Source organism: Desulfovectis peckii (assembly GCF_055391705.1).
On sequence record NZ_AP042409.1, the window covers coordinates 2,303,621 to 2,361,291 of the forward strand.

General features: G+C 43.9%; 56 protein-coding genes and 1 tRNA gene (1 of these 57 cut by a window edge). 52 read left to right on the top strand and 5 right to left on the bottom strand.

Going from position 1 to position 57,671, the window contains the following annotated elements; translation table 11 throughout:
• The first annotated feature begins 98 nt into the window (after nucleotides 1–98).
• The 19 genes from dsrA (at nucleotide 99) to prmC (ending at nucleotide 18,130) form a co-directional block, all read left to right on the top strand.
• The gene (gene dsrA, locus ACZ5NG_RS11530) at nucleotides 99–1,277 is read left to right on the top strand and encodes a dissimilatory-type sulfite reductase subunit alpha (protein WP_464251923.1); all 1,179 of its coding nucleotides are present in this window, start codon (nucleotides 99–101) and stop codon (nucleotides 1,275–1,277) included.
• A gap of 67 nt (nucleotides 1,278–1,344) precedes the next feature.
• Nucleotides 1,345–2,421 (top strand): dissimilatory-type sulfite reductase subunit beta, encoded by a 1,077-nt coding sequence (gene dsrB, locus ACZ5NG_RS11535; RefSeq protein WP_464251924.1) that lies wholly within the window; start codon nucleotides 1,345–1,347, stop codon nucleotides 2,419–2,421.
• Nucleotides 2,422–2,504: 83 nt separating this feature from the next.
• On the top strand, nucleotides 2,505–2,711 hold the full coding sequence (locus tag ACZ5NG_RS11540) for a hypothetical protein (protein WP_464251925.1): 207 nt from the start codon (nucleotides 2,505–2,507) through the stop codon (nucleotides 2,709–2,711).
• 404 nt (nucleotides 2,712–3,115) lie between these two features.
• Nucleotides 3,116–3,538, top strand: coding sequence for a YwiB family protein (locus ACZ5NG_RS11545; protein ID WP_464251926.1), 423 nt, complete (start codon nucleotides 3,116–3,118; stop codon nucleotides 3,536–3,538).
• Between the two features lie 9 nt (nucleotides 3,539–3,547).
• Nucleotides 3,548–5,233, top strand: coding sequence for an arginine--tRNA ligase (gene argS, locus ACZ5NG_RS11550; RefSeq protein WP_464251927.1), 1,686 nt, complete (start codon nucleotides 3,548–3,550; stop codon nucleotides 5,231–5,233).
• A 23-nt stretch (nucleotides 5,234–5,256) separates the two neighbouring features.
• Complete coding sequence (locus ACZ5NG_RS11555) at nucleotides 5,257–5,433, top strand: XapX domain-containing protein (RefSeq protein WP_464251928.1); 177 nt, start codon at nucleotides 5,257–5,259, stop codon at nucleotides 5,431–5,433.
• A gap of 94 nt (nucleotides 5,434–5,527) precedes the next feature.
• Entirely contained in the window at nucleotides 5,528–7,135 is a 1,608-nt protein-coding gene (locus tag ACZ5NG_RS11560) for a CTP synthase (RefSeq protein WP_464251929.1), read from the top strand.
• A 146-nt stretch (nucleotides 7,136–7,281) separates the two neighbouring features.
• Nucleotides 7,282–8,232, top strand: coding sequence for a signal peptide peptidase SppA (sppA, locus tag ACZ5NG_RS11565; RefSeq protein ID WP_464251930.1), 951 nt, complete (start codon nucleotides 7,282–7,284; stop codon nucleotides 8,230–8,232).
• The gene (locus ACZ5NG_RS11570; protein WP_464251931.1) at nucleotides 8,213–8,947 is read left to right on the top strand and encodes a Yip1 family protein; all 735 of its coding nucleotides are present in this window, start codon (nucleotides 8,213–8,215) and stop codon (nucleotides 8,945–8,947) included. The genes sppA and ACZ5NG_RS11570 overlap by 20 nt, the downstream gene beginning before the upstream one ends.
• A gap of 82 nt (nucleotides 8,948–9,029) precedes the next feature.
• Nucleotides 9,030–9,416, top strand: a complete 387-nt coding sequence (locus tag ACZ5NG_RS11575) for a response regulator (protein ID WP_464251932.1) — start codon at nucleotides 9,030–9,032, stop codon at nucleotides 9,414–9,416.
• A gap of 71 nt (nucleotides 9,417–9,487) precedes the next feature.
• Nucleotides 9,488–10,189 carry a hypothetical protein gene (locus ACZ5NG_RS11580; protein ID WP_464251933.1) on the top strand — a complete coding sequence of 234 codons (702 nt, stop codon included), beginning with the start codon at nucleotides 9,488–9,490 and terminating at the stop codon, nucleotides 10,187–10,189.
• Between the two features lie 150 nt (nucleotides 10,190–10,339).
• The gene (locus tag ACZ5NG_RS11585) at nucleotides 10,340–11,194 is read left to right on the top strand and encodes a class II fructose-1,6-bisphosphate aldolase (RefSeq protein WP_464251934.1); all 855 of its coding nucleotides are present in this window, start codon (nucleotides 10,340–10,342) and stop codon (nucleotides 11,192–11,194) included.
• 74 nt (nucleotides 11,195–11,268) lie between these two features.
• Complete coding sequence (gene fsa / locus ACZ5NG_RS11590; RefSeq protein ID WP_464251935.1) at nucleotides 11,269–11,919, top strand: fructose-6-phosphate aldolase; 651 nt, start codon at nucleotides 11,269–11,271, stop codon at nucleotides 11,917–11,919.
• Nucleotides 11,920–12,043: 124 nt separating this feature from the next.
• A complete protein-coding gene (rho, locus tag ACZ5NG_RS11595) occupies nucleotides 12,044–13,363 on the top strand; it encodes a transcription termination factor Rho (RefSeq protein WP_464251936.1) in 1,320 nt (439 codons plus the stop codon).
• 63 nt (nucleotides 13,364–13,426) lie between these two features.
• Entirely contained in the window at nucleotides 13,427–14,341 is a 915-nt protein-coding gene (locus tag ACZ5NG_RS11600) for a peptidoglycan DD-metalloendopeptidase family protein (RefSeq protein ID WP_464251937.1), read from the top strand.
• Between the two features lie 184 nt (nucleotides 14,342–14,525).
• Nucleotides 14,526–15,788, top strand: a complete 1,263-nt coding sequence (locus ACZ5NG_RS11605; RefSeq protein WP_464251938.1) for a radical SAM family protein — start codon at nucleotides 14,526–14,528, stop codon at nucleotides 15,786–15,788.
• 97 nt (nucleotides 15,789–15,885) lie between these two features.
• Nucleotides 15,886–16,086, top strand: coding sequence for a 50S ribosomal protein L31 (rpmE, locus tag ACZ5NG_RS11610; protein ID WP_464251939.1), 201 nt, complete (start codon nucleotides 15,886–15,888; stop codon nucleotides 16,084–16,086).
• A gap of 113 nt (nucleotides 16,087–16,199) precedes the next feature.
• Nucleotides 16,200–17,267 (top strand): peptide chain release factor 1, encoded by a 1,068-nt coding sequence (prfA, locus tag ACZ5NG_RS11615; RefSeq protein WP_464251940.1) that lies wholly within the window; start codon nucleotides 16,200–16,202, stop codon nucleotides 17,265–17,267.
• Nucleotides 17,268–17,272: 5 nt separating this feature from the next.
• Nucleotides 17,273–18,130, top strand: coding sequence for a peptide chain release factor N(5)-glutamine methyltransferase (gene prmC, locus ACZ5NG_RS11620; RefSeq protein WP_464251941.1), 858 nt, complete (start codon nucleotides 17,273–17,275; stop codon nucleotides 18,128–18,130).
• On the opposite strand, the gene ACZ5NG_RS11625 is transcribed toward prmC, so the two are convergent.
• The gene (locus ACZ5NG_RS11625; RefSeq protein WP_464251942.1) at nucleotides 18,127–18,804 is read right to left on the bottom strand and encodes a nickel/cobalt transporter; all 678 of its coding nucleotides are present in this window, start codon (nucleotides 18,802–18,804) and stop codon (nucleotides 18,127–18,129) included. The two genes, prmC and ACZ5NG_RS11625, sit on opposite strands and share 4 nt — an antisense overlap.
• A 105-nt stretch (nucleotides 18,805–18,909) precedes the next feature.
• Between ACZ5NG_RS11625 and ACZ5NG_RS11630 the strand changes: the two genes are divergently transcribed.
• The 18 genes from ACZ5NG_RS11630 (at nucleotide 18,910) to ACZ5NG_RS11715 (ending at nucleotide 33,246) form a co-directional block, all read left to right on the top strand.
• The gene (locus ACZ5NG_RS11630; RefSeq protein WP_464251943.1) at nucleotides 18,910–19,974 is read left to right on the top strand and encodes an L-threonylcarbamoyladenylate synthase; all 1,065 of its coding nucleotides are present in this window, start codon (nucleotides 18,910–18,912) and stop codon (nucleotides 19,972–19,974) included.
• A 31-nt stretch (nucleotides 19,975–20,005) separates the two neighbouring features.
• Nucleotides 20,006–20,545 carry a manganese efflux pump MntP gene (locus tag ACZ5NG_RS11635; RefSeq protein WP_464251944.1) on the top strand — a complete coding sequence of 180 codons (540 nt, stop codon included), beginning with the start codon at nucleotides 20,006–20,008 and terminating at the stop codon, nucleotides 20,543–20,545.
• Nucleotides 20,546–20,932: 387 nt separating this feature from the next.
• On the top strand, nucleotides 20,933–21,418 hold the full coding sequence (locus tag ACZ5NG_RS11640; RefSeq protein WP_464251945.1) for a low molecular weight protein arginine phosphatase: 486 nt from the start codon (nucleotides 20,933–20,935) through the stop codon (nucleotides 21,416–21,418).
• Between the two features lie 37 nt (nucleotides 21,419–21,455).
• Nucleotides 21,456–21,911 (top strand): ribose 5-phosphate isomerase B, encoded by a 456-nt coding sequence (rpiB, locus tag ACZ5NG_RS11645; RefSeq protein WP_464251946.1) that lies wholly within the window; start codon nucleotides 21,456–21,458, stop codon nucleotides 21,909–21,911.
• A gap of 32 nt (nucleotides 21,912–21,943) precedes the next feature.
• On the top strand, nucleotides 21,944–23,191 hold the full coding sequence (locus ACZ5NG_RS11650; protein ID WP_464251947.1) for a serine hydroxymethyltransferase: 1,248 nt from the start codon (nucleotides 21,944–21,946) through the stop codon (nucleotides 23,189–23,191).
• Nucleotides 23,192–23,339: 148 nt separating this feature from the next.
• Complete coding sequence (locus ACZ5NG_RS11655) at nucleotides 23,340–23,795, top strand: deoxycytidylate deaminase (RefSeq protein WP_464253168.1); 456 nt, start codon at nucleotides 23,340–23,342, stop codon at nucleotides 23,793–23,795.
• Between the two features lie 454 nt (nucleotides 23,796–24,249).
• Nucleotides 24,250–24,561 (top strand): MazG-like family protein, encoded by a 312-nt coding sequence (locus ACZ5NG_RS11660; protein ID WP_464251948.1) that lies wholly within the window; start codon nucleotides 24,250–24,252, stop codon nucleotides 24,559–24,561.
• A 19-nt stretch (nucleotides 24,562–24,580) separates the two neighbouring features.
• Nucleotides 24,581–25,729, top strand: coding sequence for a non-hydrolyzing UDP-N-acetylglucosamine 2-epimerase (gene wecB / locus ACZ5NG_RS11665; protein ID WP_464251949.1), 1,149 nt, complete (start codon nucleotides 24,581–24,583; stop codon nucleotides 25,727–25,729).
• 239 nt (nucleotides 25,730–25,968) lie between these two features.
• Nucleotides 25,969–26,262, top strand: coding sequence for an AtpZ/AtpI family protein (locus ACZ5NG_RS11670; protein ID WP_464251950.1), 294 nt, complete (start codon nucleotides 25,969–25,971; stop codon nucleotides 26,260–26,262).
• 3 nt (nucleotides 26,263–26,265) lie between these two features.
• A complete protein-coding gene (locus ACZ5NG_RS11675) occupies nucleotides 26,266–26,715 on the top strand; it encodes an ATP synthase subunit I (RefSeq protein WP_464251951.1) in 450 nt (149 codons plus the stop codon).
• Entirely contained in the window at nucleotides 26,702–27,457 is a 756-nt protein-coding gene (gene atpB, locus ACZ5NG_RS11680) for a F0F1 ATP synthase subunit A (protein ID WP_464251952.1), read from the top strand. The genes ACZ5NG_RS11675 and atpB overlap by 14 nt, the downstream gene beginning before the upstream one ends.
• 34 nt (nucleotides 27,458–27,491) lie before the next feature.
• Nucleotides 27,492–27,725, top strand: coding sequence for a F0F1 ATP synthase subunit C (atpE, locus tag ACZ5NG_RS11685; protein ID WP_464251953.1), 234 nt, complete (start codon nucleotides 27,492–27,494; stop codon nucleotides 27,723–27,725).
• A 124-nt stretch (nucleotides 27,726–27,849) separates the two neighbouring features.
• A complete protein-coding gene (atpF, locus tag ACZ5NG_RS11690; protein ID WP_464251954.1) occupies nucleotides 27,850–28,386 on the top strand; it encodes a F0F1 ATP synthase subunit B in 537 nt (178 codons plus the stop codon).
• The gene (locus ACZ5NG_RS11695; RefSeq protein ID WP_464251955.1) at nucleotides 28,380–28,925 is read left to right on the top strand and encodes a F0F1 ATP synthase subunit delta; all 546 of its coding nucleotides are present in this window, start codon (nucleotides 28,380–28,382) and stop codon (nucleotides 28,923–28,925) included. Before atpF ends, ACZ5NG_RS11695 begins: the two co-directional genes overlap by 7 nt.
• Nucleotides 28,926–28,949: 24 nt before the next feature.
• A complete protein-coding gene (gene atpA / locus ACZ5NG_RS11700) occupies nucleotides 28,950–30,455 on the top strand; it encodes a F0F1 ATP synthase subunit alpha (RefSeq protein ID WP_464251956.1) in 1,506 nt (501 codons plus the stop codon).
• A 35-nt stretch (nucleotides 30,456–30,490) separates the two neighbouring features.
• A complete protein-coding gene (gene atpG / locus ACZ5NG_RS11705) occupies nucleotides 30,491–31,366 on the top strand; it encodes an ATP synthase F1 subunit gamma (protein WP_464251957.1) in 876 nt (291 codons plus the stop codon).
• A gap of 46 nt (nucleotides 31,367–31,412) precedes the next feature.
• Entirely contained in the window at nucleotides 31,413–32,831 is a 1,419-nt protein-coding gene (atpD, locus tag ACZ5NG_RS11710) for a F0F1 ATP synthase subunit beta (RefSeq protein ID WP_464251958.1), read from the top strand.
• A gap of 1 nt (nucleotide 32,832) precedes the next feature.
• Nucleotides 32,833–33,246, top strand: coding sequence for a F0F1 ATP synthase subunit epsilon (locus ACZ5NG_RS11715; protein ID WP_464251959.1), 414 nt, complete (start codon nucleotides 32,833–32,835; stop codon nucleotides 33,244–33,246).
• Nucleotides 33,247–34,329: 1,083 nt separating this feature from the next.
• Here the strand turns inward: ACZ5NG_RS11715 and ACZ5NG_RS11720 are convergent.
• The 4 genes from ACZ5NG_RS11720 to ACZ5NG_RS11735 all read right to left on the bottom strand — a co-directional run bounded on the left by ACZ5NG_RS11720 (nucleotide 34,330) and on the right by ACZ5NG_RS11735 (nucleotide 38,067).
• A complete protein-coding gene (locus tag ACZ5NG_RS11720; protein WP_464251960.1) occupies nucleotides 34,330–34,833 on the bottom strand; it encodes a transposase in 504 nt (167 codons plus the stop codon).
• A gap of 353 nt (nucleotides 34,834–35,186) precedes the next feature.
• Nucleotides 35,187–35,262 (bottom strand) — tRNA-Thr (locus tag ACZ5NG_RS11725).
• Nucleotides 35,263–35,347: 85 nt separating this feature from the next.
• Entirely contained in the window at nucleotides 35,348–36,232 is an 885-nt protein-coding gene (locus ACZ5NG_RS11730) for a diacylglycerol/lipid kinase family protein (RefSeq protein ID WP_464251961.1), read from the bottom strand.
• On the bottom strand, nucleotides 36,229–38,067 hold the full coding sequence (locus ACZ5NG_RS11735; RefSeq protein WP_464251962.1) for an LTA synthase family protein: 1,839 nt from the start codon (nucleotides 38,065–38,067) through the stop codon (nucleotides 36,229–36,231). The genes ACZ5NG_RS11730 and ACZ5NG_RS11735 overlap by 4 nt, the downstream gene beginning before the upstream one ends.
• Before the next feature lie 305 nt (nucleotides 38,068–38,372).
• Between ACZ5NG_RS11735 and murA the strand changes: the two genes are divergently transcribed.
• The 15 genes from murA to ACZ5NG_RS11810 all read left to right on the top strand — a co-directional run.
• Nucleotides 38,373–39,626 (top strand): UDP-N-acetylglucosamine 1-carboxyvinyltransferase, encoded by a 1,254-nt coding sequence (murA, locus tag ACZ5NG_RS11740; protein WP_464251963.1) that lies wholly within the window; start codon nucleotides 38,373–38,375, stop codon nucleotides 39,624–39,626.
• Nucleotides 39,627–39,694: 68 nt separating this feature from the next.
• The gene (gene spoIID / locus ACZ5NG_RS11745) at nucleotides 39,695–40,675 is read left to right on the top strand and encodes a stage II sporulation protein D (RefSeq protein WP_464251964.1); all 981 of its coding nucleotides are present in this window, start codon (nucleotides 39,695–39,697) and stop codon (nucleotides 40,673–40,675) included.
• A 291-nt stretch (nucleotides 40,676–40,966) separates the two neighbouring features.
• Nucleotides 40,967–41,611 carry a peptidoglycan DD-metalloendopeptidase family protein gene (locus ACZ5NG_RS11750; protein WP_464251965.1) on the top strand — a complete coding sequence of 215 codons (645 nt, stop codon included), beginning with the start codon at nucleotides 40,967–40,969 and terminating at the stop codon, nucleotides 41,609–41,611.
• 91 nt (nucleotides 41,612–41,702) lie between these two features.
• Nucleotides 41,703–41,954 carry a sporulation transcriptional regulator SpoIIID gene (spoIIID, locus tag ACZ5NG_RS11755; RefSeq protein ID WP_464251966.1) on the top strand — a complete coding sequence of 84 codons (252 nt, stop codon included), beginning with the start codon at nucleotides 41,703–41,705 and terminating at the stop codon, nucleotides 41,952–41,954.
• A gap of 534 nt (nucleotides 41,955–42,488) precedes the next feature.
• A complete protein-coding gene (gene mreB, locus ACZ5NG_RS11760; RefSeq protein ID WP_464251967.1) occupies nucleotides 42,489–43,517 on the top strand; it encodes a rod shape-determining protein MreB in 1,029 nt (342 codons plus the stop codon).
• Nucleotides 43,518–44,070: 553 nt separating this feature from the next.
• Nucleotides 44,071–46,287, top strand: coding sequence for a copper amine oxidase N-terminal domain-containing protein (locus ACZ5NG_RS11765; RefSeq protein WP_464251968.1), 2,217 nt, complete (start codon nucleotides 44,071–44,073; stop codon nucleotides 46,285–46,287).
• A gap of 82 nt (nucleotides 46,288–46,369) precedes the next feature.
• Nucleotides 46,370–47,464, top strand: coding sequence for a TolC family protein (locus tag ACZ5NG_RS11770; RefSeq protein ID WP_464251969.1), 1,095 nt, complete (start codon nucleotides 46,370–46,372; stop codon nucleotides 47,462–47,464).
• Nucleotides 47,465–47,606: 142 nt separating this feature from the next.
• Nucleotides 47,607–49,013, top strand: a complete 1,407-nt coding sequence (locus ACZ5NG_RS11775; protein ID WP_464251970.1) for a stalk domain-containing protein — start codon at nucleotides 47,607–47,609, stop codon at nucleotides 49,011–49,013.
• A gap of 222 nt (nucleotides 49,014–49,235) precedes the next feature.
• On the top strand, nucleotides 49,236–50,447 hold the full coding sequence (gene istA, locus ACZ5NG_RS11780) for an IS21 family transposase (RefSeq protein ID WP_464251620.1): 1,212 nt from the start codon (nucleotides 49,236–49,238) through the stop codon (nucleotides 50,445–50,447).
• Between the two features lie 2 nt (nucleotides 50,448–50,449).
• Complete coding sequence (gene istB / locus ACZ5NG_RS11785) at nucleotides 50,450–51,223, top strand: IS21-like element helper ATPase IstB (protein WP_464250998.1); 774 nt, start codon at nucleotides 50,450–50,452, stop codon at nucleotides 51,221–51,223.
• 170 nt (nucleotides 51,224–51,393) lie between these two features.
• A complete protein-coding gene (locus ACZ5NG_RS11790) occupies nucleotides 51,394–53,919 on the top strand; it encodes an O-antigen ligase family protein (RefSeq protein WP_464251971.1) in 2,526 nt (841 codons plus the stop codon).
• A 51-nt stretch (nucleotides 53,920–53,970) separates the two neighbouring features.
• Nucleotides 53,971–55,815 (top strand): polysaccharide biosynthesis protein, encoded by a 1,845-nt coding sequence (locus tag ACZ5NG_RS11795; protein WP_464253169.1) that lies wholly within the window; start codon nucleotides 53,971–53,973, stop codon nucleotides 55,813–55,815.
• A 42-nt stretch (nucleotides 55,816–55,857) separates the two neighbouring features.
• Nucleotides 55,858–56,661, top strand: a complete 804-nt coding sequence (locus tag ACZ5NG_RS11800) for a YveK family protein (RefSeq protein WP_464251972.1) — start codon at nucleotides 55,858–55,860, stop codon at nucleotides 56,659–56,661.
• Between the two features lie 106 nt (nucleotides 56,662–56,767).
• Nucleotides 56,768–57,118 (top strand): four helix bundle protein, encoded by a 351-nt coding sequence (locus tag ACZ5NG_RS11805; RefSeq protein ID WP_464251973.1) that lies wholly within the window; start codon nucleotides 56,768–56,770, stop codon nucleotides 57,116–57,118.
• Nucleotides 57,119–57,211: 93 nt separating this feature from the next.
• Nucleotides 57,212–57,671 carry the beginning of a DegT/DnrJ/EryC1/StrS family aminotransferase gene (locus ACZ5NG_RS11810; RefSeq protein WP_464251974.1) on the top strand. Its footprint extends 656 nt past the window's final position, so the window shows 460 of its 1,116 coding nt (coding positions 1–460); its start codon is at nucleotides 57,212–57,214; its stop codon lies off the right edge, out of view.

A 57,671-nucleotide genomic window follows, 5' to 3' on the forward strand; every position in this document is an offset into this window, starting at 1 on the left:
GCCTATGTTTTTAAAGGGTTGTGGACTTTAGCAATATATATCAATAATGGTGGATGGCTCAAAGCTATCCCCGTCGAAAAAAATTGGAGGTGAGCTTAATGGCAGAATCCAAGACTCCTCTCTTGGATCAACTGGAAAGTGGACCATGGCCAAGCTTCGTAGCAGAAATCAAAAGGATGGCTCCTGAAAAGCCCGCCGCCAAAGACCTTCTCGGACAACTAGAAGTATCTTATGAAGAAAAGAGGGGGCACTGGAAACACGGCGGTATCGTCGGTGTTATGGGTTACGGTGGTGGTGTAATCGGCCGTTACAGTGACATGCCGGAAAGATTCCCCAACGTAGCTGAGTTCCACACCGTACGTTTGAATCAGCCCAGCGGTTGGTTCTACAACACTGAAACACTGCGCAAGATTTGTGACATTTGGGATAAGTATGGCAGTGGTCTGACAAACATGCACGGTTCTACCGGTGACATCGTACTGTTAGGAACCGTAACAGAAAATCTGCAGCCTGCATTTAATGAGTTCAGTTCAAACGGTTTCGACCTTGGTGGTTCAGGTTCTGACTTGCGTACTCCTAGCTGCTGCTGCGGTCAAGCTCGTTGTGAGTTTGCTTGCTTCGATACCATGGCTCTGTGCCATGATTTAACCATGACATACCAAGATGAATTACACCGTCCGATGTGGCCGTACAAGTTTAAAATTAAGATTTCCGGCTGCCCGAACGACTGTGTAGCAGCAATTGCACGTTCTGACTTCGCTATAATCGGTACCTGGAGAGACGACATCCGCATCGACCAGGAAGCAGTACGCGAATACGTTAAGAACGGTTTGGATATTCAAGATCTGGTTATCGACCGTTGCCCAACCGGCTGCATTAGCTGGGATGGTAACGAGCTGACCATTGACAACAAAGAATGCACTCGCTGCATGCACTGCATCAACAAGATGCCTAAAGCTCTGCGCCCCGGTGAGGACAAAGGCGCCAGCATCTTGATTGGTGGTAAAGCTACCATTCTGCAGTCTGCATTCTTAGGTTGGGTAATTGTACCGTTCGTTAAGGTTGAAGAGCCATACGAAGAAATTAAAGACCTACTGGAAAAGATTTGGGAATGGTGGGACGAGCACGGTAAGGTTCGTGAGCGTATAGGTGAAACCATCTGCCGTTTAGGTATGCGTAACTTCTTACGCGCAGTTGAACTGGAACCCATTCCGCAAATGGTATTCCGTCCACGTGCAAACCCATACTTCTTCTGGTGGCCTGAAGAGGTTAAATAACCGCCTATTAATTCGGTTGGTTAAGTAAAAAATATTTAAATTTTACCGTATGGGAGAGGTGAAGAAGATGGCAGAAACCAAGTTTGAACCACAAACTGATATTGGACCACCGCATTATGGGGAAATGCTTCCGCCAATTATTAAGGAAAACTATGGTAAGTGGAAGTATCACGAAATCCTGAAGCCCGGCGTGCTGGTTCACGTATCTGAGAGCGGAGCAGAATTATACACTGTGCGGGCTGGCTCACCAAGATTGATCAGCATTTACTTTATTCGTGATATTTGTGACCTGGCTGATAAGTATTGCGATGGCTACTTGAGATTTACCAGCCGTCACAATATCGAGTTCTTGCTTACCAATAAAGACAATATCGATCCTCTGATTGCCGAACTGAAAGAAAAAGGCATACCTGTTGGTGGTACCGGTAACTCTATCTCCAACATGGTACACACCCAAGGTTGGGTACACTGCCATACACCGGCAACCGATGCCTCCGGTATTGTTAAGTCAGTAATGGATGAGCTGTTTGAATACTTTACCACTATGAAGCTGCCTGCTAAGCTGAGAATCTCCTTAGCTTGCTGCTTGAACATGTGTGGTGCAGTTCACTGTTCGGACATCGCTATTCTCGGTATTCACAGAAAAGTTCCTACCGTTAACCACGACACCATTAAGAGCTCCTGTGAAATTCCGACTGTAATTGCCAGCTGCCCGACTGCAGCTATTCGTCCGAACCCGAAACTGAAGTCAGTTACCATCGTAGAAGAACGCTGCATGTACTGTGGTAACTGCTACACCATGTGTCCGTCAATTCAAATCATTAACCCTGACAACGACGCTGTTTCCATCTGGGTTGGCGGTAAAGTATCAAACGCTCGTTCGGCGCCGATGTTCTCACGTCTGGCTATTCCGTATCTGCCCAACAATCCTCCGCGTTGGCCGGAAGTTGTTGAAGCAGTTAAGCATCTGGTTGAAGTTTATGCAGCCAATGCTAAGCAAGGCGAAAGAATGGGCGAGTGGATTGAACGTATCGGCTGGGAGAAATTCTTTGAAATTTCTGGCCTCAAGTTCACTGACAAGCATATTGACGACTTCAACCTGGCAGTAACCACCTTCCGTTCCACCACCCAATTCAAGTGGTAGAATAGAAAGGTTGTATGGTAGGGCAAACTACCAAATAAAAATAACCACATAATTGTGGTAGATAAACAGGTGGTGAATGTTCCGTGGAAGACTTGAAAGCCAAAATCTTAGAATACCTTGGTACTGTAAGCAAGGCTAAAACCAAGGAAATAGCCGAAAAGATTGGCGCTAAAAAGCGCGAGGTAGACAAAGCCTGCGGTGAGCTGGCTAAAGAAGGCAAAGTAGAGTATCTCTACATCGGAACTTCTTTTGTTACCCTCGCCGGTAAAGACCATACACCAAAAGGCTAAAAAAGGATATGAAAAGAGCAGGTTTTATACCTGCTCTTTTTTCTTGCCTTTTTAAAACAAAGGCTCCCCGGCTGACCCGCCAAGAAACTTTGCGTCGGTGCCCGATGGGTAAACACACTTTCCTTAAAAGCGCCAAGGCCATTTGACCTTTGCAAACGATTAGCCGGCAAATTCAAAGAGCGACGCCGCCGGCAGTAAACAACATGCGTTTGCAGGTACCGGCAATAATTACCTCCCCGCCTTCTCATAAAAATTTAAATTTATCCCCTTAATTAAAAAGGTAAAGTAATTATAATGTCGAATGTTAGCATTATTAAGTTTTGATTAAAAAACCTTAACATACAAGTGAAAAAAATAATAATCATTTGCTTATTACTTGGGAAAAAAGAAAGGGGCGGGTTGTCATGGGCAAAGAAGTTTTAGTAACCGTTAAAAGCACCTTGAATCATGAGTGGGGCGATACCGATAACATGGAATTTATTACCCTCGGCAGCATGTTTTTCAAAAACAATTCTATTTACTTAATGTACAATGAGTCAGAAATATCAGGAATGGAAGGAACAACCACTACCCTGAAAGCGGAACCCAAAAGAGTGACCTTAAACCGCATGGGTATGGCCGAGTTAAAACATGTTTTTGAAGAAGGCATCCATAATGAAGCCAATTACATTACTCCTTACGGAACAATGATTTCTAAAGTATTACCCTCCAAGGTTGAGGTAGACTTGACAGAGATTGGCGGAAGTATTAATCTAGAGTATGAGTTACTATTAGGCGAAAAGAAAGTTAGCTTTAACGAGCTATCTATTACCGTTGAGGAGGTCTAACACTTTCTAATGAGCGGTATTGTGGAACAAATACGGCATAAGCTGGCGGAAGCCTTAGACCGGGCCGTAAAGAAAGCAATTAATAACGGAGAACTCCCGTCTTTAACCACTCCTGAATTCGTAGTTGAAGTGCCAAAAGAAAAAGGACATGGAGACTTTGCTACTAATTTAGCTATGATGCTGGCTAAACCGGCAAGAAATGCTCCGCGTAAACTAGCTGAAATCATCGTCAATAATCTCGATCTGGCTGGGGTGTCGGTAGAAAGAGTAGAAATAGCCGGTCCCGGCTTTATTAATTTTTACCTTGATCCAAATTGGATATATCAAGCTTTGCCGCAAATTGTTGAACAGGCAGAGCATTACGGCCGCTTAGATCTGGGTGAAGGCAAAAAAGTGCAGGTAGAGTTTGTCAGTGCCAATCCTACCGGATTGCTGCACATGGGCAACGCCCGAGGGGCGGCATTGGGTGATAGCATTGCTTCCATTCTTGAATTTGCCGGTTATGATGTCCAGCGCGAATACTACATTAATGATGCCGGCAATCAAATAGATAATTTTGGCAAATCACTGGAAGCCCGCTATTTGCAGCAGCTCGGCCAAGATGTACCACTGCCTGAAGAAGGTTATCACGGTGAAGATTTAATTGACACCGTTAAAAACTTTATTGCTCAGCACCAAGATACCTATCTGACAGCTGATCCCGCCCTTCGTCGGGAAAAACTGGTGGAATTTGCCTTAAACGAAAAATTAACCAATATTAAAAACAGCCTATTGGATTTTGGCGTAGTTTATGATGTTTGGTTTTCTGAAAAGTCACTGCATGATTCCGGTGCAGTGGAAGAAACTATAAATGAACTGCGCGAAAAAGGCTACATATATGAAAAAGAAAATGCACTCTGGTTTAAAGCCAGCGAGTTTGGCGACGAAAAAGATGAAGTAGTAGTGCGCTCCAACGGTGTTCCAACCTACTTTGCTGCAGATATTGCTTACCATAAAAATAAATTTGAACGTGGTTTTGACAAAGTGATTAATATTTGGGGCGCCGATCATCATGGCCACGTTAACCGCATGAAAGGGGCAGTGGAAGCATTAGGCTATTCCCGAGATGCCTTGGAAGTTGTGTTAATGCAGCTGGTGCGTCTCTTGCGTGGCGGAGAAATTGTGCGCATGTCTAAGCGTACCGGTCAGTTTGTAACGCTGTCCGAGTTAATCGATGAAGTAGGCAAAGATGCTGCGCGCTACTTTTTTGTTATGCGCAGTCCGGACAGTCACTTAGAATTTGATCTTGATCTGGCTAAATCTCAAACTAACGATAACCCGGTATTTTATATTCAATATGCCCATGCGAGAATATGCAGCATTTTCCGCCAGCTGGCAGAGCGCGGCGGACAACTGCCTTCCATATCCGATGTGGACTTAACATTACTTAAAGAAGAAGAAGAAAAAGAATTAGTGCGCAAATTGGCCGATTTTCCGGTTGAAGTATCTATGGCTGCCCAAATGTTGGCGCCTCATCGCATTGCCCGCTATCTGCACGAGTTGGCCGGCTTATTTCACAGTTTCTACAACAGCAACCGGGTAATTGTTGAAGACAAAAAACTTTCCGATGCCCGCTTGATACTGGTAGACTGTACCAGAACAGTGCTGCGCAACGGTTTAAGATTAATCGGTGTATCTGCACCGGAACGGATGTAAAAATAACGGAGATGTAGATAGATATGTTTGAAGAGTTTAAACAAATTATAATAGCTTTGCTGACCGGAATGGCGGTAGGTGTGATATTTGCCAAGCTTAAATTGCCGACGCCGGCTCCGGCTAACTTGGCAGGGGTAATGGGCATTGTTGGTATATTCCTCGGATACCTGTTGGCGTCAAAAATTGGATGGGGCCGCTGATCTCTAATTTTTCTTGACACCCTTTAAGGCAACCATATAAAATGTAACAGGTAGTTTTAAAATAAGATAAATTATACAGTAACAGGAGGAAATCATGGCCAAGTTTATCTTTGTTACCGGGGGTGTTGTTTCTTCCCTTGGTAAAGGTATAACCGCCGCCTCTTTGGGGCGGTTATTAAAAAGCCGAGGACTAAAAGTAGCAGTACAAAAACTGGACCCCTACATAAATATAGACCCGGGCACAATGAGTCCCTACCAGCATGGTGAAGTTTTTGTAACGGAAGACGGTGCAGAAACCGATCTGGATTTAGGCCACTATGAGCGTTTTATTGATATTAATCTCAGCCGTAGGAGCAACGTTACAACCGGTAAAATATACTGGTCAGTGCTCAATAAAGAACGCCGCGGAGATTACTTGGGCGCCACTGTGCAGGTTATCCCTCATATTATCAATGAAATTAAAGAACGCCTGCTGGAACTGGCCGAGGAGGGCAATCCGGATGTAGTTATTGCCGAAATCGGCGGTACTGTAGGCGATATTGAATCCCAGCCCTTTTTGGAAGCTATCAGGCAGATGAAAAGCGACCTTGGCCGGGATGAAGTAATGTATATTCACGTCACATTGGTTCCTTATTTACCGGCAGCTAATGAATTAAAAACGAAACCTACCCAGCACAGCGTTAAAGAACTGCGCGGTATCGGCATACAGCCCGATGTAATTGTCTGCCGTACAGAAAAACCGCTGTCTAAAGAAATGGAAAATAAACTGGCGCTCTTCTGCGATATTGAAAAAGATGCCGTAATACAGGCTCTTGATGCCCCTTCCATTTATGAAGTGCCGTTACACCTAGAAAATGAAGGACTTGCCGATATTGTCGTAAAGCGCCTTAAATTAAAATGCGGCAAACCGGATCTTACCGAGTGGCGGGATATGGTTGCCCGCATGAAAAACCTGCATTTAGGTACCACCATTGCATTGGTGGGTAAATACGTTTCCCTAAAAGATGCTTACATCAGTGTTGCCGAAGCACTGCGCCATGCCGGTTTGCATCATGGTGCCGCAGTAAATATTCGCTGGATTAGCAGTGAAGATTTAGAAAAAGTACCTGCTGAAGAATATCTGCATGATGTTGACGGCATTTTAATTCCCGGCGGCTTTGGCGATCGGGGAATTGAAGGAAAGATTAATGCCATTCGGTATGCGCGCGAAAACCGTATACCGCTTTTAGGCATTTGCCTAGGATTGCAGCTGGCAGTAGTTGAATATGCCCGCAATGTATTGGGCTGGACGGATGCCAACAGCACGGAGTTTGATCCCGATACAACCCACCCGGTAATTGATCTGCTTCCGGAACAAAAGGATATTTTTAATAAGGGCGGTACTATGCGTCTGGGAAGATATGAATGTGTTCTTAAACCGGGCACATTGGCATATCAGGCTTACGGACAGGATGTTATTTACGAAAGACATCGCCACCGCTACGAATTTAACAATGAATTTCGTGACGAGTTATCCGCCCACGGTATGATTTTCTCAGGCGTATTGCCGGAACGAGATTTAGTAGAAATTATTGAAGTACCGGAGCATCCATGGTTTTTAGCCACTCAATTTCATCCCGAGTTTAAATCCCGGCCCAATCGCCCGCACCCGTTATTCCGCGATTTTATCGGAGCAGCATTAAGATATAAAGACAGCAAGTAATTTACAACAGCTTTGGTATAAAAAACCAAAGCTGTTTTTGAATTTGAACAATGTTACAAATAATTCCCCCAATAAAAATAACCGCACTGAAACATTCTAAAAACAACTCAGGCAATTATATAAAATAATTACTGGTGGTGTTTTAATTGAAAAGAAAAGTAATTACCGGAATTATTTTCGGCATTGTAGCGCTGTCATTAATAGCAGCCGCCGCATTAAACGAGCAGCGCAACTTTCGCGCCCAAAGCGCTACATCCGGAAATGATGCCATCGGCATCATTAACGTTACCGGGGCAATTATGAGCGGCGGTGGCGGCGGAGGCTTTAGCAGTATTCAGTCCGGCTCAATGGACATTATCAATCAACTGCGTAAGGCCGGAGAGGATCCAAACATTAAAGCCGTTGTTCTGTATATTAACAGTCCGGGTGGCAGTGCGGCCGCTTCACTGGAAATTGGCAATGAAATCAAACGCTTAAGAAAATCCGGAAAAAAAGTAGTAGCTTACATGTCTGATTCGGCAGCGTCAGGTGCTTACTGGATATCCTGCGCAACCGACCGGATTGTAGCTAACCCAACCACCCTTACCGGCAGCATCGGAGTAATTATGCAAACTGTAGATTTACAAGGCTTATACGATAAAATAGGTATTAACTACCGTACCTTTAAGAGCGGCCCGTATAAAGATATGGGTTCAAGCAGCCGCGATATGACCGAAGAAGAGCGTAAAATTTTTCAAAGCATGCTGGACGACACCTACCAGCAGTTTATTGACGTAGTTGTAGAGGGCAGAAATATGAGCCGGGATGAAGTGCTGAAGTTGGCCGACGGACGGATTTACAGCGGCCGTCAGGCATATGAGTTGGGCTTGGTAGATCAACTGGGCGACATGCATGATGCCGTGCAGACGGCAGCAAAGATGGCCGGCATCAAAGGCGAACCGGAAGTTATCAACTTGTCGCCAACCGGATTTTGGGAACAGTTTTTAGGAGTCATCGCTGCCCGGAAAACTTTTACCATTAATGACTTAAATGTTATCCCTTACGGTCCAATGCTGCTGCCGGGAGGTGGAACGGAATATGAATACAGACAAAGATAACCGGTCACCGGAAGAATTACAGCCCCAGCCGGAAAATACAGACCGGCCTGAACAACCGCCGGAGCAGCCGCCTGTAAAACTAACGGTATACGATTTGTTATACGGGGTACTGTTCGAGCCGGTAAAAACATTTCGCATTGTGGCCCAAAAAACACCGCTAAAATTGACTCTGCTGCTGGTTTTAACCCTAAACCTACTGCTGGCAATAATGGATATGTATGCCCTTGATTACACACTGTTTGCTCCGATGTTTAACCATCCCCATATGGCAGGAGAGATGCTCCGGGTATTAGAAGCTGTCGGCCCTATGGCGGCCGTAGGAGGATTTATCACCGGTGTGCTTTGGTGGTTTTTCTATGCCGGGTTTCTGCACCTGTTAGCTGAATTTTACGGCGGACGCGGCAGCGCTGTGTCTACCTTTACGGTATATGGTTTAGCCGGTTTGCCGGCAGTAATATTGATACCGATGCAGTTGCTGGAAATTATTTTTTCCCGGTCAGCAACAGTCGGTGGCATTGTCTTGATTACTACCATAGCCGTAAAAATTTGGGGAATAGTGCTGCTTGCCATCGGCTTGCGGGAAGTTCATCGCTTTTCCACCGGCAAGGCTGTGGCAGTAATCGTTACACCTTGGGGCGTGGCCCTACTGCTTGGTATTATAGCCACAATCATCATTACCGGCGTGATTGCTTCAATCCTACCGCAATTATATTAGTTTGTATTTTATAAATTCACAAAAAAGGATTTGTTTCCCCCAGAGCGAATGCTTTAATATTCAGACAAAGGGGGGGTACAAGTTGAAGCAATGCCGGATATTAATTGTAGACGATCAACCGGGCATTCGCAAACTGCTTTGCGAATTATTCCAGGAATATATAGTAGAGGAAGCTCAAAACGGTATCGAAGCTCTTGTCAAAGTTGAAAAGCAGCAGCCTGACCTAATATTATTGGACATGAAAATGCCCGGAATTAACGGGCTGGAAACTTTAAGACTACTTAGAGAAATTAATCCGGAAATACCGGTAATCATGATGACCGCATTTGAAAGTGAAGTTGTTTTGCCGGCAAATTGCAATCTAGGTCCTACCTACAGCATTCAAAAACCCTTCGATCTTATCGAAATTAAGACATTAGTAGAAAAAACAATTAAAAACCGAAATAATATGTATATTTGTCCTAAATAATGAAAGGAATTTTAATAACGGCGGCGAAATACTCACTTATAAACTAGTGAAAAGGTTGGAGGGTATCTACGATGATAATACCCACCAGTACGGTGTTGGCAATACGCTGCCCAAGGTGCGGCAAGCTGGAATTTCATACTATTTCCCTTTTTTCCTTTTCCGGTAGCCGCACACTGGAAGTAAAGTGCTTTTGCGGTGCCACACTGCTAACGGCTCAAAAAAGAAATAACGGTTTTTATCGGCTGCTGTTGCCTTGTGCAATATGCGATTATAAACACATGCGCCAAATTTCCGGAACGCAATTATGGTCCGGGCAGTTAATTACCCTCTACTGTCAAGAAAGCGGAATGGAACTGGCTCATATTGGTTCTGCAGAAAGGGTTCACAAGGCTGTGCAAAGTTATGATGATGAGTTAGATTTGTTAATTCGGCAATTTGAAGATGATGACTATTTTAACAATTCGGCAATTATGTATGAAGTAATAAATCGGCTGCATGACATAGCAGAAAAAAATGGCCTGTATTGCCAATGCGGAAATGATGAAATTGAAGTGGAAATATTTCCCGATCGCCTTGAATTATACTGTAAAGACTGCAACAGCGTAAGTATTGTTTATGCCGAAACGGAAGAAGACTTGGAAGTTATTATAAACACCGATTACATCGAGTTAACTCAGCACGGCTTTAGTTTTCTGGACTGTTGGGGTAACGGTGACAGCAAAAACAACCCCAAACTTAAAAAACCTCGCAGAAAACACAATAAACACCGGTAGACGCGCTTTACAAAATCACATAAACTGCCCTGGCTTTGGTCATAATGAAATTGACTGTGGGGAAAGCATCAAAAAGCTCGGACGCGGTCCGAGTTTTATGATTGATATAGCATGGATATATTTTAAATCTAACCGAGGAGGTTTTACATTATGTCATTGGTCACGGTATCCGAACTGTTGCAAAGGGCTGAAGCCGGAGGTTATGCGGTTGGCGCTTTTAACTGCAACAACATGGAGATTGTACAGGCTATTATCGCTGCTGCAGAGGCAGAAAGGGCACCGGTAATTATTCAAGCCAGCCAAGGGGCGATAAAATATGCCGGCTTGAACTGGATTGTCGGCATGGCCAAAATAGCGGCCGAGCAAAGTAAAGTTCCGGTAGCACTGCATTTAGATCACGGAACAAGCTTTGAACAATGCGTTAAATGTATTCAGGCCGGTTTTAGTTCAGTAATGATAGACGGTTCAAAATATCCTTTGGAAGAAAATATTGCCTTAACCAACAAAGTTGTCGAAGTAGCCCGGGCGGTAGGGGTATCAGTTGAAGCGGAATTGGGTAGAATTGGTGGTACAGAGGATGACATCAGTGTTGACGAACGAGAAGCGATGCTTACCGATCCCCAAGAGGCCAAAAAGTTTGTTGACAGCACCGGTGTGGACTCTTTAGCGGTAGCTATCGGTACTGCCCACGGTCAATATAAAGGTGAGCCCAAGCTTGACTTTGACCGTTTAGTAAAAATCAAAGAATTGGTTAAAATACCTATAGTACTGCACGGTTCATCCGGTGTGCCTGATGAGGCCATTAAAAAGGCCATCTCACTTGGTGTAAGAAAAGTTAATATTGACACCAACATCAGAGAGGCAATTACCTACACCATGCGTCAAGTACTCAATGATAACCCCAAAGAAATTGACCCCAGGAAAATAATTGGCCCCGCTCGTGATAAAGCAATTGAAGTAATCAGAGAAAAAATAAGAGTATTTGGAACAAGCAATAAAGCATAATTATTAAATAACGCAGGGCGTGCGAAGTAATTGCCGCCCTGCTGTTTGCCAAATGACGAAGGGGGGAAAAGAAAGTGCAGCTCTTTCTTGATACAGCTAATATTGATGATATTCGTGAAGCATACCGGTTAGGTGTAATTTCCGGCGTTACTACTAACCCTTCGCTGATTGCCAAAGAAGGCAGAGATTTCATCCAAGTGGTTAAAGAAATTGCCGCTATAGTTGATGGCCCAATCAGCGCAGAGGCTGTATCCCTTGATGCGGATCAAATGTTGGCCGAAGCGCAGCAGCTGGCAAAAATTCACCCCAACATTGTAGTTAAACTGCCGATGACGGCCAACGGATTAAAAGTTGTGAAAGCATGTAGCCGACAGGGGATAAAAACCAATGTTACCCTGGTGTTTTCTGCAAATCAAGCGCTGCTGGCCGCACTTGCCGGAGCGACATATGTCAGTCCTTTTGTTGGCCGCATTGATGATACCGGTCACGACGGAATGAAAGTTATTTACGACACGGTAGAGATATTTAACCGCTATGGCTTCAAAACTAAAATAATTGCCGCCAGTATTCGCCACCCAATGCATGTGCTGCAATCGGCTAAAGCAGGTGCCCATATAGCCACCGTTCCGCCCAAGGTATTAAAACAAATGATCAAACACCCCCTAACCGACATTGGCATAGAAAAATTTTTAGCAGATTGGGCAGCGGTTCCCGGTCAAAAATAACCTCATTTATTGCATACACTGAAAGTTTTTCCGATAAAAACCTCAAAAATTTCTGTCCTTAAAGCTTAACGATCCAAAGTAGTCAAAACAATAAAATTTAAATTTAATAAAGATGGGAGAATAAATGTTGGATGTAAACATTAACAATCTGGAAGAAAAAACCATGGTCGAGCTTTATAAAATAGCGCGGGCCATGGAAATACCCGGTTACTATAAACTGCGCAAAAAAGAACTGATATTTGAAATAATCAAAGAAAAAACTGAAAAAGAAGGTATCATTCAAGCCCAAGGCGTGCTGGAAAGAATGCCTGATGGCTACGGCTTTTTGCGGCCCTTTAAATATCACCCCAGCAATGATGATATATATGTGTCTGCATCACAGATCAGAAAATTTGATCTGCGCACCGGCGATCGCGTTTCCGGTCAGGTACGCAGACCTAAAGAAGGTGAGCGCTACTTCGCGCTGCTGCGGGTAGAAGAAGTTAACGGTGACCCTCCGGAATTATCTCCTGAAAGGCTGCACTTTGATGGCTTAACTCCTCTTTATCCTGATAAAAGAATTAACCTGGAAACCACCCCTGATAAAATAAGCACCCGCATTATTGACTTAGTAGCACCGATCGGTCGGGGGCAACGGGGATTAATTGTTGCACCGCCTAAAGCAGGCAAAACCATTTTATTAAAAGAAATTGCCAACAGCATTACCCAAAATCATCCGGAAATTGAACTAATAGTGCTGCTTATTGATGAACGTCCTGAAGAGGTTACCGATATTGAACGTTCAGTAAAGGGCGAAGTGGTAAGCTCAACTTTTGACGAACCACCGGAAAACCACGTCAAAGTTGCCGACATGGTACTGGAAAGGGCTAAGCGATTAGTTGAACACAAGCGCGATGTGGTAATTTTGTTAGACAGCATCACCCGTTTGGCCCGTGCCCATAACCTGGTTGTACCGCCCAGCGGCAGAACCCTTTCCGGCGGTGTTGATCCCGCCTCACTATACAAACCTAAGCGCTTTTTCGGAGCCGCTCGCAACTTGGAAGAAGGCGGCAGTTTAACAATTTTGGCTACCGCCTTAATTGAAACCGGCAGTCGGATGGATGAAGTGATCTTTGAGGAATTCAAAGGTACCGGCAACATGGAGCTGATACTGGACCGCCGCCTAGCCGAACGCAGGCTGTTTCCGGCAATAGATGTAACCCGTTCCGGCACCCGCCGTGAAGAGGCCTTGCTCACTAAAGATGAATTAGAATGGATTTGGGGCTTCCGCCGCGCATTCAGCAATGCCACACCGGTAGAAGCAATGGAAACCATGATTGAACGTATGAAAAACTACAAAACCAATGCTGAGATGATTAGCAGCATGCAGGAAATCCGCCGCCGCGCCAGAGCATTAGTGCCCAAACACCCTCCCACCAAAGTAGACAATAATCCAAACAGTTAGTATATTATTTACCTCTAATGGCAATAATTTTAATAACTATTGCCATTAAGAGGTGCATTCAAAATGAGAAACAGCTTATACAAAAAAATAATACTTGCAATAGCCGGTTTACTTGTTATAAGCGGAACGTTAAATACTCCTGCCCAGGCCGGGCTGGATGAAATTATTAATAAAGACAAGCCCTATCGTGCTAATTTAGTTGACTATCAAACTGAAGAAGCGGTGCCCGTTACAAAGAGTAGCAGCCAAGTTTATATGGTACAACCGGGAGATACTCTTTGGGGCTTAGCCGACAGATTTGGCATAACACCGGATATGCTGGCGGCAGCTAACGGCCTGTCCGCTGAAAGCCAATTATACATCGGACAAGTGCTGGATCTGCCGCTGACTGCCGTGAAACACGTTGTCCGGGCGGGAGAAACGCTGAGCGAAATCTGCCGCCGCTATCAGGTGACGCAGGCTGAGGTGCTCAATGCAAATAACTTGCAAGACCCAAACCTGGTGTGCATCGGCGAAACTTTGCTCATTCCGCTGAAATATGCTGCGGCAAATGAACGGGCAGTAGTAGCTGCCACAGCCAAGCTGCCGGCAGTAGCCATGGACTGGCCGGCAGAGGGGAGCATTTCGTCACCCTTTGGTATTCGCGGGCCCCAGCCCCACCACGGGATAGATATTGCCGCCCCCCATGGAGCGCTGATTAAGTCTCCGTGTGCCGGAACAGTTATCCACGCCGGTCCGTATGGCACTTACGGCAATGCCGTAATTATCGATCACGGTGACGGTTTACAGACCCTTTATGCCCACTGCTCAACCTTGCTGGTTAAAAACGGAGAGTATGTGCAAAAGGGAGAAAACATTGCCCGCGTTGGCAGTACAGGCCGTTCCTCCGGCCCACACCTGCATTGGGAAGTGCGCTACCGAGGCGTGCCCTTTGACCCTCAGCTTTGTATTGATATGAACTACCTGGCAAAACGGTAAAGGGGTGGGCATGTAACCCTGCCCTGCGAAGGTAAATCCTTGGCGGCCCACAAGAAACGTAACATTTACGAGAACTCGCAACAAAACGGCACCCCGCCGTTTTGTTTTTGTTAACGAAGCGCTATATTCATTGCTACCGGATATGTTATAATGCGCTATATACCAAAATTAAAAGGAGCACCCCATGTACAAACTGCTTTTTGCTAATGAAAAGGGCGAATTTTTCGATTACCCCCTAAACGCGGTGGGACGGGCCTGGGATCGCTACGTAGAAATTATCGATGAAGACCTAATACCGCTGCCTGAGGGCGCAGGCTTGGTAATGATACCCGGCGGCATGCCTATCGGAATCAACCGGCAGGGCGGCTTTACACTGATGAAGCAAAACCCGTACGGCGAAGGAGCTGCTTATGCCGTAGCAGCCACACTGCCTCAAGGTTATACCCGCACACTGCTGCCGGCATACCGGCGGGAAGATGATAAGCCCTTGCCGCTTTTAGGTTACGCTGCCGTAGTTTGTAAAGGAGAACAGCTTTATGTGGCAGCCCTTCAGACTGATGAGCTTGATAAATGGGCTCCCGAACACTATAGCGGCCCGGAGCTTCCGGCTTTAATTGAAAAGCGAATAAATATCCACCCGGAAAACCGACTGCTCAAACATTTGGCCAAATGCTCAACCGACTACTGCTGCTATACCGCGCAAAACATATTTTACACCCGTTGGGAGGGCGGCCTGCCCGTTTCACCTACTTGTAACGCTGCCTGCTTAGGCTGTATATCCCTGCAGCCTGCAGAGTGCTGTCCTTCTCCCCAGTCTCGGCTTACCTTTCGGCCAAGCCTGCAGGAGATCGTAGAAGTAGGTGCATATCACTTAGAAAATGCTCCCGAGGCCATTATCAGCTTTGGCCAGGGCTGCGAAGGAGAACCGTCAATTGCAGCCGACATCATTGCAGCGGCCATAAAAGAGATGCGGAATAAAACAAACCAAGGCACGGTTAACATGAATTCCAATGCCGGGTACACCGCCGGGGTTAGTAAAATTATCGATGCCGGTTTAGATTCCGTCAGAGTGAGCATCATCAGTGCTAATCCCGACATATACAACGCTTACTATCGCCCCAAAGGGTATACTTTGGCCAACGTAAAGGCAAGCATTAAATACGCCAAACAAAAAGGCGTATATGTCTCGCTGAATTTGCTCACCTTACCGGGCTTAACTGATCGGGAAAGGGAAACCGAAAGCTTGATTGAGCTGATAAAAGAAACCGGAGTTGACATGGTGCAGATCCGAAATTTAAATATCGATCCCGATTATTTAATTGAAAAAATTCCTCCTGTCAGCGGTGAACCTTTGGGCATAACTGCTTTTTTAAAAATAATGAGCGAAGAGTTACCCCATGTTGTTATCGCTAATTACTCCAAGCCGGTACGTAAAAATAATACCTAACAAATTAAGTTGCAGATAGAAAAAAACTATGTTAAAATACTCTAGTGTGTATAATGTGTATAGTTTTCAACAAGTATTTTAAGAGGTGAAATTCAAAATGAAAGAAAAAATCCACCCTCAATATTACGAGGCTACGGTTACTTGCGTTTGCGGCAATAGTTTTACCACCGGTTCCACCAAGAAAGAACTGAAAGTGGATATTTGTTCCAAATGCCATCCCTTTTTCACCGGTGCGCAGCGCAATGTTGAAACCGGCGGACGTGCTGACAAGTTCCGTAAAAAATACGGCCTGAAGTAAGGGCAGTTAGCAGAGCGATATGCTCTGCTATTTTCTTAGTAAATTAAACGGTTTTTCGCAGATTTAGCCATAACTGCACTAAAGCGGTTTAGAAGAAGGTGATGAAGAGTTTCATGTTAGATAAACTTGAACATATTGAAAAAAAATACGAAGAGTTAAGCAAATTAATTGCCGATCCCGAAGTAATGGCCGATCGGAAACGGTGGCAGCAGTATGTTAAAAACCATGCAGAACTGGAAGAAATAGTAACGGTATATCGTGAATACAAAAAAACAATGCAAGAAATTGATGATACCAAGCAGTTGCTTAAAGAAGAGCAGGATGCAGAGCTAAAAGAAATGGCCGAAATGGAATTGGCAGAGCTTGGCGAAAAAAAAGAAGAACTAGAGCAAAAATTAAAGATTTTGCTGCTGCCTAAAGATCCTAATGATGAGAAAAACGTAATTGTAGAAATTCGTGCCGGTACCGGCGGTGAAGAAGCAGCCCTTTTTGCGGCCGACCTGTTTAGAATGTACAGCCGCTATGCTGAGGAGCGAGGCTGGAAGATAGATATTATGAGCACCCACTATACCGATATGGACGGTATCAAAGAGATTATCTTTATGGTTGAAGGTAAAGGTGCCTACAGTGCATTAAAATTTGAAAGCGGTGTGCACCGGGTACAGCGGGTGCCCGTTACCGAAAGCGGCGGGCGGATCCACACCTCGGCGGCTACAGTGGCTGTAATGCCGGAAGCAGAAGAAGTAGATGTAGAGATTAACCCCAACGATATCCGTATTGACCTGTTTTGCTCCAGCGGCCCCGGGGGGCAATCTGTAAACACTACCCAGTCGGCAGTACGCATCACTCACCTGCCTACCGGTATTGTGGTGTCTATGCAAGATGAAAAATCACAGCACAAAAACAGAGAAAAAGCAATGAAAGTGCTGCGGGCCAGACTGCTGGAAAAAGCACAGCAAGAACAACAGGAAGAAATTGCCGGTGCCCGCCGGTCGATGGTCGGCAGCGGCGACCGCAGCGAACGAATCCGTACTTATAACTTTCCGCAAAACCGGGTAACCGACCACCGCATCGGTTTAACGCTGCATAAGCTGGATGTCGTACTGCAGGGCCAACTACAGGAAATTATTGACGCGCTGATAACCGCTGATCAAGCACAAAAACTACAAGAACTGGAGTAATAGATATGGATATTGAAACAGCCCTGGCTAATGCCAGGGTTTTATTGCAGCAAAATAACATAGGCGCACCGCGCTTAGAAGCAGAACTGCTGTTGGCCCACGTCTTAAAGTGCAGCCGGGCGGCACTTTATGCCAAAGCCCAACGGGAACTGCCGCCGGAACTGCTAAACCGTTACATGCAGCTAGTAAAAAAACGGATAGCCGGGCAGCCAACAGCCTACCTTATCGGCAAAAAGGAGTTTATGGGGCTAAGCTTTAATGTCACACCGGCAGTGCTTATTCCCCGTCCGGATACCGAACTGCTGGTAGAAACGGCAATTCACCTGCTGCAGCAAAAAAACAACACCAAGCCGATGATGGTAGATGTGGGTACAGGCAGTGGGGCAATTGCCGTGAGTGTTGCCCATTATGTTCCCCGGGTGCAGGTGCTGGCGGTGGATATTTCACCGGCAGCGTTGGCAGTGGCCAAAACCAATGCCGCCGCCCATGGGGTGGAAGACCGCGTTTGTTTTTTAGAAGGAAGCTTGCTGCAGCCGGTACAGGCATATTTAAAAGATAATGGGGTAGATTTAATTGCCGCTAATTTACCCTACGTGCCCAGCGGAGATCTCCCCGGTCTTTCTAAAGAAGTACATAATGAGCCGCAGCTGGCCCTTGACGGCGGCCCCGATGGCTTAGACTTATATCGATTGTTGGTGCCGCAGGCAGAAAAACTGCTTAAACCGGGCGGACATTTGCTGATGGAAATCGGTCCCGGGCAAGGACAAAAAACACTTGACTTAGTTGCTGCCCCTAAGTGGCAGGCCAAACTTTACCACGACCTGGCCAACCGTGAGCGGCTGGTAGTAGCGATGAAATGCTAAAGAATGGCTTGAATGCCGCCATAACAAGTAAAAAAACCAATGCCGGCAATCAGCAGCCCGCTGACGTTAGCCAGGCGGCTCCAGGCAGAATTGCTGAACATGTGCCCTGCCCGGTGGGATATTTTTAAGAATACTAACCCAATGGCAATTAACGAAACCGCCCCTCCTATGCCAAAAGCTACTACCAACACCAAACCGCTGAACAAGGCCCCGGCACTGATGCTCATTAACAGCACCGCCAGCGCGCTGGGGCAGGGAATTAAACCATTGGTAAAACCCAACAGAATTAAAGTGGGCCATTCCACCGTTCCGCTGACGGGAGCACTGTTGTGCCCGTGATGGCAGCTGCAGCCTACCCTTCGGCGGAAAGCCATTTTTAACCCAATAAAAGTAATGATTACCCCGGAAATGATTTTTAACCAGGTTTCCATCGTCTGTTCCGGCAGTCCCCCCTGTCCGACAGCCGCATTTAGTGCACCGTGGCTAATAAGCGACATAGTTACAATTACCAAAGTATGTGTTATGGCCGAGGTTAACCCCAAGGCGACGGCATGAATAGGTCTACCCCGTGAAAGCACCAAATAGGCCCCCATAATGCTCTTGCCGTGACCGGGCTCCAGCGCATGCAGTGCTCCGATGCCAAAAGCGGAAACAAGCATAACAATAAAACTCATATTAAACCTCCGGACAAACTAATATGCTTATCAATATTTAACTTGATTCAGTTTTATGCCCATATATTTTGTGATATACTACTGCAGTAGAAGAGGTGGCAGATAATGTCAGATATACGCACCAAATACTGGAAGATAAACAATGTCAGCAGTGATAAGGCAGCAATTAAAGAAGCGGGAAAAATTTTGCGCCAGGGAGGGCTGGTGGCTTTCCCGACAGAAACGGTATACGGTTTGGGCGCCAATGCGCTTGATGCGGAAGCAGTCGGCGCTATTTTTAAGGCTAAAGGCCGCCCCCAAGACAACCCCTTAATCGTGCATATTGCTGACTTTGCAGAAATACATAATGTTGCCCGTCTTTCTTCACCGCTGGCAGAGCGGTTAATTAACATCTTTTGGCCCGGCCCGCTTACATTGGTTCTGCCTAAAACCAATGCCGTGCCTAAAGAAGTTACCGCCGGGTTAGATACCGTAGCGGTACGCATGCCGGATCATCCCGTTGCCCAGGCGGTAATTACCGCTGCCGGCGTGCCGATAGTGGCCCCCAGTGCCAACCTTTCCGGCAGCCCCAGTCCGACCACTGCCCAACATGTACTGGAGGATTTAGACGGCCGCATTCACGGGGTGCTGGACGGCGGCCCCACCAACGTGGGAATAGAATCCACCGTGCTGGATATTACCGGCCCGACACCCACAATACTGCGCCCGGGCGGCGTTACTGCCGAGCAGCTGTCAGAAGTGCTCAAAGAAGTGCAGTATGACCCGGCCATAGAAAGTGATAAAAAAAATATTACCCCCCGTTCACCGGGGGTTAAATATAAGCACTATTCGCCGAAAGCCCCCGTAATACTATTGGAAGGTACTGCAGAACATATAGCCAACCATACAAAAAAGCTGATTGATGAGTACCGACAAAAAAATTTAAATGTCGGCGTGTTAACCAGCGCGGAAAATGCAGATCAGTACTGCGACAGCGGAGCATACGTTGCCAATTACGGAAGCCGAAATCAGCCTGCGACAGCTGCAGCCGTTCTATATGATTTATTGCGCCGTTTTGACCACTACGGTGTAGATGTAATTATTGCCGAAAGCCTGCCGACTTACGGTATCGGCCGGGCAGTAATGGATCGCTTGCGTCGGGCGGCAGGCGGCAATGTACTTAAAGTGTAAACGCTAAATTTAAAGCAAATGAGGTAGAAGAATGACGATAACGACACTGCTACTGTTGGCAGCGGCACTGGGTACCGATGCCATGTCTTTGTGTGTGGGTATTGGTATGTCTGGGGTAACCAGGCAACAAGTTTTTTTATTAACCTTTACTATTTTATTTTTTCATATCGTCATGCCGGTAATTGGTTATTTTGTCGGTGAATTTGTCGGCAGCTTCGTCGATCGGGCGGCAACCATTGTCGGTGCTTTGCTGTTGATATATTTAGGGTTGCGCATGATTAAAGAAGCCCTTCAAGGTGAGGCCGGCGAACAAAAAATCCTGTTGGCCAATACCGGAGGCCTATTAGTATTGTCGGCCAGCGTCAGCATGGATGCCTTAAGTGTTGGCTTTACCCTCGGCACTTTAGATGTTAACTTGGTGCAGGCCGCTTTAATTATGGGTGCTGTAGCCGGTTTAATGACATATTTAGGTTTAAGCTTTGGCCGTTTTGTCGGTGAAAAAATCGGCAGCCGGGCACAAATAGTGGGAGGTATAATCCTAATTGCCATCGGCATTAAATTGTTTTTCTAACGGTAAACATACCTAAATTGTCTGGGTGGCAAGAAAGGAAATACTTACATAAATCGCAAAAAGGAACAGTCAAGACTGTTCACTAAACCTGGGTTCTGTATAAGTTACATTAATGGTTAAATGTAAAAAATCAATGGTGCAATTGGCAAAAGGTAAGATTATCGGTTGAAATGTAGGGCCGGCAAGCAGGCCGGCCCGCCAAGGAACCCTTGAGCGAAATGGGCAAAGTTGGGAGTTTTGCCTTTACAGGATCAGGCAAAAAAATTGTAGCCCACGCACTTGCCTCTTCCGCCTTATTATCGTAAACTGGCAGTCAAGATCCTTCCCTGCACTTGAATTCTGTAAAAATTACATAAATGGCTAAATAGGGGGTGACACCGCAGTCATATGCGAATAATGTTTGTGTGTACCGGCAATACCTGCCGCAGCAGCATGGCCGAAGGCCTTGCCAAAGCCATACTGGCCAAAAAAAACCCGCAAATTGATATAGAAATACAATCCGCCGGAACTTTTGCCTGTCCGAATGCTCCGGCTGCTTGGCAGGCCATTGAAACCTTAAAACAAAAAGGCATAAACATTGAAAACCACAGTGCCACCCTACTTACCAAAGAACTGGTCGATAAAGCCGATATCGTTCTCACCATGACAAACGCTCACCGGCAGCAGGTGCTGCAATTAACACCCGATGCCGAGCATAAGGTATTTACTTTAGGGGATTATGTCGGTGTCGCCGGGGATATTCCCGATCCCGTTGGACAGCCTTTAGAGGTTTACCAGGAATGTGCGGCACACCTAGAAACATTAATCAATAAAGCGTTGACAAAAATATTAGAAGAACATGAAGGAAAGACTCAAGAAATGGAGAACCACTAATTCGTTATAATCATATACCGCGAAAGGGGAATTAAACTTGAAACTGGCTATTGGCTCAGATCACGCAGGATTTGACCTAAAAAAAGAAATAATTGCCTACCTTAAAGAATACGGAAATATAGAAATTACCGACCATGGCACCTACTCTGAAGACTCGGTGGATTACCCCGATCTGGCCCTTAAGGTGGCTGAAGCGGTTGCTTCCGGTCAAGCAGAGCGGGGCATTATTATTTGCGGTACCGGTATTGGGATCAGCATTGCTGCCAACAAAGTGCCGGGTATTAGGGCGGCAAATTGCCATGATGTATATACTGCTCAAATGTGCCGCGAGCATAACAATGCCAATGTTTTAGCCTTTGGTTCGCGGGTGATAGACAGTGATACCGCTAAAGCAATAGTAAAAACCTTTTTGGAAACAGAATTTGCCGGCGGCCGGCATGCCCGTCGCGTAGAAAAGATAACTGAAATTGAGAAAAAATACAGTATAAAATAAATCTACAATTTTTATGAAGGGAGATAATCACATTGGCGGATACAAGACATTTAGCGGAAGTAGATCCTGAACTTTACGCAGCAATATCAAATGAACTCGATCGCCAGCGCCATACTATTGAACTGATTGCTTCTGAGAACTTTGTCAGCCGGGCAGTGCTGGAAGCAATGGGTTCGGTGCTTACCAATAAGTATGCCGAGGGTTACCCCGGCAAACGCTACTATGGCGGTTGTGAATTTGTTGATGTTGCTGAGGAACTGGCACGTGAGCGCCTGAAAAAGCTCTTTGGGGCAGAGCACGTTAACGTGCAGCCACATTCCGGAGCCAATGCCAACCTTGCGGTGTACTTTGCCCTGCTCAAACCGGGTGACACTATACTGGGCATGAACTTATCTCACGGCGGACACCTTACCCATGGCAGCCCGGTAAATATATCCGGCAAGTACTTCAATATTGTAGCTTACGGCGTGGATGAAGAAACTGAGCGCATTGATTACGATAACTTGCGTTCCCTGGCGCTTAAACACCGGCCGAAAATGATTGTAGCCGGTGCCAGTGCCTATCCGCGTGAAATTGATTTTAAAACTATCTCCGAAATAGCGCAAGAAGTTGATGCTTACCTGATGGTAGACATGGCCCACATTGCCGGCTTATGTGCGGCAGGGTTGCATATGAATCCGGTGCCTTATGCTGATGTGGTAACCACCACTACCCATAAAACACTGCGCGGCCCTCGGGGCGGGGCAATTTTATGCAAAGAAAAATACGCTAAAGATATTGATAAGGCAATTTTCCCCGGCATCCAAGGGGGCCCGCTGATGCACGTAATTGCCGGCAAAGCGGTAGCCTTTGGTGAAGCCTTGAAACCGGAATTTAAAGCTTACCAGCAGCAAATAGTCAATAATGCTCAGGCTTTGGCAGCCGCTTTAGTGGAAAGAGGCTTTAAATTGGTTTCCGGTGGTACAGATAACCACCTGATGCTGCTCGATCTGCGTCCCAACAACGTTACCGGTAAAGAAGCAGAAGGTTTACTGGAAAAAGTTAACATTACAGTAAACAAAAACACCATACCCTTCGATCCGCAAAAACCCTTTGTTACCAGCGGTATTAGAATCGGTACCCCGGCAGTAACCACCCGGGGCATGGTTGAAGAAGATATGGCGGTAATTGCCGAAATAATAGATTTGGCCATTAACCAAAAAGACAACCCTGAAGCGGTACAAACAGCCAAAAACAAAGCCAACGCCCTATGCGAAAAATATCCGCTGTATCAGTGGTAACAATTTTTGCCGTTGAACGCTAGTTTACCAATAAACGATAAAATCATCATATAGGAAATGGCCGAAAATATCATTGTAAAACGTTACATTGGGTAAACGGGCAGGAGGTAGAATCCTGCCCTTGTTTCTAGAAAGGTTGCTGAAGAATATGCGCCCTACCTGGGATCAGTACTTTATGAACATTGCTCACGTCATCGCCTCCCGGGCTACCTGCCTGCGCCGTCAGGTGGGAGCCGTATTGGTAAAAGACAACCACATTCTGGCCAGCGGTTACAACGGCGCTCCTGCCGGGCTTAAACACTGCTTAGAAATCGGCTGCCTGCGGGATGAACAAAACATTCCTTCCGGCCAACGGCACGAGCTATGCCGCGGGTTGCACGCCGAACAAAATGCCTTAATTCAAGCAGCGGTGCATGGTGTGGCCATAGAAGGCTCAACCATTTATACCACTCACCAACCATGTGTGCTTTGCGCCAAAATGATCATTAATGCCGGTATTAAGCGCGTAGTTTTTGCCGGCAGTTATCCCGATGAAATGGCGAGGCAAATGTTTGCAGAGGCCGGTGTTGAACTGGTGCATTTTACAGGTGATGCAAACAAATAAGGCAGATTGTAACACTTTCTTAACAATTTGTAAACACAATGTAATAAGTGTTTAAATATGTGTAAAAACAACGTATTATAATATAACCAACGTCAAATCCGCAAAAAATAATCCTATTGCTTGGGCGCCTTATAGGCGTCTTTTTTTTATCTGTTTTATTTATAAAAAAGGCGGGGTTGCTTCCCCGCCCCTACGTTTTATTTAGTAAGTTTTTCTATTTAATGTGGGGCCGATTCATGCCGTTAAGTTTAACAAACCCTGTAGCTGTAAGAAGGGGCGGCCTTGTTTTCTGTCCTTGTGAAACAGAGAACCGTCCCCTAAATAGATGAGGGCAAAACCAAAAAGCAGGAGTTTTGCTAATAAGGTAGAAGTGTTATGAAGTTAGTCTGAAATTTAAAGTTAATTTGCCGAATAATGGCAAAAGCTTATTGGTATAATATGGACGGTGCTTAATTTGCAAACTAAAAATATATCTTTGCCAAAACTGAACAACCTTTCGCCAACGCTGGAATCCACTGCATTAAAGCTAATGGAAGAAGCCGGTGAGTTGGCACAGGCTATTGGCAAATTAAGAGGGCTGAGCGGCGAAGCTTCTCGCCTTGACGAACAGCAAGCCATGCAGCTAATTGCTAAAGAACTTTTAGACGTTGCCCAAACAGCGGTTTCGATGATGTTTGTTTTAGAAGAGCAGCACAACGTCAACATTGAGCAAGCTTATGCACAACACATCGAGAAACTAAAAAGAAAGCGTTATATCAAAGAATAAGGAAGGATTACATATATCAATGTTAAAAGTACTTACAGTGTTCGGAACCAGACCGGAGGCCATTAAAATGGCCCCTTTAGTATTGGCGCTGCAACAAACGGAAGGTATAAATACCCAAGTAGCAGTAACGGCTCAGCACCGGGAAATGTTAGATCAGGTGCTGAAACTTTTTCAAATTAAGCCCGACTACGACTTAAACATAATGAAAACCGGTCAAACATTATTTGACATCACTACCCGGGCCCTTACCGGCTTAAAAGATGTTTTAGATCAGGCCAAACCCGACTTAGTGCTGGTGCACGGCGATACTTCCACCACCTTTGTGGCCTCACTGGCCGCATTTTACAAACAAATTCCCGTCGGTCATGTGGAAGCGGGATTGCGTACAAACAACAAATATTCGCCCTATCCTGAAGAAATGAACCGCCGCCTTACCGGGGTGCTGGCTGATTTACACTTTGCCCCTACGGCTAAGGCCAAAGAAAACTTGCTGCGTGAAGGTATAGACGCCAAAAGTATTTTTGTTACCGGCAATACGGTGATTGATGCCTTAAAGGCCACCGTGCGGGAAGATTACACCTTTAACCACCGTGAGCTGGACAGCATTGATTTTCGCCAAAAAAGGGTGCTGCTGGTAACCACACACCGCCGTGAAAATTTAGGGGAACCCATGCGGGAAATTTATTTAGCTTTGCGGGATATTGTCGACAACTATCCCGATGTAGAAATAGTTTTCCCCGTGCACAAAAATCCGGCTGTGCGCGGCATGGCCCAGCAAGTGCTGGGGGCAACACCGCGGGTGCATTTAATTGAGCCTTTAGATTACCAGCCCTTTATTAACCTAATGCAGCGCTGTTATCTGGTGCTGACGGATTCCGGCGGAATGCAGGAAGAAGCCCCGGCATTGGGTAAGCCGGTATTAGTGCTGCGGGATACTACCGAGCGTCCTGAAGCGGTGCAGGCCGGTACAGTGCGCTTAATCGGCACCCAAAAGGATGCGGTTCTCCGCCACACGCGGGAATTGTTAGAAGACCCTGCGGCTTACAATAAAATGGCGGAAGCGGTTAATCCTTACGGAGACGGTTTAGCTTCTTTAAGGATTACTCAAGCAATTTGTTACAAATTTAACTTGCGAGAAAAGCCGCCAGAGGAGTTTGTCTATAAATAAAAGCAATTTTTTTGAAAAATTTCCATTTTTGTATAAATCCCTCGAAATCTCGGTATAGTAAGAAAAAAAATTAAAATTCTAACAACGATTAAGAAGGAATAAATTTTTTTATGTAGAACAAGTATTTAGAATATTTTCTAAAGCGGAACCAATTTATATAAAAAAATGCAATTAGTTTTTTCCAACGCGTTCCTCAAGAACCTTTTTTTGCCTATCCATTAGTGAAAAAAGGAGTTAATGTGGTCATAAATAACCAAAGCAAGCGTACAAATAAAAATGGGTCAAGCAGACACCCTGTAGTCCAGGCCATTGCCGTAACTACTACCATTGGCACTGAGCTGGCCATTGCAACGGTTTTGGGTTTTTATATCGGTCGTTTTATCGATAATAAACTTGATACAGAACCCATATTTTTGGTAATCTTTATTTTGCTGGGCCTGGGTGTGGGTATTTTTGGCATAGTAAACACACTAAACGCATTCTTTAAGAATGATAATGGCAGCAAAGGTCGCAGAAAAAAGGATGTGAAATAACCAATGCTTGACTTCTTATATAACGTTAGAACTGTAGACGTTCAACTCAAACGTACCGTCAAAATCACCGCTGCAATTGGCTTTTTTATTGCTATCGGCGTACTCATAAATCCTTCCCCTTTTAGCTGGGGGCTGCTTATTGGTACAGTCGTCAGTATTATTAATAGTTATCTTATCTATAATCGGATGAAGCACATAGCAGACATGCCTACAAATAAGGCAATTGCTTTTATGCGCCAGGGCTTTATTATGCGTTTATTGCTGATTATGGCAGTCCTGTCTTTTTCTATAATAACTGACGTATTAGATATATACGGGGTGGCATTTGGTATATTTATTGCTCCTATAGTCACGGTATTTGACTTTAACATCAGCGTAATTAAAGATTACAGGACTTATTCAGCTATGAAAAATAAATATGTGAAGGGGGGGAAACTTGATGAAGAGTCTTGATGAAGTCCATGCGGAGATAGGCGTAATATGGGAAAGAATTCTTGGTGAAGCCGCTCACGGGCCTACTAACTTAGGCTATATCGGAAACTTTGCCGTAGATGTCAATGTAAAAACCCTTGTCATGACTTGGATTATCATGGCTATTATATTGATAGTCGGTTATGTGGCCACTAGGAATTTAAGCCTGGAAAAGCCCGGCCGATGGCAGGTAGTCTTTGAAAGCGTCTACGACTTTCTAAAAGGGCTCATTTTTGACACCGTTACTGATGAAAAACGTGCCGCCTCGATTGTAACTTTCATTGCCACTTTGTTTACATTCATATTATTTTCCAACATGTTGGGCTTGTGCCCGACAATGATGTCACCCACAGCAGATGTTAACACTACTGCGGGTCTGGCAATAATGGTATTTATACTGGTACAAATTTTAGGCATAAAAGACAAAGGGGCTGGATACTTCAAGCATTATCTTGAGCCCTTCCCGTTCTTCCTGCCGTTAACCATTATTGAAGAACTGGCTAAGCCGGTTACTCTCGCTTTCCGTCTATTTGGTAACATCTACGCCGGTGAAGTAATGATTGCCGTATTATTAGGCTTAATTCCGCTAGGCGCAACACTTTTAGGCGGATTTACTGCATCATTGGCTTGGCTGCTCTTCAGTATCTTTGTTGGTACAATCCAAGCATTTGTATTCAGTATGCTAACCATTGTTTACACATCACAAGCGTGTAATAAACATTAACATTTGGAAAATTATTTGAAAGGAGGGGAACTGAATGGAATTAAACGCTGCTGCTGCTTTGGGCGCTGCTATTGCTGCTGGCCTGGCATCACTCGGCGCCGGTATCGGTGACGGTTTGGTTACCGGTAGAACAGTAGAAGGTATTGCCCGTCAACCGGAGGCAAGAGGTCCGCTACAAGTTACAATGTTTATTTCCGTTGGTTTGATCGAGGCTCTTCCCATTATCACAATCGTTATTGCGTTTATGCTTATCGGTAAAGCTGTGTAATACTGCTCTCGTACTTATCTAGTATTTGTGAGCAAAGGGGCGTAGCAGGTTAAGTTTAGTTATTAAACCTCTGACCTGCTATACCCTTAATTTTGTTCCGCTGATGATGGAAGGAGGGGAACACGTGGAACTGCAGGCCATTGAAGTTGCCCGCGCAGCTAGCGAAAGCGGTCCGCTGCTGTTTAACGCTACTTTGCTTGCGCAGATATTTAACTTTGTAGTACTTTTAATTTTCCTGCGCTTGGTAGTTTGGAAGCCGTTAGTAAGAGTAATCGATCAGCGCCGGCAGAAAATTGGCGACGACATTGCCGCGGCTGAACAAAGCCGTGCTGAGGCTGAAAAACTGCAAGCACAATTACAGGCTGATTTGGCTAATGCGAGAGAAGAAGCTCAGTTAATTATTCAAAGGGCGACCAAAACAGCTGAGCAAGAGGCTGCTAAAATTATAGAAGCGGCTAAGTCCGAAGCTACTCGTATTAAAGAAAGTTCTCTCCAAGAAATTCAAATGGAACGCGAAAAAGCCATTGCCGAACTGAAAAACGAAGTTGCCAGCTTATCTATTTTGGTAGCTTCGAAAATTGTTTCTGAAAAAATTACCGATGACGTTCAAGATGACTTGGTTAAAAAGTTCGTAGATGAGGCAGGTAAATTGCCATGTTAGTAAGAGCTGTGGCAAAAAGATATGCCCAGGCGCTTTTTGAGCTTGCTCAAGAAAAAAACGCCCTGGACAAAATGGAGGAAGAACTTAAAGCCGTATCTGAGATTGTTAAAAACGAACGCGGCTTGCAACGGGTTCTTTACCATCCGCAAATTACCGTTGCAGAAAAGCACCAAATTTTTAAAGAACTTTTTGAAAACCGCGTTTCGGAAACAACATTGAACTTTTTGTACTTAATAGTTGATCGTCATCGTGAAATTTATTTAAGCGCAATTGTAGATGAATTTATAAACTTGGCCAACGCAGCGCGCAATATAGTGGAAGCTGAAGTAATTTCGGCTAAAGAACTTAGTGCTGACCAAAAGAAAGAATTGGCCAAAGTTTTAAACCGCCTGGCCGGCAAAGAGGTCAGCCCCGAATACAAGGTGGATGCCTCATTGATCGGCGGCCTGGTGGTTCGTATTGGGGATAAAGTCATAGACGGCAGTGTTAAATATAGACTTGAATCCCTCAAAGCACGCCTCATGTCCAAAACAAGTTAAATATAGATAGGGGTGAACCAGTAAATGAGTTTGCGACCTGAAGAGATCAGCTCTATTATCAGGCAGCAGATCGAAAAATATCAGGCTCAAGTTGAAGTAACCGATGTGGGTACCGTTATTACTGTTGGTGACGGTATTGCACGTGTACATGGCCTGGAAGACTGTATGGCCAGTGAATTGCTGGAATTCCCCGGTGGTACCTTGGGTATGGCCCTCAACCTGGAAGAAGATAACATTGGTTGCGTTATCATGGGCCCCTATACTCACATTAAAGAAGGTGACACCGTTAAGCGTACCGGTCGTATTATCTCCGTTCCCGTCGGAGATGCACTGATCGGCCGTGTAGTAAACCCGCTGGGTCAGCCTGTTGACGGCAAAGGTCCTATTAAGTCTGATAAATATCGCCCGATTGAAAGAATTGCTCCCGGTATTATTACCCGTAGATCGGTACACCAGCCGATGCAGACCGGTTTAAAAGCTATTGACTCCATGATTCCTATTGGCCGGGGTCAGCGTGAGTTAATTATCGGTGACCGTCAAACCGGTAAAACGGCCATTGCTATTGACACCATTATCAACCAAAAAGACCAAGAAATGATTTGTATCTACGTAGCTGTAGGTCAAAAGGCTTCTACAGTTGCTAACGTAGTTAATATCCTGGAACAACACGGTGCTATGGATTACACTATCGTAGTAACCGCTACTGCGAGTGAGCCTGCACCGCTATTGTACATTGCACCATATGCCGGATGCGCTATGGGCGAAGAATTTATGGAACAAGGTAAAGACGTGCTGATTATTTACGACGACTTGTCTAAACAAGCTGCTGCTTATCGTGAATTATCACTGCTGTTACGCCGTCCGCCCGGCCGTGAAGCATATCCCGGTGACGTATTCTATCTGCACTCTCGTCTGTTAGAGCGTGCCGCTAAAATGAATGAAAATTATGGCGGTGGTTCATTAACCGCTCTGCCGATTATTGAAACCCAAGCCGGTGACGTGTCGGCCTACATTCCTACCAACGTTATTTCGATTACCGACGGCCAAATCTTCTTAGATACCGACCTGTTTAACGCCGGTATGCGTCCGGCGATTGACGTAGGTTTGTCAGTATCCCGGGTTGGTGGTGCGGCACAAATTAAAGCGATGAAACAGGTAGCGGGTACACTGCGTTTGGACTTAGCTCAGTACCGTGAGCTGGCTGCCTTCGCTCAGTTTGGTTCAGACTTGGACAAAGCTACCCAGGCAAGACTTATTCGTGGTGCCCGTTCAATGGAAATTTTAAAACAAAAACAGTATCAGCCGATGCCCGTTGAAGAGCAAGTTATCTCAATCTTTACTGCTGTTCGCGGCTATCTGGATGATCTGCCGGTAGAAAAAGTAGGCTCTTTTGAAGAGGGCTTGCTGCAGTACATCCGCAGTAACAAGCCGGAAATTCCTCAATCAATAAAAACCAATAAAGAAATTAAACCGGAAGTTGAGGAACAACTGAAAGCTGCCATTGAAGAATTTAAGAAGACCTTTGTATAAAGTTGGCGGTATGAAGAATAAGGTGGTGAGATTTTATGCAGAGTGCACGTGATATTCGACGCCGGATTAAGAGTATTAAGAGTACCCAGCAAATTACCAAGGCCATGAAAGTTGTGGCTGCGGCGAAACTGCGCCGCGCCCAAGAGGCAGCCACCGCTGCCCGGCCTTATGCCGTAAAGTTTAGCGCTGTGCTGGGGCGGGTAAGCTCTGCAGCCGGCGGTGGCGTCAAACACCCATTATTAGAAGTACGTGAACCTAAAAAGACTGCCTATATCATCATTACAGCCGACAAAGGTCTGTGTGGTGGCTTCAATGCCAACGTAATCCGTTTGGCTACAAAAGAGCTTAGCAAACACGATCAACCGGCATTGATAGCAGTTGGGCGCAAAGGTCGTGACCACTTTAGACGGCGCAATGCCAATATAGTTGCACAGCATGTTGGACTCGGCACAAGTGTCAGCTTTAGCAAAGCAAAAGAAATTGCTCAGTATGTCATTAAAAAATATACTGAAGGCGAGTTCGACCAAGTATTCCTCATTTTCAATGAGTTTGTCAATGTTTTGACTCAACGTCCGAAAGTAATTAAGCTGTTACCCATTGAAAACATGGAAGAACAAACAGCTGAGGGCGAAGATAAAGAGAAAAAAGAAATGGTATCCTACATTTTCGAGCCGGATGCAGAATCCGTTCTTGGCGAACTTCTGCCGAAATATGTTGAGATAAACGTTTTTCGGGCGATGTTAGAGTCCAAAGCAGGCGAATTTGCTGCCACCATGACCGCTATGGACTCTGCTACCAAGAACGCCAGCGATATGATCGACAGACTAACCCTGTCATTGAACCGTGCCCGTCAAGCTGCTATTACCACAGAGATCGCCGAAATTGTCGGTGGTGCAGCGGCACTAGAATAATATATTTGCGCTATAAATCTGACACGCAAGGAGGTCGGAGAAGTTAATGAACGTTGGCAAGGTTGTTCAGGTAATGGGCGTGGTTGTTGACGTAGAGTTTGAGCCCGGCCAAGTACCTGATATATACAACGCGCTAAAAATACGTTCCGAGGACCAGGATGGCGACTACGGTGAGTGGAACCTCACCTTAGAAACCGCTATGCACCTCGGTAACAACCGGGTACGTGCAGTTGCTATGTCTTCTACTGACGGCCTCGTAAGAGGTATGAAAGTAGTAGATACCGGTAAACCAATTACCGTTCCGGTAGGAAATAACGCTTTAGGTCGTATGATGGACGTACTCGGTCAACCTATTGACGGTTTACCGGAAATTCAAACAGATACCTATTATCCCATTCACCGTCCGGCACCGTCATTTGTAGACCAATCTACCAAAGCAGAAGTTTTTGAGACCGGAATTAAAGTTATCGACCTGCTCATCCCCTTCCTTAAGGGTGGTAAAATCGGTTTGTTCGGCGGTGCAGGTGTAGGTAAAACAGTTTTGATTATGGAATTAATCAACAACGTTGCTACCAAGCACGGTGGTGTTTCCTGCTTCGCCGGCGTTGGTGAGCGGACCCGTGAAGGTAACGACCTGTACTACGAAATGAAAGAGTCAGGCGTTCTTGGGAAATGCACACTGGTGTACGGCCAGATGAACGAGCCGCCGGGCGCACGTTTGCGTGTAGGTCTTACCGGTCTTACCATGACCGAATACTTCCGTGATCAAGGGCAAGACGTTTTGCTCTTTATTGATAACATTTTCCGTTTCACTCAGGCCGGTTCCGAGGTTTCCGCATTGCTCGGCCGGATGCCTTCAGCGGTTGGTTATCAGCCGACACTGGCTACAGAAATGGGTCAATTGCAAGAGCGGATTACCTCTACCAAGAAAGGTTCGGTTACTTCCGTTCAGGCTATTTACGTGCCTGCTGACGACTTGACAGACCCTGCTCCGGCAACAACATTCGCGCACTTAGACGCGACCGTTGTTCTGTCCCGTCAGATTGCAGAGTTAGGTATTTACCCTGCTGTTGACCCGTTGGACAGTACATCACGTATTCTTGACCCGAACGTAGTAGGTAAAGAACACTACGAAACCGCGCGTGCCGTTCAGAGTGTTCTGCAGCGTTATAAAGAGCTGCAAGACATCATCGCTATTTTAGGTATGGATGAATTGTCTGAAGAAGACAAACTGATCGTTGCTCGGGCTCGGAAGCTGCAGCGCTTCCTGTCACAGCCCTTCCACGTAGCGGAAGCGTTTACCGGTACACCCGGAGCTTACGTTACACTGAAAGACACCATTCGTGGCTTTAAAGAAATTGTAGACGGTAAGCACGATGATCTGCCAGAGCAAGCATTCTATATGGTAGGTACCATTGAAGAGGCTGTTGAGAAAGGTAAGAAGCTGTTAGAGGAAGGTGCATAATATGGCGAAGACTCAGCGCCTCGATATTGTCACCCCTGAAAAAGTGGTGTTCAGCGAGGAAGTTGACTTCGTCGTTGCACCCGGTGTTGACGGCGAATTGGGCTTCCTGCCCGGACACACTCCTCTGGTCAGTGCGCTAAAAATCGGAGAACTAAGGGTGCACAAAGACGGTAAAGAAATTAAAATGGCAGTAAGCGGCGGCTTCGTAGAAGTGAAAAACAGCCGAGTAGTAGTGCTTGCTGACACCGCCGAACGTGCTGATGAAATTGACGTTGAAAGGGCACAGGCTGCCAAAGAGCGCGCCGAAAAACGTTTAGCTTCCAAAAGCGATGACATAGACCTTCTGCGCGCCGAGCTGGCCCTAAAACGTGCTTTAAACCGCTTAAAAGTAGCCGGAAAACCGACAAACCAATAAACCAAAGCCAGGGTACAAAAACCCCTGGCTTTTTACTTTGCTCACCATGTAACGGTAGAGAACTGCACACCCCGCCTTTCCGCCAAACAAACGTTGCATCTGTGCAAACGGGCGGGGATGGAACCCCGCCCCTACGGACGAAAAGTAAGATTATCAATAAAATGTAGGGGTCGGCTTCCACGCCGACCCGTTAAGAAACCTTGCATATAAGAATACGGGTGTACATGGAGAAACTATCCACACAGATGAATAGTAAAACCAATAAAATTGTAGGGGTCGGCTTCCACGCCGACCCGTTAAGAAACCTTGCATATAAGAATACGGGTGTACATGGAGAAACTATCCGCACAGATGAATAGTAAAACCAATAAAATTGTAGGGGTCGGCTTCCACGCCGACCCGTAAAGAAACCTTGCATATAAGAATACGGGTGTACATGGAGAAACTATCCACACAGATGAATAGTAAAACCAATAAAATGTAGGGGTCGGCTTCCACGCCGACCCGTAAAGAAACCTTGCATATAAGAATACGGGTGTACATGGAGAAACTATCCACACAGATGAATAGTAAAACCAATAAAATGTAGGGGTCGGCTTCCACGCCGACCCGTAAAGAAACCTTGCATATAAGAATACGGGTGTACATGGAGAAACTATCCACACAGATGAATAGTAAAACCAATAAAATGTAGGGGTCGGCTTCCACGCCGACCCGTAAAGAAACCTTGCATATAAGAATACGGGTGTACATGGAGAAACTATCCACACAGATGAATAGTAAAACCAATAAAATGTAGGGGTCGGCTTCCACGCCGACCCGTAAAGAAACCTTGCATATAAGAATACGGGTGTACATGGAGAAACTATCCGCACAGATGAATAGTAAAACCAATAAAATTGTAGGGGTCGGCTTCCACGCCGACCCGTTAAGAAACCTTGCATATAAGAATACGGGTGTACATGGAGAAACTATCCACACAGATGAATAGTAAAACCAATAAAATGTAGGGGTCGGCTTCCACGCCGACCCGTTAAGAAACCTTACATTTACGATAACGGGTGGGGAAGGAAACAGCATTTTTTATACAAAATATTCATCTTCCTGCCATTTAATCGGGTTGTTTTGAATGTATTCACATAATTTTAGGTATTCTTCTTCACCTCTAATAACCCGTTCATAATAATTGCGCTGCCACAAAATTAAATTTTTTGTTCCATTTAATTCATTGTAAATTTTGTTTGTATAAGATTTAAACTGACCTATAACCTTGTGCAAAGATAGGTTTTTGCTACCAGGTTGCGGTTGTTGCAATATAACTATTAGATGAATGTGATTAGGCATTAATACATATTTATCTATTGTTACATTAGGATAATGGTTATCAATATACTCTAGGGTTTTTACAATTTCTTTTCCTAATGGGGTTAATTTTAATTTTGGCGTCTCAAATGATCCGTCGCCGTCTTCAATGTTTGACAACAATTTACGTCTTTTATGGGTGCAGATTGTTATGAAATAATAACCGGGTTGTAAGTAATTGTAATTTTTTAAACGTAATTGTTTTCTTTTTGGCAGTTTATTCATAAAATCATCTCATTTGCGGTAAGATTTCTTTATGTATTTGCTCTTGTTTCTATAAATCCTTCTATGATTTGCCGGTAATAACGGACAGGCATGTTAACCCGCTAAGAAACCTTACATTTACGAGAACGGGCAGGGATGGAACCCTGCCCCTACGGACGAAAGGTAAGATTGTCAATAAAATTATAGGGGCTGGCTTCCACGCCGACCCGTAAGGCAAACATTGTATCTGTGCAAACAGGCAGGCGTGCCTATTGGCCTCCCTGCGGTTGAAACAGCAATCAACAAAATTGTATGCCACCGTCTAAACAAAACAAAACCCCCCAGGCAACTACAACTGCCTGGGGGTTTGCAAATGGAGCCGACGATGGGACTCGAACCCGCAACCTGCTGATTACAAGTCAGCCGCTCTACCAATTGAGCTACGTCGGCAAAAACAGCAGTCTTATTTTACATATATTTATATAGCAAAAAACTTGTCTTTCGTCAATAGCAAATAATCGCCTAAAATTGAAACCTATTCACCGGGCAGTATAATGCGCAACTTATTGGGTATTACCTTAATTTCCAGCGGCATATTTGGCCCCTTTTCGCCGTCAACATCAGATTGCACATTAATTGGGCTTTGCACCTTCAGCCACTTCACTTGATGATATTTTATCAACGGACTTTTTAAATGGTTGCCTTTACCCTTATACGCTTCCAGCAAAATATTAATTAACTTAGGCAAACTGCACTTTCTAAGCAGCAGCACATCTAACTTACCGTCTGAAAGGTCTGCCTTTGGGGCAATGTTTTGAAAAGTGCCCACGGTGTTAGAATTAAGCACTAACAACAGCAGCAGCTCTTTATCTATACTAAAAGCGTCACTTTCAATTTGCAGGGGCAGCGGGGTGATATTCTTTAACGATTGCAAACCCTTTAGGTAATAAGCAGTTACCCCCAATTTGCGCTTAATTAACTGATTTACCTCATAGGATACATCGGCAAAAATGCCGGTGCTAAATACATTGATAAAATAACGCCCGTTAACCCAACCTACATCTACAGTAGACTCTTTACCGGCAAGCAGCTGCCTGGTTACGGCTACCGGGCTGCCCTTTAACCCCAGCGCATTGGCAAAATCATTGGCCGTACCGCAGGGGATTACCCCAATCGGTACATCCGCACCGGCATTTAAAAGCTCATTAATCGTTTGGCTTAAAGTGCCGTCGCCTCCGGAAACCAATATCAATTGATAACGGTTAATATCTGCAACCACATTTTCTAAAGGGCAGCTGCCAATGCGAAAATAAGTAGGCAAATACCCGTTAGAAATACATAAATCGGTGATTTGATCCAGGTAGGGTACCAACCCCGCACTGCCGCTTGCCGGGTTGTAAGTAATTAATACCTGATTCAACTAATCACTCCCAATTCTAAACTATATTGCTTGCCAAACATTATATCATACTGCAAAAGCCAATACTTATTTTGCAAATCAACATACTCTTTGGGCAGCTTATGGTATAAGTTTCCGTTGGCGTCTATTTTAATTTCCGCCGAAAAGCCCGGCACTTTGCCGCTGAACTCAGCTAAAAACTGATAATAGGCCGGCAACTCCAGCCCGGCATATTTAAACACATAGGGCGGCAAAAAAGCCGGACTGACGGTGTTTAAGTCTTGTTTTCCTTCCTTAAAGTTGCTCCACACCACTAAAGGCGTGCTTCTCATGCGCTGATATTCCGGCAAACTCAACTCACCGTTGGCTGCTTTAATAAAACCCGCCTCTTTATAGGCCAGATAATCATCACCTAAATAGGGTAGGTGATCTCCGAAAAACACAATCATCGTCGGTTCTGCGGAGCTTTCAAAGTAATCGATTAGCTCTTTTAAAGCGCTGTCGCCGTCTTTAACCCCTTGAGTATAGGTTCTTAAAGCGGCTAAAGACTCATCAGACATGCTGCCGTTAATCTCAATATCTACCGACTGATAGCGGTTGGCTTCATATGGGCCGTGGTTTTGCATGGTAACCGCGTAAATAAACACCGGCTTTTCTGAATCGTTAACCTGCTCAATAATCTTTTGCGACACAGCTGTATCCGCTTTGTAAGCACCGCGGTTGGGCGCGTTTTTAAAATCTTCTAAGCCGATAAATTTCTCAAAGCCAAAATGCTGATACACCTTTTCCCGGTTCCAAAACCACTTATGAAAAGGATGGATCGCTACCGGGTAATATCCCCGCTTTTGCAATACGGTGGCCATAGAAGGAATCGGCTTATTTATATACTGCTGGTAAGGTACCGCCCCGGTAGGCAAAAAGGCGTTGGAAAAACCGGTTAAGGCTTCAAATTCTACGTTACAAGTGTATCCGCCAATGGCCGGCGACAGCAGCCAACCCGAGGCATGCTCGGTTTGCAGCCGTCTCACTGTAGGCAGCGGATCTTCACTGAAAGTAACGCTGCTTAACAGGGTAGGATCCCAAAATGCTTCATTCATTACTATGATAATGTTTGGCTTGGTATTGGATTGGGCAAATGCCGGTACGTCGGCCGGCTGCATGTTTTTAAGCTCATCAACCACTTTAGCCACATTGGTCTGATTGTAACCTTCCGGTGTGGAAATAAAAATGGTTTGCGTGTTCATTAAATAACTTAACAAAAAGCCGTTTATATCGTAATTTCTGTCCTGCCGCCACACAATATTTTGAATATCCAGTGATTTAAGCACCGCACTTGCCGGCGTTGCCTGATAAAATGCCACCGATGCAATGATTGCCAGTGACAGCAGCGCCAAAGGTGCCCGGTATCTAAGTTTTAACTTAAATTTCGGCAGTACAAAACGTATGCCTACAAACAGCAATAAGCCGACAAATAAGATAATTAAAGGAAGCAGCCCTGTTTCTTTGGTAAGCAGCGGCAATAGCTCAATAACCAGCTTGTAAAAAACAATATCCCAGGGGTAGAAGGGCTCACCTAAAAACTGCAGTTTATACATATTGACTAAACCCAGCAGTAATACAACGGCACTGTAAACCCCGAGAGTAATGTAGGTGCAGCCAAAAACCCCATATAAAAGCAAAAATAAAAAAAATAAAATTGAATAGCTAACCAGTACAACATTGGGTGAGGCAGCAGCCCAAGCCAATACAGCGGCCCCACCTTCCCGCTGGAAAAATTCTAGGGCAAACAAACCGACAGCCGGGGCAGTAATCAGAACAAAAAGAAATATCACTGCCCCCCAATTAATCCGTTTCATAAACTGCAAATCCCCCTATATTAGGCTAATAAATACGTTAAAATACAAATATTCGCCTAAATACAAAAAGAATCCTTTAAACATTAATTCCCTAATTAGGCAAAAGGTATGTTATAGCCCACCTTAATTTTATTAGTGAAATGTAGAGGCCGCTTTCCGTGCCGGCCGCTAAAGAAACCTAACATAAACATAGAGAAGCCTAGTCCAGCAGACGAACAATAAAATACTGCCATAACAAAAACAAGTATCCGATAAAAAAATATGGCAATACTAGATAATAAAAAACAAAGAACAAGAGGCTGTTTATGGAAAAACTAGTAATTAAAGGCGGAAACAAACTAACAGGCACCATTAGGGTAGGCGGGGCGAAAAACGCTGTACTGCCCATTATTGCCGCCACGCTGCTGACATCAGAAAAATGCCGTATTTTAGGGGTACCCAATTTAACCGATGTGGCTACCATTGGCTCGGTACTGCAGCACCTTGGTGCCAAGGTAGAAAGAAAAAACGGTGAAATTAAGCTTATTACCGAACAAATATATTCATCTGAAGCGCCCTACGAATACGTGCGGCGCATGCGGGCTTCTTTTTTGGTGATGGGCCCGCTGTTGGCCCGTACCGGTAAAGCTAAAATATCATTGCCCGGCGGCTGTGCCATCGGTACCCGACCGATAGATTTACACCTTAAGGGCTTTGATGCCTTAGGGGCGGAAATAAACTACGGCCAAGGCTATATCGAAGCCAGAGCCAAAAAACTAATCGGCAACCGCATTTACTTAGACTTTCCCAGCGTGGGGGCAACCGAAAACATCATGATGGCCGCCACACTGGCCGAAGGGGTTACCGTTATAGAAGACGCCGCCGAAGAGCCGGAAATAGTAGACCTGGCCAACTTCTTAAATTCAATGGGGGCAAAAATAAAGGGAGCCGGCACCAAAGTAATTCGCATTACGGGAGTAAAAGAACTGCACGGCACCACCCATAATGTCATTCCGGATCGCATTGAAGCGGGAACATACATGGTGGCAGCGGCCATTACCGGCGGTGATGTGCTGGTAGATAACGTTATACCCGGTCACCTAAACCCGGTGGTGGCCAAACTGCGGGAGGCCGGCGTAGAAATAACCGAAGAAGAAAACGGCCTAAGAGTAAAGGCAAAGGGCCAGTTAAAAGGGGTAGACATAAAAACCCTGCCTTACCCCGGCTTTCCTACCGATATGCAGCCGCAAATGATGGCTTTAATGTCGGTAGCCCAAGGAATTAGCGTAATTACCGAAACAGTGTTCGAAAACCGCTTTATGCACGTAAACGAACTAAAACGCATGAACGCCCAAATAAAAACCGAAGGCCGCACCGCGATAGTAAAAGGTGTGCCTAAACTTAAAGGGGCGAAGGTAAAAGCCACCGATTTACGGGCTGCCGCCGCCCTAATTATTGCCGGCCTGGCCGCAGAAGGAGAAACCGAATTAACCAACCTAGAACACCTAGATCGGGGCTACTATAAAATAGAAGATAAACTAAAAAAGCTCGGCGCCGATATTACGCGAGTTAAAATGTAATAAATTGCCATTATGGCGCATATAAATATACCTATGGACAAACCTTAATGCAAATGGGGTGTGTTTATATGTACCGAAAAAGAAAACTGCGCAAATCGGCGCTGGGCCTGATAATAATTATCTTATCCCTTGTGCTTTTAATACCCGAACTTAATAACCAACTAAGCAAACCCCAAATAGAACAACAAAAACCAATCCTGCGTCATGAGGTTAAACTATACAACCACAATACCAATGAAATAGAAATTCTTCCGATAGAAGAATACCTAATAGGCGTGGTGGCGGCCGAAATGCCGGCTAACTTTCCCAGTGAAGCCCTTAAAGCCCAGGCAGTGGCTGCCCGCACCTACATTGCCCAACGGCTGCAGGCCGGCGGCATAGAAAACCCGGTGCATCAGGGTGCAGATGTATGCAACGACCCCCGCCACGGCCAAGCCTGGCACGATGAAGAGCAAATGAAAGAAAAATGGGGTACAGTAAACTACTACCGAAACTATTTGAAAATAAAATGGGCAGTGCAGAGCACTAAAAACCAAGTGCTTACCTATAATGGACAATTAATTACCGCCGCCTATCACGCATCCTGCGGCGCCGGTGTTACCGAAAACTCCGGCGATGTGTGGCAAAGTGACTTGCCTTACCTAAAAAGTGTTAGCTGCCCCTACTGTGCCGACCCAAACAGAGAACGACAGGTTAGCTATCCATTAGATCAACTAGCCCGGCGCCTTAACCTTACCGCCATACCGGCAGCCGCCGATGCCAATGGCTTAATTAAAGTAACCGAAAGAACCTCTACCGGCAGACCGAAAACCCTGCTGGTAGGCGAAAAAGAAATATCTGCCGCCACCCTGCGCGAACTGCTGGGCTTAAGATCTACCTGGTTTAAATATAATATAGAAGGAAACAAAATAACCTTTACCACCAGCGGTTACGGCCACGGCGTGGGCATGTGCCAATACGGCGCCAAAGGCATGGCCGAAAACGGCAAAAGCTACCAACAAATACTGCAGCACTACTACCCCGGCGCCGAGCTAACCATATTGGAGTAATATAGGGGACGGAGTTCCGTCTCCTACCCGTTTTTGTAAATGTAATGCTTAACCAAAAATGTTTCCATTAAACCATTAATGTAACTCTTACCGGAATCCTGTTGTCTACCATTTTTACTGCGTTTCTTGATGGTCGGGGTTGGTATGGAAACCGAACCCTACCTTAATAAAAGAAAGATTTACCCAAAAAACTTATGTAGGGGCAGGTTCTATTTCCGCCGTTTTCGCAAATGTAATATCCCGTATAATAACCTTACAAAATGGCCACACTACAACTGAGGTGAATAATGTATGTGGCCGTTTAACAACAGCTTAAAACAACAATTAAAACAACAAGATGGCATAAAAAAATACCGCCGCTGGCTTAAAAAATGGTTGCTGGGCGGTGCCAAAACATACGCTGCGGTGGGGCTTGCGTTAATTTTACTTGGCGTTTTACTGGCCTTAAGATTTAACTTTTTACCGTTAACTGAACCGGTAACTAACGAAAATAACAACCCCAAACCATCGGTAACCGAAGATGTGCAAACCGAGCCCACCAACACACCAACGGCAAAAGAACCGCCGATAGATCTTAATCAATTAGTCATGCCGGTTGACGGCGAGATACTGCTGGATTTTAACCAGCCCTACTATTCCGAAACTTACCAAGATTACCGCTTTAGCGAAGGGGTTAGGTTTAATGCAGCAGAAGGCCGGCAGGTTAAAGCCGCGCTGGCCGGCAAAGTGGTATCAGCCGAACTGGACCCCTACAACGGATTTACCGTGGTAATTGATCACGGCCAGGGCTACCAAAGCAAATACGTGGGCCTAAATAACCTGCAGGTAACTGCAGGACAAAAAGTAGATAAAGGAGACATCATAGGCAGCAGCGAGGCACCTATAAACTTTATTCTCACCCATAATGGGCAGGCCATCGATCCCCAATACCAATAGTTGGGCACTAAATAAGTGCCCAACTTTGGCATTTCCCAAGCCTTCCGCACATATATATCAATTAGTTAACAGTGCCCGGGGAGGTTGGGGGATGCAGGATTATATTCAAAAGCGCGTGTTAGAGATATGTGCCTACATACTGGAAACCGGGGCCACAGTACGTCAGGCAGCCCAGGTATTTCAAGTCAGTAAAAGCACCGTGCACAAAGATATGACGGAAAGACTGCCGTCTTTAAATAAAGAACTTGCCCGTGAAGTGAAAAAAATCTTAGAGCATAACAAATCCGAAAGACACCTGCGCGGCGGTGAAGCTACCCGAAAAAAATACAAAGAAATGAGCTAAACCTCTTACCGAATAAAAGGAATTCTTCCCAAATAAGTCGAATGATAGCAAGAGTTGTCCACTTTCTTTTTTATGCTAATTAGTACATAAAACTTTTTTGGGTTCGTTTGCACCGAACCCTCTTGCACCAACCGATTGTACAAGCCGGTAGGCATGCCGATTAGCAAGCAATAACGAATGAATTGCCCACAAACAAACGTCGCAATTGCGGAACGGAGCCAGAGGAACTTTGATAAAATGTAGGGCACGGTCTTGACCGTGCCGCCGGTTATCAAAAACGGAGCGGTCAAGACCGTGACCTACCTAGGTTTTTGCAAATATTGCATCAATGATTTTGCATATCTAAAACATAACGCCAAAATGTATGGAATGGCCTTGGCGGCCCATAAAGAAACATTTACATGATAGCAAACTGGGTTCTACAAGGCCCAAAATAATATTACCGTTAAATTGCGGGCACGGTTTTGCCGTGCCGTATAACATACATTATAGTGGACAAGCCGGAAAATATAATTTGGGGAGGAAACACATTAAATGTTCGGATTTTCTACAGACATTGGTATAGATTTAGGCACCGCCAGCATCCTGGTATACGTAAAAGGCAAAGGTATTGTGCTGCAAGAACCTTCCGTGGTGGCCATAAACCGCGATACCGGCAAAATTATCGCCGTTGGTTCCGAAGCCAGAAGAATGCTTGGCCGTACCCCCGGCAACATTGTTGCCATCCGCCCGTTGAAGGAAGGCGTTATCGCCGATTACGACGTAACCGAAAAAATGCTTCGTTACTTCATTAATAAAGCCAACGCCAGAAAACTTTTTTTTAAACCCCGGGTAATGGTCTGCATTCCTTCCGGTGTTACCGGGGTAGAAGAAAGGGCGGTGCGCCAGGCAGCTATGCAGGCAGGCGCCAGACAAGCCCACTTAATTGAAGAACCCCTGGCCGCCGCTTTAGGCGCAGGGTTAGATATCTCCGAGCCCAGCGGCTCAATGATAGTAGACGTTGGCGGCGGCACCACCGATGTAGCGGTACTGTCCCTTGGCGGCATTGTAGTCAGCCGCAGCCTGAGAGTAGGCGGCGATAAATTTGACGAAGCCATAGTACGCTATATAAGAAGGGAATTTAACCTAATGATTGGTGAACGTACCGGTGAAGAAATTAAAATCGAAGTGGGCAGCGCGGTAGTAGATAAAGATTTAAGCATCCAAATTCGCGGCCGCGATTTAGTAACCGGCCTGCCCAAAGCCTTAACTGTAACCACCAGTCAAGTGTACGAAGCAATTTCCGAACCGCTGGAAGCAGTGGTGGGTGCAGTAAAAGAAGTGCTGGAACAAACCCCGCCCGAGCTGGCTTCAGATATAGTAAACAAAGGCATCGTTATGACCGGCGGCGGCGCGCTGTTAAATAACTTCGACCGCCTAATCAGCCAAGAAACCGGCCTGCCGGTATACGTGGCCGAAGACGCCATCAGCTGTGTTGCCATGGGCACCGGCAAAGCCCTGGCCATGATGAACGTACTGCCCACGCCCAAAAACAAAAAACTGTTTAAAAAGGTATTGGGGTAATAAAATTAAAAGCGGCCTGCACCAAAAAGTACAGGCCGCTTTTAACTTACTTTAACGTATCTGGTTTTACTTAAAAAATAAAAGATTAAAAAAAGCAGGAACAAAAATAAAAACACTAACGTCTAATGTAGATGTAAGGCAAAATTACTGCTTTTAACTAAAACAAAAAAAATTTAACTTTTTTGGGAACCTTTTAGACCTTTAATCGTCTAAAATAGTGTATCGGTAATCGGCTAAACCTTACCGAGTAAAAAAGACCCCAAATCAGAAGGATTTTTGTCGGCTTTGTAGAAACAGTATTACCTTAGGAACCGGTGCCATTTAAGTAACTAATTAGCTGCCGTTCCTAAAGGTGGTTATAAAGCAGCAAAAATTCAGGCACCTTTCAAAATTATATTTTAGAAAGGGGGGATGACGGACCAAACTTCGGAATGGTTCGTCCAAATTAACTAACTAACTAACAACTTGGTGAACTACATAAAGTTCCCAACCGGTAAGGCGAAATGCCTAAGTCCGGAAAACAAATTATCAACAAAAATAGGAGGGAAACATTTTGAAGAAGTTCAGAAAGCCTATTTACTGGCTGATGATCGTAGCAATGCTGTTCACCTTGGTTCCGGCTACTGCTTTTGCTGGGGATACAGGTGCTATAACAGTACCCAAAACTAAAACCGGTGATGAAAAAACTATTGGTGACTTGCTGGTAACTGAATCAGTCCAGGGTAATGTTTATAACCACTTTGATAGAACAAGTGATCCGCTTTTTGTGACAGTTGAGTTGCCAGATGGCTTAGAATTTGTAGATGAAACAAAGGTTAACGTTAATATTCCACCGAAGGTAGCTGGCGATGAGAACGCTCTTGCAGCTAGCGACGTTGTTGTAGAGCAACGTGGGGATACTTTTGTAACCATTAAAGTAACAGGCGCAAATGGGAATGCTGATGGTTACGCAGGTTTTATAGTTGAGTTTGGCAAAGGAAACGTTGATATTAAATCTTCTGCTGCTGGCGACATTAAGGTAAATGTTAAAGCAGAAGGTACACCTTTTGAGTCTGGCTCATTCTTGGTTGCCCGTGCTTACGACGGTGGCACACTGGTAACTGCAGGCAACCCGGTTACTGAAGGTTATGGCGATGTAAAAGCAGCTCAAATTAAGATTGAAGAGAATGCTACCGGTGTATTTGAAGCAGGGGACGAAATTAAAATCATTCTACCCAAGAATGTTGATTGGAAAGATGATACTGTAATTAAGACTGTAGGTTTAACGGTTAAAGGCTTAGATAATGATGGCACTCTTGAAAATCCTAATAATACTACAGGTACTCGCATAAAAGGCGATACTTTGTATATTGAAATTGAGACACCAAGTAGCAATGTGTCTGGCTTCATTACAGTAACCCCTTCTATTACTGTAGATGATGACTTTAAAGCTGGTGACCTTGAAGTAACAGTTAAAGGCGACAATATTACTGCTACAGACGTGGTTATTGCTAAAATAGCTGACTTTGATGTAAAAGTAGAAGCTGACGGCGACGTACCTACTATTCTTGCAGGTCGCAATGACTCTGAGATTGTACAGATTAACATCGTAGAAGCCGTAAAGGGTAGCTTGCTACCTAACCGTACTATTACACTTGAATTGCCTAGCTATGCTAAATTTATAGTTGGCAGCATTGATGAAGTTAATGATGCAGGCATGACTTACGAAGTAAAGTATCATGACCCAGAAACCGCTGATTTTGATTCTGGTAAAAAAGTTTCTGGCAAAGCAACTTTAACTTTTAAACCTACCTCTACAAATCAAGGTAACTATTCCGACGATGCAGCTGAATTAGAAATTGAAGATATTCAAGTAGCTGTAGATGCTGATGCTCCAGCAGGCGACTTAGTTATTGAAATTGCCGGTACTATGGGAATTAAAGACGAGCTAACTGTAGCAAAGATTGTAGCTCCGATAACCGTAGCTGTAGACGCAGTTAAAGAAGTCAAGATTGGTGAACAAAATCAAGCTATTGGCGACATTGTAATTACAGAGGCTGAAGATGGCGCTATTATGGATGAAAGTGATAATAATACACTCTACATCAAGGCACCTAAAGGTGTAGATTTTGCTAGCTTGCCTGAAGTAGAAGTAACAGAAGGTAACTTAGAAATTGATGATGTTAAATTAGAAGGTAACGATAGCGTAATTAAAATTACAATCGACAGCTCCAGCTCCAAATCTGCTTCAACCATCGTTCTGAGCGATGTTGAGCTTAATATTGACCGCACCGTTCCAGTTGGCGATATTAAGTTCGAAGTTTATGGTAGTGCTCTGAATGAAGTATCAGCTGAAAAAGATATCGATGAAGTTGTTGTGGCAAAATTTGTAGCTGCTAAATGCGTAACACCGGCTGATGGCTTGAACGCTGTATTCAACATTGGTAGCGCTCTCTACACCGTAAATGGCAAGACATTTGCTATGGATACGGCTCCTTACATTAAAAACGATCGTACCTATGTACCTGTACGCTACTTGGCATATGCCTTGGGTGTAGATGCTAGCGACATTATGTATGATGGCGGTGTTGTAACTCTGGCCAAGGGTGATACTGTCGTTACCCTGACCATCGGTAGCACTTCCATCGATGTTAACGGTGAGGTATCTGCAATGGATGTAGCACCTGAGATTGATCAAGCCGGTCGCACAATGTTACCTGCACGTTTTGTTGCTGAAGCATTTGGTGCAAGCGTTGGCTACGCTGGCGGTACAGTTGTAATCAACAAGTAACAATTGTTAAATCACAAGAGAGCCTGGAAGGTAGACCAGGCTCTCTTATTGATTAATTAGGCATAACTAGGGGGTTAGCCAAGTGCGGCTAAAAAATTTTATAACATTAATGTTAACTATAATTATTTGCTTTTCTTTAATATCATCTGCTTATGCTGATACAGCGCAGAAAGAAGAGAAGATTCTAACAATCGAAGAAGCTATAAACATGGCTTTAACTCGGAATGCAGATCTAGCTAAAGCAAAATATGCAGTGGAGCAGACGGAACTAGAGAGAAAAGATGCTTATGAAATCATTGAGTATCTTCCTGGTTCACCTTACTATGTAGAAGGTGTAAGTCAAGCATATTTGAATTATTATTGGACTGATTTTTACCAAAAACAAGCTAAACGCAACTATGAATTTACCAAGTCGTTGGTAACTGTAGAGACAATTAATAAGTACTATAATGTATTAAGCAAAATAAATGCACTAGATGAAGCAAAGAAAAATGAAAAATTTGCTCAAGTTAGACTTTCTCAGGTAAAGGCACAAAAGAATGTTGGTATGGCTACAGAGTTGCAGGTGCTAAAGGCAAATCAAGACTATGAAGCCGCAAGAGTTAAATTAGTTTCTGCACAAAATGAATTGGAAAAGGCATATAATGAACTTAACGACCATATAGGTTTAGACCCTGGCGCAAGACCAATTCTTAAAGATGATGTTGAGTTTACTCCTTTGGAAGTAGACGATATAAATACAGTCATAAATCGTACTATTAGCCAGCGGCCGGATGCTTGGAGCGCCGAGGAAGCAGCTAAGGTAAGAGAACTAGTAAAAGAACTTACACCTAATTATAAAGTTGGTGAAATAGAAGTTAAAAAAGCCGAATACGATGTAAGAACTGTAAAAGAGCAAATTGCAAGAGATGTTAAATCTATGCACATGGATATAATAAACTTAGAAAAGTTAATTGCTGCAAAACAAGAAGCGGTTAATCTGGCATCCGAGGCATATAGAATAGCACAACTGCAATATGAGATTGGGCTAATATCCTTGTCTGATTTATACGAGCAAGAAGCTAACTTAGCACAAGCAAAAAACCAACTAAAAAGTTCAATTTATAATCACGAAGTGGCAAAGGCATCATTCCCTTTGTTAGCTGGGTTTAATGTACAAACTACGCCGGCTCAGTAATTATACAATTATTTAAGAATTATAATTAATAAACCAGCATAAGCTGGTTTTTTGTTTTATGGTTAAATATAATTACAAACCGGCAGGATTATTTTGAATTAATGGCTAAATTTACTACGATAGAAGAAAGGAGGTTTTAATTTTGAAAAGATTAGCTATTACTGCAGTTTTGTTTTTGTTAATTGTTTTTTCGCTTACATCATTTGCATTTGCTCAACCAGTAAATATCGTAGTAGATGGTAATAAACTTTTTTTAGAACAACCTGTGATAACTCTATACAATCATACACTTATACCGCTGAGGGACATTTCTGCAGCATTAGATGCAAAAGTAAGGTATGACGAGCCAAGCAAAACCATTTTTATAAATAAAGATGGTATGAGAGTAATAGTTGCCTTGGGTAGTTTGAGATCATATATCAATAACCAACCATATATTCTTCAACTTGAACCTCAGCTAATTAATGGAAAAACCTATGTTCCGTTAAGGTTTGTTTCGGAGGCACTTGGTGCTCAGGTAGTATATGAAAAAACAACACAAACAATAGATATTACTTCTAAACCGAGTATTACAAATGAATCAATGGTAGTGGAAGATGAATTAACAAAAGTACATTTTATAGATGTTGGTTATGGTGACTGTATTTATATAGAGTTACCAGGTGGTGAGGACATTTTAATAGACTCTGGCAGTGAGAAATATACTGACAAAGTTATTAAGTATCTAAAGGATCAAGGAGTAGAGGATATAGAGTTACTAATAGCTACCCACCCACATGAGGATCATATTGGTGCTATCCCGGCTATTATGAACTCAATTCCGATAAGAGAAGTAATCGATAACGGTGTTTCAACATCTCACCAGCACTATAAAGAATATGATAAGGCCGTCAGAGGCATAAGAAATACCAAATATAAAGCTATCCGAAAGTTTAATAATGCAACACTACAAATAATAAAGCCTTCTGAAGTTTTTATGAATGACTATAATAACTCATCTTTGGGTGTAAGGCTTGATTTAGGCGAATTAAAATTTTTCTTTGCGGGTGATTTTGGAACTTCAGTCGAGTCAGATATATTACAAAAGTATAAAGACATAAAATCTGACATTCTTAAGGTGGGGCACCATGGTAGTAGCGATGCTACCTCAGAGAGATTTATAAAAAATGTAGCGCCATCTATCGCAGTGATATCGGTTGGTGATAATGATTACGGTTTCCCATCTGAAAAAGTAATAGCAAGGCTGCAAAGTAACGGTGTGAAGGTGTATAACACAGCTATAAACGGAAACATTGTAATTAAAACTGATGGGAAAAATTACACAGTAGTAACGGAAAAAGGTAGGGAAATGGATATAATTACTAAACCAAAGCCTGACTATACAGAAGATAGAGGCTTAGTAGTTGCAAGCGATGAGGAGGAAATTTATCACGAACCAAATTGCCGGGAAATAAGGAATTTGAATGTAGAAAATCAAATTTGGTTTGATAGCGGACTTGAAGCTCGAGGGGAAGGTTATAGCAAATGTAACATATGTAACCCAAATTAATGAGTGTAAAATTGTAAAGTTAATTAAATAAAACTTCTTAACTAACCCCGTAACAGCAACGGGGTTTTGCTTTTGTCAGAAATACATGGTTATAATACTGTTAAAAACGGTGATAAAATCCCTATAATCACCGGGGAAAAAATCCCCACCCCCTAGAAATATAAACACCGAAGATCTGGCAAATCGGAGGTGTTTAAAATTTACGTAGGGAGTGGGGAATGGTTGAACATTAAGCAAATGTATGAAAATGGTGTTTCTATCAGCGAAATTGCTCGCCGTACCGGGCGAGACCGCAAAACCATAAGAAAATGGATACAATCTGATGGCCCGCCCAAAAAAGTTAGGCGGAGAAGACCTAGTAAGTTAGATGAATATAAAGAATATATAGTTTCCCGTATGCAAGAAGGTGTACTTAACGCCACCGTCATCTATGATGAAATAAAAGATAAGGGCTATAAAGGTAAAATTACCATATTGAGAGACTTTATGCAGCCATACCGGCCAGTATTAAAGGCCCAAGCAACCGTAAGATATGAAACAAGACCTGGTGAACAGGCCCAGGTAGATTGGGCTCATTTCGGCTATATCATCGACCTAGATGGAGCACGCCGTCCCTTGTATTGCTTTGTTATGGTATTAAGTTACTCACGTATGCTCTATCTAGAGTTTACCACATCTCAGGATGTTGCAACACTATTAAAATGCCACATTAATGCTTTTGAATTTTTTGGAGGCATACCAAAAGAAATACTTTACGACAACACCAAGACAGTAACCCTGGGGCGTGATGATAACGGTCATATCATCTGGAACGAACGGTTTTTGGATTTTAGTGTTCACTTTAATTTCAGTCCCCGGCTTTGTCATCCGTACAGGGCGCGGACTAAAGGCAAAGTAGAACGCCCAATCCGGTATATCCGGGAAAACTTCTTTCCCGGGCGCAAGTTCAGTTCCTTGGAAGACCTCAATTTCCAAGCCCACAAGTGGCGGGATGAAAAGGCCAACGTACGTATTCACTCTACTACTCTAGAAAAGCCGGTTACTCGGTGGGCCCATGAGTTATTGCAGCCATATACCGGTTACCCAGACTTTGACTTGGCATATTACTGCCAGCGCAAAGTCAGCCGAGACTGCTTTGTTTCCTACAAATGCAACTTCTATTCTGTACCCTGGCAGTTAATCGGACGAGATGTTTTGCTTAGAATTATCGGGGACCAACTACAAGTATATTGGCAAGGGCAAATGCTCACTCAACACACCCTGGTAAAACATAAACGTTATCAGCGTATTGCAAAACCGGAACATTACTATGGGCTTCCTGGCCAAAACATTACCAGCCAGCGCAGAAAAAACTCTGTAACAGTGCTTCAACCGCCTCAGGTTGAAAAAAGGCCTTTAGACTACTATGAATCCCTGGTTTGGGAAGGTGTATAGCAATGCTGCAGATTGAAATATTGCGTGAACATCTTACCGAACTGGGGCTAAAAGAAATGGCCAGAACTTTAGAATACCGGCTTCAAGAAGCAGTTGATAAAGACCAAACATACTTTGATTTTCTAAATACACTGGTAGAGGAAGAATTATCAGCCCGGAAGGACCGTGCATTTAAAACCAGGTTAAGCATGGCACGACTTCCCTTCCAGAAGACTATTGCCGATTTTGACTTTTCATTTCAACCATCAGTAGATGAACGGCAAATTAAAGAATTGGCCACTTTACGGTTTGTACATGAGGCCGGGAATGTAGTTTTCTTAGGGCCGCCGGGAGTGGGGAAAACGCATTTGTCGGTAGCCCTTGCTATGGAAGCTATTGCCCAGGGAGCAACTGCATATTTTGTAAAGACTGATGAACTTATTGCCGATCTAAAGAAAGCTTATGAGGAAAATCGCCTAAAAAAGAAGATGAAAAAGTATATACGTCCGAAAGTTCTCTTAATTGACGAAATTGGCTACCATCCGCTAGACAAGCTCTCAGCATCTTTATTCTTCAATATCATATCCGAGCGGTATGAAAACGGGAGTATTATCCTTACTTCCAACAAGAGCTTCACGGAATGGGCTGATATATTTGGTGAAAGTGTCATAGCTACTGCCATTTTGGACAGATTATTGCACCATGCTAGCATTGTTAACATTCGCGGCTCCAGTTACCGCATGAAAAACAAGAAAAAATCAGGCTTATGCCTTAGTAAGGGGGATGATGAAAGCTAGATAATTTTACACTAGGGTGGGGAATTTCTCACCGGAGAAATCGGGGAATTTTAAACCGGTGTTGACAATACAGTTTTTGTAAAAATAAAAGGGATCCATACCTTATTTGTAGTATATTAAGTTTATGCGCCAGATAAATTCCAAAAAAGTTATGTAAAGGAGTAAAATACATGGCTGCTAAAGCTAAAGCCAACAAGTCTAAACAAAAAAATATACACACCCCCCAAAAGCAAACCAATAAGCTTTTAACAGTTGAAAACATCATCTTTGCCATATTAATGCTTATAATTTTTATTGCCCCATACTTTCGGGGATTGTTTTTCAGGGAAAATTACTTGGCAGTAAACCTAATTTGCACCGTGCTATTATTAACACTGCTTATAAAACACCTGGCTTATAAAGATGTAACTATGCCCAACCGACCAATAGATTTATTAATGTGGGGGCTACCGCTGGCCTATTTGCTGGCCTTTTTTGTAGCGGCAGACCCAGGCATGGCCAGAGATGAGCTGCTGCGTAACATTAACTATGTGGTAATTTACTACATTCTTTTAATGACCATAAAAACAAAGGCTCACCTACAAATTGTGTTAGCTTCAATTGTAGCCACTGCGGTGTGGGTAGCATTGTTTGGTTACGGTGTCGGCATGGGTACCTGGGAATTTAATGCAGCGTTAGCCGGCTACAGAATTCAGTCTGTGTTTCAATATGCCAACACGTTTGGTGCTTTTTTAGGCGGGGCCATATTAATAGCCTTGGTGCAAGCCCTTAACTCAGATCAAAGCAAAGAAGGAAACGTAGGCATAAAGAAAAACTCTGCCTTTACAGCATTATACCTGGCGGCGGCAACGGTGCTTTTTTCAGTATTTTTGTTATCCTACTCCCGCGGCGCTTGGTTGGTATTTGCTGTTGTCTACATCATTGCGTTAATTATCATACCGCTGAAAGATAAACTGGTTTATTTGGTTTACACCGCCATTATAGTTGTGCCATCGTTATTTGTGGTTATAAAAGCAAACCCTGCAATTAAAGCCGTAAATGCAGTTAATAATGGCCAGCAAGATGTTGTCATTCCAAGCGGCGGGTGGTTGGCTTTATTTGCAGCAGTGACAGTTGCTGCAGTAGCCGGTTTTGCTTACTCTTGGCTGCACAACACCACCAAGGCCGATCGCAAGAAATTTTTAATTACCCAAGGGGCCACTGCCTTACTAATTGTAATTTCATTGGTAGCTATTGTCCCGCAGGCAGTAAACTTTTTGGGTTCAGAGCAAAGTCCGGTGCAAACCATAGTTACTAGGGCAGAAACAATACTTAGTTTTGAAGAAGATAGAAGTGCATCAACCCGCTTTGCCTTTTACCAAGATGCTTTAAAAATATACCAAGATTATCCTATACTGGGTGCCGGAGGCGGCGCCTGGCGGGCACTTTTTGAAAAATATCAAAGCTATAATTATTGGAGCACGCAGGCCCATACCTATTATTTGCAGCTAGCGGTAGAAACCGGTACAGTAGGTATTATAGCACTAATTGCCATCATTACTGCATTTTTAGTTGCAGCAATATATCTACTCCGAAAAACACGCGGTACACCGTCTAATTACTTAATAATGGCTTCAATCCTGGCCTTTATCATGCTGATGGGGCATAACTTTATTGACTTTAACATGTCGCTTTCTGTTTATGCGATGGTTATTTGGGTATTAATGGCGGTAATAGCCGGCCAACTGCTCTTGCATTCTAAAGATAACGCACTGCAGCCGGCTAATAACGAAAATACGGCACATGTCAATGTAAACAAACCTAACCCGATTATTGCCCTTTTAACCAAGCCGGTGCTTAAAGAAAAATTTCTAGGCATTATTTTGACTTCTGTTACAGTAATTTTGCTGTTTGCCAATGCCATGCCGGTATTGGCCCATAACCAGGCAAAATATGTGCCGCTGGCTTTACAGCAAAAAAATTACCAACTGGCTTTAGATAAGCTGGCAAGTGCCCACAGCTTAGACCCGTTAGATACCAGTACAACTATCAGCTATGCAGAATTTTTAAATAACATAGCTGCCCTTTATAAAGATGAAAATACCCGTAAACAACTGCAGGCCGAAGCAATTGCTATAATGCAAAAATTAACCAAGGATGTACCCTATACCCCCAATGTAAGGGTAAAAATGGCTGAATTATATGCCAAAAGCGGCAATGCAGAAGCCGCACTAAAAGAGCTGGACACAGCCATAGGCTTAGCACCATTTAATGACGATGTATACAATCAAAGAATCATTTTAGGCTGTCAACACGCTGAAGCATTACTTAAAGAAAACAAAGATACAGAACTAGCCACAGCAAATATAAAGCAAGTACTTGATTACTACCAAGAAATGCAACAAACAATAAAAGAACTGGAAGAAAACGGCATAAAATCAACAAACAGACCGTTTGAAACCAATAATCAAGCATTATTAGCTGTTGCTAAGGCAAATTACCTGGCAGGTAACTACAAATTAGCTACTGAACAGTTACTGCAAGTGAGTAAAGACAAAAACCTACAAAGCGAAGCTGCTGCATGGCTGGCCGCTGCATACCAAAGGCAGGGTGACACAAACAACTATCAAAAGTGGCAGGCTGATGCTATAAAATTAGACAAAGCCAGTGAAGAAAAAATAAACAACATTATCGCTTTGCCAAATGTAGAACTTTAAAGAAAAATTAGGTATCATTTTTTAACGGAGTGAATTGGTTTGTATGGATATATGCGAAAGGCTGTTTTAATTTTAATTGATGTTATTATAGTTAATATTGCTTTTTACGGTGCGCTGCTAATACGCTTTGAAGGGGCAATACCCGGCCGGTATCTGCAGTCGTTTTATGATTTTGCCCTTTTATTTACCCTTACGCTTATACTATGCTTTTATTTCTTTGGTTTGTATAATCGCCTATGGCAATACGCCAGTATTGGTGAACTGGTTAATATTGTTATTGCGGTTACTGTAGGTACGGTTATAAATATTGCGTTGGCTTACTTTTTAATGGAAGGCGGCCAATTTCCGCTGCCCAGAAGCGTATTCTTACTAAGCTGGTTGCTTAACATTGTATTAATTGGTGGTTCACGACTAACATGGCGCATTATTCGTGATTACGGGCTTAACATTAATCAGCAGCGGGGCGGCAAACCGGTTTTGATAGTAGGGGCCGGTGATGCCGGTGCACTGGTAGCAAAAGAACTAAGAAACCACTACAACGGCAGTATTAACATTGTTGGCTTTGTAGATGATGATACTGCAAAGCAAAAACAAAAGCTGATGGGTATTCCGGTACTGGGTGATCGTAATTCAATTCCGGAGTTAGTTGATAAATATGGCGTGCAAGAAATCATTATTGCCATACCATCGGCAACAGGCCGCAAGGTAAGGGAAATCATAGCCATTTGCCAGGAAACTTCGGCATCAATTAAAATTTTGCCGGGCATGTTTGAACTGCTTGATGGTAAAGTAACGGTAAATCACATTAGAGAAGTGCAGGTTGAGGATTTATTAGGAAGAGAGCCGGTTAAGCTGGATTTAGAAGAGATTTCTCAATACTTAAATAAAAAGGTTGTACTGGTGACAGGTGCCGGGGGTTCTATTGGTTCAGAGTTATGCCGGCAGATTGCCGGCTTTTCACCCCAAAAACTGTTATTACTTGATCACTGTGAAAACAATGTTTATGATATTGATTTAGAATTGCGGCATAATCATCCGGAACTGGATATTGTGCCGTTAGTTAAAGATATTAGGGATGCCCAATCAATAAAAGAAATGTTTAAAAAATTTAAACCGGCAGTTGTATTCCATGCCGCAGCCCATAAGCATGTGCCGCTGATGGAAGTCAATCCGGAAGAAGCAGTTAAAAACAATGTTTTAGGTACATATAACGTGGCTGCAGCGGCAGATTTGTATGGTGCGAAAAAGTTTGTGCTGATCTCTACCGACAAAGCAGTTAACCCCACCAGCGTAATGGGGGCAACCAAAAGAGTGGCAGAAATGGTGATTCAGCATCTGGATAAAACTAGCAGCACAAACTATGTAGCGGTGCGTTTTGGCAATGTGCTGGGTAGCAGAGGCAGTGTAGTGCCGCTGTTTAAAAAGCAAATCGCCAACGGCGGCCCGGTTACCCTAACCCACCCGGAGATGGTTAGATACTTTATGACCATACCTGAAGCGGTGCAACTGGTAATTCAAGCCGGGGCAATGGCCAAAGGCGGTGAAATATTTGTATTAGATATGGGCGAACCGGTTAAAATTATAGATTTAGCTAAAAGTATGATTAAACTTTCCGGCTTTGAACCCGGCGTAGACATAGATATTGTAGTAACCGGCATACGCCCGGGCGAAAAATTATATGAAGAACTGCTAACAGCCGAAGAAGGCGTAAACGCCACCACCCATAAACGCATTTTTGTAGCGAAACCTAATAATCTAAATCATCAACTAATTGAAGAAACACTGGCAAAGATTACACGAGGCCAACTGCCACGCAACCTGCACGAAACCGAACAGTTTCTGCAAAGACTCATTCCGACATTTAGAGTATGGAAAGAGGAAAAATTAACCGGTTAACTACCTGTATTATAAGAACGGTGCATGAAGGAGCTGTTTTAATTGGAAGAAGAAATCACCCTAAGAGAACTAATCGAGATTATTCTTAAAGGAAAAAAACTAATTATGGGTATTACCATACTGGCAGTATTATTTGCCGGTATTGTAAGTTTTTTTGTACTGCCGGAAGAGTATGAGGCAAAAGCAAAAATATTTTTTGATAAGGGTTTTGTTCAGCAGCACAATATTGATTTGCAAAGTTATAGTAGTACGATAAAAACCCGTTCCAATATAGAAAGTTTAATTAGTTCATTACAACTTGATAAAAATATTTATACCGTTACAGAACTTATGAACTCTATATCTGCCAATTACAATAAAGAAACTAATCAAATAATAATTTCTGTAACGGGTGATAATCCAAATGTTATTCAGAAAATAGCAAATAACTTGGCTAGAGTTAGTACCGAAAAATTAGCCCTGATTAATGATACTGAAATAGCTAAAGCTGAAAAAGCACTGGAATATATTGAATCACAACTGGAAGCCACTCCAAAAACACTTGAAGACAATGTAAACCACAATAATTTAAATGTATTAATTAACCCACTATATGAGAAGTTAATAACCAGATGGGAAGATACCAACTATCAACTATTTCAGTTGAAATTTGAAAAAGAAATGCTGACCGAAGGACAAAGCCGTTTTGTGACAATAGAAGAAGCACCCCTTCCCCAAGAACCGGTGCGTCCAAATAAAACGCTTAACATAGCCATCGCTGCCGTGCTAGGGATAATGGTTAGCGTTTTTATAGTATTCTTCCTAGAATACTGGCGCAATACTGAAAGTAAAAAGATAGAAGAGTAGAAGTTGGAAGAATTGGAAAGTAGAAAACAGAAAGCTAAAAGTAAAAAAGCAAGCATTAAGAACCTAACCAACTAACTACTAACCAACTAATACACCGGAGGTTCCAATGTATGACGACACCGGCAAACTAATAGTCTGGCAAAAGTCACATAGACTGGTATTAAAGATATATGAACTTACAAAAACCTTTCCCAAAGAAGAACAATACGCCCTAACATCCCAAATAAGAAGAGCGGCAGTGTCGATACCAAGTAACATTGTGGAAGGAAAGGCAAGAGGTTTTAGTAAAGATTATAAAAGGTTCTTATTAATGGCAAGAGGGTCATTGGAAGAATTAAAGTATCAGATGCTACTTGCAAGGGATTTGCATTACATAGACGAGCAAAAGTATAGAGATATTTTTAAAGATATGGATGAGGTAGGTAGGCTGCTTGGTGGGTTAATCAAAAGATTATAGATTTTACCTGATTAACTGACCAACTGTCTGCTGATTACTGTCTACTGACTAACTGACTACTGTCCACTGACCAACTACCCCGGAGGTCCCATCATGCACAAACATAAACGAATCTACCTCTCATCCCCCCACATGAGCGATGAGGGGTATGAAATGCAATACATAAAGGAAGCATTTGATGCAAATTGGATTGCTCCACTGGGAAAGAATGTCGATGAGTTTGAGAAAGAACTGGCGGCTAAAGTAGGGGTAAAATCTGCGGCAGCATTATCTTCCGGAACTGCCGCTATTCATATGGCACTAAAAGCCGCCGACGTTGGTGCGGGCGATATTGTGTTTTGCCAAAGTTTAACCTTTGCGGCTACGGCTAATCCAATTATTTATCAAAATGCGATACCTGTATTTATAGACAGCGATTTTGCAACCTGGAATATGGATCCGAGGGCTTTAGAAAAAGCTTTTGAAAAATATAATCCCAAGGCTGTAATTGTGGTTCACCTTTATGGCCTATCTGCTGATATGGATAAGATACTTGAAATCTGTAAAAGGCATA

Coding starts and splice junctions, on each gene's coding strand:
- ACZ5NG_RS11625 (WP_464251942.1), bottom strand. CDS start 18,804: ATGAGTTTTATTGTTATGCTTGTTTCCGCTTTTGGCATCGGAGCACTG.
- prmC (WP_464251941.1), top strand. CDS start 17,273: ATGGATATTGAAACAGCCCTGGCTAATGCCAGGGTTTTATTGCAGCAA.
- ACZ5NG_RS11605 (WP_464251938.1), top strand. CDS start 14,526: ATGTACAAACTGCTTTTTGCTAATGAAAAGGGCGAATTTTTCGATTAC.
- atpG (WP_464251957.1), top strand. CDS start 30,491: ATGCAGAGTGCACGTGATATTCGACGCCGGATTAAGAGTATTAAGAGT.
- prfA (WP_464251940.1), top strand. CDS start 16,200: ATGTTAGATAAACTTGAACATATTGAAAAAAAATACGAAGAGTTAAGC.
- ACZ5NG_RS11715 (WP_464251959.1), top strand. CDS start 32,833: ATGGCGAAGACTCAGCGCCTCGATATTGTCACCCCTGAAAAAGTGGTG.
- ACZ5NG_RS11545 (WP_464251926.1), top strand. CDS start 3,116: ATGGGCAAAGAAGTTTTAGTAACCGTTAAAAGCACCTTGAATCATGAG.
- ACZ5NG_RS11570 (WP_464251931.1), top strand. CDS start 8,213: ATGAATACAGACAAAGATAACCGGTCACCGGAAGAATTACAGCCCCAG.
- spoIIID (WP_464251966.1), top strand. CDS start 41,703: ATGCAGGATTATATTCAAAAGCGCGTGTTAGAGATATGTGCCTACATA.
- ACZ5NG_RS11695 (WP_464251955.1), top strand. CDS start 28,380: ATGTTAGTAAGAGCTGTGGCAAAAAGATATGCCCAGGCGCTTTTTGAG.
- ACZ5NG_RS11630 (WP_464251943.1), top strand. CDS start 18,910: ATGTCAGATATACGCACCAAATACTGGAAGATAAACAATGTCAGCAGT.
- ACZ5NG_RS11635 (WP_464251944.1), top strand. CDS start 20,006: ATGACGATAACGACACTGCTACTGTTGGCAGCGGCACTGGGTACCGAT.
- ACZ5NG_RS11720 (WP_464251960.1), bottom strand. CDS start 34,833: ATGAATAAACTGCCAAAAAGAAAACAATTACGTTTAAAAAATTACAAT.
- ACZ5NG_RS11640 (WP_464251945.1), top strand. CDS start 20,933: ATGCGAATAATGTTTGTGTGTACCGGCAATACCTGCCGCAGCAGCATG.
- ACZ5NG_RS11795 (WP_464253169.1), top strand. CDS start 53,971: ATGCGAAAGGCTGTTTTAATTTTAATTGATGTTATTATAGTTAATATT.
- ACZ5NG_RS11750 (WP_464251965.1), top strand. CDS start 40,967: ATGTGGCCGTTTAACAACAGCTTAAAACAACAATTAAAACAACAAGAT.
- dsrB (WP_464251924.1), top strand. CDS start 1,345: ATGGCAGAAACCAAGTTTGAACCACAAACTGATATTGGACCACCGCAT.
- ACZ5NG_RS11735 (WP_464251962.1), bottom strand. CDS start 38,067: ATGAAACGGATTAATTGGGGGGCAGTGATATTTCTTTTTGTTCTGATT.
- ACZ5NG_RS11585 (WP_464251934.1), top strand. CDS start 10,340: ATGTCATTGGTCACGGTATCCGAACTGTTGCAAAGGGCTGAAGCCGGA.
- ACZ5NG_RS11655 (WP_464253168.1), top strand. CDS start 23,340: ATGCGCCCTACCTGGGATCAGTACTTTATGAACATTGCTCACGTCATC.
- atpE (WP_464251953.1), top strand. CDS start 27,492: ATGGAATTAAACGCTGCTGCTGCTTTGGGCGCTGCTATTGCTGCTGGC.
- ACZ5NG_RS11600 (WP_464251937.1), top strand. CDS start 13,427: ATGAGAAACAGCTTATACAAAAAAATAATACTTGCAATAGCCGGTTTA.
- mreB (WP_464251967.1), top strand. CDS start 42,489: ATGTTCGGATTTTCTACAGACATTGGTATAGATTTAGGCACCGCCAGC.
- ACZ5NG_RS11555 (WP_464251928.1), top strand. CDS start 5,257: ATGTTTGAAGAGTTTAAACAAATTATAATAGCTTTGCTGACCGGAATG.
- dsrA (WP_464251923.1), top strand. CDS start 99: ATGGCAGAATCCAAGACTCCTCTCTTGGATCAACTGGAAAGTGGACCA.
- argS (WP_464251927.1), top strand. CDS start 3,548: ATGAGCGGTATTGTGGAACAAATACGGCATAAGCTGGCGGAAGCCTTA.
- rho (WP_464251936.1), top strand. CDS start 12,044: ATGTTGGATGTAAACATTAACAATCTGGAAGAAAAAACCATGGTCGAG.
- ACZ5NG_RS11560 (WP_464251929.1), top strand. CDS start 5,528: ATGGCCAAGTTTATCTTTGTTACCGGGGGTGTTGTTTCTTCCCTTGGT.
- atpA (WP_464251956.1), top strand. CDS start 28,950: ATGAGTTTGCGACCTGAAGAGATCAGCTCTATTATCAGGCAGCAGATC.
- ACZ5NG_RS11675 (WP_464251951.1), top strand. CDS start 26,266: ATGCTTGACTTCTTATATAACGTTAGAACTGTAGACGTTCAACTCAAA.
- ACZ5NG_RS11580 (WP_464251933.1), top strand. CDS start 9,488: ATGATAATACCCACCAGTACGGTGTTGGCAATACGCTGCCCAAGGTGC.
- atpD (WP_464251958.1), top strand. CDS start 31,413: ATGAACGTTGGCAAGGTTGTTCAGGTAATGGGCGTGGTTGTTGACGTA.
- ACZ5NG_RS11790 (WP_464251971.1), top strand. CDS start 51,394: ATGGCTGCTAAAGCTAAAGCCAACAAGTCTAAACAAAAAAATATACAC.
- murA (WP_464251963.1), top strand. CDS start 38,373: ATGGAAAAACTAGTAATTAAAGGCGGAAACAAACTAACAGGCACCATT.
- ACZ5NG_RS11805 (WP_464251973.1), top strand. CDS start 56,768: ATGTATGACGACACCGGCAAACTAATAGTCTGGCAAAAGTCACATAGA.
- spoIID (WP_464251964.1), top strand. CDS start 39,695: ATGTACCGAAAAAGAAAACTGCGCAAATCGGCGCTGGGCCTGATAATA.
- rpmE (WP_464251939.1), top strand. CDS start 15,886: ATGAAAGAAAAAATCCACCCTCAATATTACGAGGCTACGGTTACTTGC.
- wecB (WP_464251949.1), top strand. CDS start 24,581: ATGTTAAAAGTACTTACAGTGTTCGGAACCAGACCGGAGGCCATTAAA.
- atpB (WP_464251952.1), top strand. CDS start 26,702: ATGAAGAGTCTTGATGAAGTCCATGCGGAGATAGGCGTAATATGGGAA.
- istB (WP_464250998.1), top strand. CDS start 50,450: ATGCTGCAGATTGAAATATTGCGTGAACATCTTACCGAACTGGGGCTA.